This is a genomic window from Sporocytophaga myxococcoides DSM 11118 (assembly GCF_000426725.1).
GTDB classification, from domain to species: domain Bacteria; phylum Bacteroidota; class Bacteroidia; order Cytophagales; family Cytophagaceae; genus Sporocytophaga; species Sporocytophaga myxococcoides.
Window position 1 is genome coordinate 403,699 of record NZ_AUFX01000006.1, and the last position, 57,671, is coordinate 461,369.

Annotated in this window: 42 protein-coding genes and 1 pseudogene (1 of these 43 running past the window's edge); 10 read left to right on the forward strand and 33 right to left on the reverse strand. The window is 36.1% G+C overall.

The features are described 5' to 3' along the window. Window positions 1–147, forward strand: the end of a protein-coding gene (locus K350_RS0110265) for a hypothetical protein (RefSeq protein WP_028979839.1). Its footprint begins 522 nt before the window's first position; the window shows 147 of its 669 coding nt (coding positions 523–669); its start codon lies off the left edge, out of view; the stop codon is at window positions 145–147. Window positions 148–183: 36 nt separating this feature from the next. Here K350_RS0110265 and K350_RS0110270 read toward each other — a convergent pair whose 3' ends face one another. Genes K350_RS0110270 through K350_RS0110280 form a run of 3 tightly spaced genes read right to left on the reverse strand, consistent with a single transcriptional unit; the run spans window position 184 to window position 2,212 of the window. Further along, window positions 184–1,044, reverse strand: a complete 861-nt coding sequence (locus tag K350_RS0110270; protein WP_028979840.1) for an alpha/beta fold hydrolase — start codon at window positions 1,042–1,044, stop codon at window positions 184–186. A 47-nt stretch (window positions 1,045–1,091) separates the two neighbouring features. Further along, a complete protein-coding gene (locus K350_RS0110275; protein WP_028979841.1) occupies window positions 1,092–1,745 on the reverse strand; it encodes an NAD(P)-dependent oxidoreductase in 654 nt (217 codons plus the stop codon). A 59-nt stretch (window positions 1,746–1,804) separates the two neighbouring features. Further along, window positions 1,805–2,212 (reverse strand): Rrf2 family transcriptional regulator, encoded by a 408-nt coding sequence (locus tag K350_RS0110280; RefSeq protein ID WP_028979842.1) that lies wholly within the window; start codon window positions 2,210–2,212, stop codon window positions 1,805–1,807. A 281-nt stretch (window positions 2,213–2,493) separates the two neighbouring features. Here K350_RS0110280 and K350_RS0110285 point away from each other — a divergent pair, with 281 nt between their 5' ends. Continuing rightward, the gene (locus tag K350_RS0110285) at window positions 2,494–3,495 is read left to right on the forward strand and encodes an Lnb N-terminal periplasmic domain-containing protein (protein ID WP_028979843.1); all 1,002 of its coding nucleotides are present in this window, start codon (window positions 2,494–2,496) and stop codon (window positions 3,493–3,495) included. A gap of 215 nt (window positions 3,496–3,710) precedes the next feature. Here K350_RS0110285 and K350_RS0110290 read toward each other — a convergent pair whose 3' ends face one another. Beyond that, window positions 3,711–4,706 (reverse strand): hypothetical protein, encoded by a 996-nt coding sequence (locus K350_RS0110290; RefSeq protein ID WP_028979844.1) that lies wholly within the window; start codon window positions 4,704–4,706, stop codon window positions 3,711–3,713. Between the two features lie 316 nt (window positions 4,707–5,022). On the opposite strand from K350_RS0110290, the gene K350_RS0110295 reads away from it, so the two are divergent. Together K350_RS0110295 and K350_RS32330 are read left to right on the forward strand one after the other, a co-directional pair. Then, a complete protein-coding gene (locus tag K350_RS0110295; RefSeq protein ID WP_211236732.1) occupies window positions 5,023–5,574 on the forward strand; it encodes a DUF1287 domain-containing protein in 552 nt (183 codons plus the stop codon). A 384-nt stretch (window positions 5,575–5,958) separates the two neighbouring features. Next, on the forward strand, window positions 5,959–6,468 hold the full coding sequence (locus K350_RS32330; RefSeq protein WP_156026994.1) for a hypothetical protein: 510 nt from the start codon (window positions 5,959–5,961) through the stop codon (window positions 6,466–6,468). A gap of 319 nt (window positions 6,469–6,787) precedes the next feature. On the opposite strand, the gene K350_RS0110310 is transcribed toward K350_RS32330, so the two are convergent. Then, a complete protein-coding gene (locus K350_RS0110310) occupies window positions 6,788–7,177 on the reverse strand; it encodes a hypothetical protein (RefSeq protein ID WP_028979848.1) in 390 nt (129 codons plus the stop codon). A 289-nt stretch (window positions 7,178–7,466) separates the two neighbouring features. Then, window positions 7,467–9,527: a glycosyl hydrolase gene (locus K350_RS31005; protein WP_081670954.1), complete on the reverse strand. Its 2,061-nt coding sequence runs from the start codon at window positions 9,525–9,527 to the stop codon at window positions 7,467–7,469. Window positions 9,528–9,883: 356 nt separating this feature from the next. Between K350_RS31005 and K350_RS0110320 the strand changes: the two genes are divergently transcribed. The 4 genes from K350_RS0110320 (at window position 9,884) to K350_RS28230 (ending at window position 15,822) form a co-directional block, all read left to right on the forward strand. Next, window positions 9,884–10,564 (forward strand): DKNYY domain-containing protein, encoded by a 681-nt coding sequence (locus K350_RS0110320; protein ID WP_028979849.1) that lies wholly within the window; start codon window positions 9,884–9,886, stop codon window positions 10,562–10,564. Between the two features lie 263 nt (window positions 10,565–10,827). Continuing rightward, window positions 10,828–13,491, forward strand: a complete 2,664-nt coding sequence (locus tag K350_RS0110325; RefSeq protein ID WP_028979850.1) for a pectate lyase family protein — start codon at window positions 10,828–10,830, stop codon at window positions 13,489–13,491. Between the two features lie 232 nt (window positions 13,492–13,723). Next, complete coding sequence (locus K350_RS0110330; RefSeq protein ID WP_028979851.1) at window positions 13,724–13,945, forward strand: YwbE family protein; 222 nt, start codon at window positions 13,724–13,726, stop codon at window positions 13,943–13,945. 200 nt (window positions 13,946–14,145) lie between these two features. Continuing rightward, entirely contained in the window at window positions 14,146–15,822 is a 1,677-nt protein-coding gene (locus tag K350_RS28230; protein ID WP_051313031.1) for a CotH kinase family protein, read from the forward strand. A 188-nt stretch (window positions 15,823–16,010) separates the two neighbouring features. Here the strand turns inward: K350_RS28230 and K350_RS0110345 are convergent, their stop codons facing one another. Continuing rightward, window positions 16,011–16,883: a hypothetical protein gene (locus K350_RS0110345; protein WP_028979852.1), complete on the reverse strand. Its 873-nt coding sequence runs from the start codon at window positions 16,881–16,883 to the stop codon at window positions 16,011–16,013. A 487-nt stretch (window positions 16,884–17,370) separates the two neighbouring features. Here K350_RS0110345 and K350_RS0110350 point away from each other — a divergent pair, with 487 nt between their 5' ends. After that, window positions 17,371–29,544: a Ser-Thr-rich GPI-anchored membrane family protein gene (locus tag K350_RS0110350; RefSeq protein WP_028979853.1), complete on the forward strand. Its 12,174-nt coding sequence runs from the start codon at window positions 17,371–17,373 to the stop codon at window positions 29,542–29,544. A 98-nt stretch (window positions 29,545–29,642) separates the two neighbouring features. Here K350_RS0110350 and K350_RS0110355 read toward each other — a convergent pair whose 3' ends face one another. The 26 genes and pseudogenes from K350_RS0110355 to K350_RS0110485 all read right to left on the reverse strand — a co-directional run bounded on the left by K350_RS0110355 (window position 29,643) and on the right by K350_RS0110485 (window position 56,479). Further along, complete coding sequence (locus tag K350_RS0110355) at window positions 29,643–29,978, reverse strand: hypothetical protein (protein WP_028979854.1); 336 nt, start codon at window positions 29,976–29,978, stop codon at window positions 29,643–29,645. Between the two features lie 81 nt (window positions 29,979–30,059). Beyond that, a complete protein-coding gene (locus tag K350_RS0110360; RefSeq protein ID WP_081670955.1) occupies window positions 30,060–31,877 on the reverse strand; it encodes a S41 family peptidase in 1,818 nt (605 codons plus the stop codon). 229 nt (window positions 31,878–32,106) lie between these two features. Further along, a complete protein-coding gene (locus tag K350_RS28235; protein WP_211236733.1) occupies window positions 32,107–32,370 on the reverse strand; it encodes a hypothetical protein in 264 nt (87 codons plus the stop codon). 28 nt (window positions 32,371–32,398) lie between these two features. Continuing rightward, entirely contained in the window at window positions 32,399–32,842 is a 444-nt protein-coding gene (locus K350_RS0110370; RefSeq protein WP_028979856.1) for a DinB family protein, read from the reverse strand. 54 nt (window positions 32,843–32,896) lie between these two features. Further along, a complete protein-coding gene (locus K350_RS0110375; protein WP_028979857.1) occupies window positions 32,897–33,445 on the reverse strand; it encodes a GNAT family N-acetyltransferase in 549 nt (182 codons plus the stop codon). A 51-nt stretch (window positions 33,446–33,496) separates the two neighbouring features. After that, a complete protein-coding gene (locus K350_RS0110380) occupies window positions 33,497–33,934 on the reverse strand; it encodes a hypothetical protein (RefSeq protein WP_028979858.1) in 438 nt (145 codons plus the stop codon). Between the two features lie 74 nt (window positions 33,935–34,008). Continuing rightward, window positions 34,009–34,212 carry a hypothetical protein gene (locus K350_RS0110385; protein WP_028979859.1) on the reverse strand — a complete coding sequence of 68 codons (204 nt, stop codon included), beginning with the start codon at window positions 34,210–34,212 and terminating at the stop codon, window positions 34,009–34,011. Between the two features lie 96 nt (window positions 34,213–34,308). Continuing rightward, complete coding sequence (locus K350_RS31010) at window positions 34,309–34,995, reverse strand: M949_RS01915 family surface polysaccharide biosynthesis protein (RefSeq protein ID WP_051313032.1); 687 nt, start codon at window positions 34,993–34,995, stop codon at window positions 34,309–34,311. Window positions 34,996–35,095: 100 nt separating this feature from the next. Continuing rightward, a complete protein-coding gene (locus tag K350_RS0110395; RefSeq protein WP_028979860.1) occupies window positions 35,096–35,641 on the reverse strand; it encodes a hypothetical protein in 546 nt (181 codons plus the stop codon). Between the two features lie 192 nt (window positions 35,642–35,833). Next, window positions 35,834–36,202 (reverse strand): hypothetical protein, encoded by a 369-nt coding sequence (locus tag K350_RS28245; RefSeq protein WP_211236734.1) that lies wholly within the window; start codon window positions 36,200–36,202, stop codon window positions 35,834–35,836. A 215-nt stretch (window positions 36,203–36,417) separates the two neighbouring features. Next, the gene (locus K350_RS28250; RefSeq protein WP_037575026.1) at window positions 36,418–36,648 is read right to left on the reverse strand and encodes a hypothetical protein; all 231 of its coding nucleotides are present in this window, start codon (window positions 36,646–36,648) and stop codon (window positions 36,418–36,420) included. A 611-nt stretch (window positions 36,649–37,259) separates the two neighbouring features. Beyond that, the gene (locus tag K350_RS0110415; protein ID WP_028979862.1) at window positions 37,260–37,706 is read right to left on the reverse strand and encodes a hypothetical protein; all 447 of its coding nucleotides are present in this window, start codon (window positions 37,704–37,706) and stop codon (window positions 37,260–37,262) included. Between the two features lie 149 nt (window positions 37,707–37,855). Then, a complete protein-coding gene (locus K350_RS0110420) occupies window positions 37,856–38,353 on the reverse strand; it encodes a GNAT family N-acetyltransferase (protein WP_028979863.1) in 498 nt (165 codons plus the stop codon). 90 nt (window positions 38,354–38,443) lie between these two features. Then, window positions 38,444–40,261 (reverse strand): SH3 domain-containing protein, encoded by a 1,818-nt coding sequence (locus tag K350_RS0110430; RefSeq protein ID WP_028979864.1) that lies wholly within the window; start codon window positions 40,259–40,261, stop codon window positions 38,444–38,446. A gap of 172 nt (window positions 40,262–40,433) precedes the next feature. Then, a complete protein-coding gene (locus K350_RS0110435; protein WP_028979865.1) occupies window positions 40,434–40,676 on the reverse strand; it encodes a hypothetical protein in 243 nt (80 codons plus the stop codon). Window positions 40,677–40,685: 9 nt separating this feature from the next. Beyond that, window positions 40,686–40,817 (reverse strand): annotated as a pseudogene (locus K350_RS33105) (helix-turn-helix transcriptional regulator); the annotation flags it as partial. 196 nt (window positions 40,818–41,013) lie between these two features. Further along, window positions 41,014–44,064 (reverse strand): M4 family metallopeptidase, encoded by a 3,051-nt coding sequence (locus K350_RS31015; RefSeq protein ID WP_028979866.1) that lies wholly within the window; start codon window positions 44,062–44,064, stop codon window positions 41,014–41,016. Between the two features lie 736 nt (window positions 44,065–44,800). After that, window positions 44,801–45,445 (reverse strand): hypothetical protein, encoded by a 645-nt coding sequence (locus K350_RS0110445; RefSeq protein WP_156026995.1) that lies wholly within the window; start codon window positions 45,443–45,445, stop codon window positions 44,801–44,803. A 1-nt stretch (window position 45,446) separates the two neighbouring features. Beyond that, window positions 45,447–46,550 (reverse strand): SMI1/KNR4 family protein, encoded by a 1,104-nt coding sequence (locus tag K350_RS0110450; RefSeq protein WP_028979868.1) that lies wholly within the window; start codon window positions 46,548–46,550, stop codon window positions 45,447–45,449. A gap of 160 nt (window positions 46,551–46,710) precedes the next feature. Continuing rightward, on the reverse strand, window positions 46,711–46,929 hold the full coding sequence (locus K350_RS0110455) for a hypothetical protein (protein ID WP_028979869.1): 219 nt from the start codon (window positions 46,927–46,929) through the stop codon (window positions 46,711–46,713). Between the two features lie 95 nt (window positions 46,930–47,024). After that, window positions 47,025–50,075 (reverse strand): M4 family metallopeptidase, encoded by a 3,051-nt coding sequence (locus tag K350_RS31020; protein ID WP_051313033.1) that lies wholly within the window; start codon window positions 50,073–50,075, stop codon window positions 47,025–47,027. Between the two features lie 974 nt (window positions 50,076–51,049). After that, window positions 51,050–51,832 (reverse strand): aminoglycoside 6-adenylyltransferase, encoded by a 783-nt coding sequence (locus K350_RS0110465; protein WP_028979870.1) that lies wholly within the window; start codon window positions 51,830–51,832, stop codon window positions 51,050–51,052. A gap of 125 nt (window positions 51,833–51,957) precedes the next feature. Continuing rightward, window positions 51,958–52,800, reverse strand: coding sequence for a hypothetical protein (locus tag K350_RS0110470; RefSeq protein ID WP_028979871.1), 843 nt, complete (start codon window positions 52,798–52,800; stop codon window positions 51,958–51,960). Window positions 52,801–53,115: 315 nt separating this feature from the next. After that, complete coding sequence (locus K350_RS0110475; RefSeq protein WP_028979872.1) at window positions 53,116–53,664, reverse strand: hypothetical protein; 549 nt, start codon at window positions 53,662–53,664, stop codon at window positions 53,116–53,118. A gap of 27 nt (window positions 53,665–53,691) precedes the next feature. Then, window positions 53,692–54,762: a M42 family metallopeptidase gene (locus K350_RS0110480; RefSeq protein ID WP_028979873.1), complete on the reverse strand. Its 1,071-nt coding sequence runs from the start codon at window positions 54,760–54,762 to the stop codon at window positions 53,692–53,694. Window positions 54,763–54,928: 166 nt separating this feature from the next. After that, entirely contained in the window at window positions 54,929–56,479 is a 1,551-nt protein-coding gene (locus K350_RS0110485) for an acyl-CoA carboxylase subunit beta (RefSeq protein WP_028979874.1), read from the reverse strand. A gap of 233 nt (window positions 56,480–56,712) precedes the next feature. On the opposite strand from K350_RS0110485, the gene K350_RS0110490 reads away from it, so the two are divergent. Further along, window positions 56,713–57,654, forward strand: a complete 942-nt coding sequence (locus K350_RS0110490) for a Ppx/GppA phosphatase family protein (RefSeq protein ID WP_028979875.1) — start codon at window positions 56,713–56,715, stop codon at window positions 57,652–57,654. Window positions 57,655–57,671 lie beyond the last annotated feature (17 nt).

A 57,671-nucleotide genomic window follows, 5' to 3' on the forward strand; every position in this document is an offset into this window, starting at 1 on the left:
CTTGAATATGGATTGCAATATCAATGTTCTATCGGAGGAGAACATAACTTTCCAAGATCTACCAAAAATTCTTCAGATGCTCTCAGTATTAAATACAGCCTTATCTCTTTCAATATTTATTATTTCTTTCTCAACAAAGATTTATAAAAGCCCGATGAGTACACCGGGCTTAAAACTATTCATCTATTTCAGATTCTTTAGAAAATCATCAATCAGCACAGAGACTTCTGTATGAAATTCCTCCAAAGCAAAATGTCCGCTATTCAATAAATGTAGTTGGGCATTAGGGAGGTCTTGCTTGTAGGCAACCGCACCGTTGCCTGTAAATAGTGCATCATTTTTTCCCCATGTGATCAAAGTTGGAGGTTGATGATCACGTAAGAATTTTTGCCAGGCCGGATATTGCTTTAAATTATTCTTATAATCATACAACAAATCGAGTTGGATTTCTTTATTGCCAGGACGATCAAGGAAATACTGATCATAGTGCCATGCATCAGGACTAATTTTCTTTATGTCTTCAGCTCCATCTACATATTGCATCCTAGTCCCCTCAAGTGAAAGCATGTTTCTCATAGCTCCTTCAGTTTCCGGATTCCTATTTGCCCAGAAACGTTTGCCATCTTCTGTTGCAGGCCCTAATCCATCGAGATAGGTATTGCCATTTTGAATAAGTAATGCCTGCAACAGTTCTGGTCTGCGAAGGATAATCCGATATCCGACAGGTGCTCCATAGTCTTGCATAAAGAGGCTGAATTTTTTCAATCCAATAGCGTCAACAAACTTCTCAATTGTTACAGAAAGGTTATCAAACGTATATTGATATTCTGTACGAGCTGGCATGTCGCTGTTCCCAAAACCTGGATAATCCGGAGCAATGAGGTAGTAGCGATCAGCAAGATCACGGATCAAATCACGATACATGTGGGATGAAGATGGAAATCCATGGAGCAATAAAATTGCTAGGTGATTTGGGTTACCAGCTTCACGATAAAAAATATTAACACCTTCAATACTGATGGTTTTATAGTTAATCGTATTCATGACTTATCTGATTAATGGTTAATGAATATTTAAAAATCGATCCTGAATTAATAGGCCGCAGTAAATCGCTTTTTGATAAACTTACCTTGTTCCACTTCGTCAAGTATAGCTACACTTAGATCTTCTACAGACAAACGACTCTCATTATTGGCATCGAAGACGGGAGTATCAAGGGCTGTTCTGTATTTCCCTGTGCGTCCATCTGTGATACCTGCATGCATGAGTATTGCAGGACTTAAGAATGTCCAATCAAGCTCCGTTTCTTTTTTCAGGATATTCAAATAATCACGTGCGGCAGTTGCTCCTGTTTTATATTCAGCCGGGAATTGTGGAGTATCAACGAGCTGAACACCTGGAGCGATCTCAAGGCTACCGGCACCACCCACAACAAATAAGCGCTTTACACCAGCCTTTTTTGTCGCGCTCTGAATAGCTTCAGAACCTTTGACAAAATCCTGGTACAAATTGGGATTCTCCCATCCTGCATTATAGGTGCTAACTACAACATCATGCCCCTTCAATACAGAGACCAGGCCATCGATATCAAACACATCCGCCTTTTTTACAGTGACCAGATTGCTTGTTATTTTTATATTTGCGGGATTACGTGCAATAGCTGTTACATTGTAACCACGTGATATCGCTTCATTAAGAACAGCAGTTCCTACAAATCCAGAAGCACCAATTAATGCAATTTTCATAAGTTATGTATTTAAGTTTAAATTGTAACTATTTTTATTACAGTTATGGTAAAAAAAAATCAACTAAAGTTTTTGTGGAAATCAGACAGGGATATATTTCCCAACTTTTTCAACACAGCGCTTTCGGCATCTTCATATAATGCATTGAGCTGTTCGTTAATTTGCTTTCCGATCTTACAATCAGGATTGGGATCATTGACTGATTTTCCTAAAACCGAATTTTGCCCTACAGCCTTATAAATATCAGCAACCATAATCTTTGAAGCTGGTTTAGCGAGAGTAAATCCCCCCGCCTTCCCTTCTTTGCTTTCAACCAAACTGTGCTTCTTCAGATTAGCAATTTCCTTTCTGACCAGCACAGGATTAATGTTTATACTACCAGCAATAAACTCGGACGAAAGCACCTCCCCTTTAAATCTCTCCAGGAGGGTAAGGATATGCATCGATATGGCAAAGCGTCCGTTCATTTCTTTACTGTAACTATTATTATTACAGTAAAGAAAGTATAAAAGTTTTAACCTTCCAAAGAAATATTCACATTTTTAACAATCCAAAACACTGAACCTTGATTTACAACAACTTAAAAGATCAACAAAATCTTGAAAGGAAGCGAACTTCAAACTTCTCCAGGTCTGACTATAACATATCGATAAAAATAACTTCCCTTCATTATACAAGTTATCACTTGGAACATTAAAGATTAATTCCAGAGGTAATAGTAGGTTAAGAACATTGTAGATCGCAGCATATGAAAAACTTGTTAGGAATCTTGGGGTCTATATTAAAATCGGTTCTGATATTTTTCCTTTTGTTATGGGGAACACTGGCAATATACTTCTCAAACCTGCCTGTATTTGCTTTACGCATTGGACTTGCTACCATATTCTTAGCTTTCGGTATTTGGGCCTTGTGGATAAACAGAAATCCAAAATGGATCTTTCTATTCGCAATTGCCTATGCTGGACTGATTGTGTGGTGGATGACAATCAAACCTTCACATAATAGACAATGGCGTCCGGAAGTTGCCGTAATGCCAAGAGCAACAATCAATGGAGATTCCGTTCATATTACAGGATTTAGAAATTTTGAGTATAAGACATATAATGATTTTACAGTCCACTATGAAGATCGCGATTATTTGCTTTCCCATCTGACCTCTGTAGACTTTTTCATCTCATACTGGCACGTGGGCCCTGTGGGGCATACATTTGTAAGTTTTAATTTTGATAATGCATTACCCCTTTGTATTTCAATAGAAACGCGTCCCGAAGTTGGTGAAGGTTTCGCTCCTATAGCTTCCCTCTTCAAACAATTTGAGTTGATCTATCTGGTCGGAGATGAAAGAGACATTGTTGGAGTCCGAACCAACCACAGGCATGAGGAAGTATATCTTTATCCAATAAGAATCGCACCAGAAAATGCACGTAAACTTCTATTGATATATTTATCAAGAATTAATGAGCTCGCTGATCATCCTGAATTCTATCACCTTCTGAGCAATAACTGTACAATTAATATAGTTCGCTATGCGAATAAAGCAGGACGAAAAGGTCGCTTTAATTTATATCACTTTCTCAATGGCTTTATTGATCAGTATCTTTATAGTGCGGGTTTTATTAACACAAAAATGCCCTTTGAAGAACTTCGTAAGTTATCGAAAATCAATGGCGTTGCTCAAGCGGGTGATGCAGAACATTCACCTGACTTCTCAAAACATATCCGTACTAATTTGCCCAAAGTAGAAGAGTAATTTCGGAATATTACTTTATACTTGTTTTATATAATTGAGACTTACACTACACTAATCTCCTATTTAGTTTTAAATTTTCATTCACAACCTTTTTTTTGCATATTAAAAAATTTCAAACATACTTCGACTATAATTATAGCCTGAGCCTACATATTTTTCATTCTTCCTAATTTGTAAAATAAAGTAAATCAGTATTTCTTTATGTGAATATCACTTCAATTCTCATCCATTGGAATAAGAAAATAAGGTCCATCTAAGGGTGTAATTGGAGATGTTCTAATAAATGACCTGTAATTACTAAGGTTACTATTGTAAGATGGTAAAATTCCTTCAATTGGAATTTTAGTATAATGAGGCGAGTTTGTATTTACAATTTCATTAGAAGTTAAAATACGTATTACCTTTTTTTCAATGTACTGCCATTCATCAACGAATATTATAAGTGCCACAATTCGCTTGGTCGTCCTTAAAAACTCATTAATAGCTTTTCCCAGCATATCAGGTAAATCATTTATTCCAAGCCAGCTTCCAGGATAGCCTAAAAATATAACACCAGGTGAATTTTCAGGCAATTGCTTTCGTGCGTCTATTAATGTATTCAGAATAGTCCCTTTGGTCAATCCTGTTTTTTCAAGTTTACTTTTCATTTCGCAATACAGGATTTCACCATTTGCCAAGCAAATTTTGGTATCATAATCTTTTCTCTTTTCTCCCTGCGGCTTTACAAAATAAAAGTTTTGTTTACTCAAACAAAGAAGTTTAGCTCCCTGCAAGACTGCATAGTTAGCCTCTATATCTCCATTACTTATTAGTTTAAAAACCTCTTCAATTCCTTCTATATTTTGCAGATTAAAAAGCATCTCAGCCAAATCTATAACCCTATTTTGGTGTTTAATTTCTTCTTCTTTATTCAGAGGAAATACATAAAGGAAATTATTTTTAACTTTTATTGTTGGAGTTTTCCAAGGTTGATCAAATAAGTTTACTTCAAGTTTACCTAATTTGGGCAGATATTTTAGTTGAACGTTGTTTTCGGACCAATTTGGACCGAAGAAATGTATAAGTGTATACTGGGCCATATAATAAGCAATGCATAAATCAGGTTCCTTAACTGATGGGTCATTTTTAAATGCTTGCAAATTATTTTCCCAAAAATCTAGAAGATCATGTGAAACTTTCTGTAAAGGGAATCTTTTCTCCACCTTATTCATTTTTATATATTTTCTAAATTAAGACCTGTATTATTGAATAAATTATGTTGACCAATCTACAATTGTATATGCTTTTAAAGTGTTTTTTCAAGTGTCGAATAAAAAAGTTGAGACCATTTGAATAAAAGGTAGAAAAAAGAATTGATTTTACCTTAGGAAGTGCTGATGAATTATCTAGTTCCTTCTAATTTGATAATCAACCTTTATCCACCAAAGCCTGGCACTTCATTTGTTTGATCTTTTTGTCGAACATCATATCATTTTTTTTTCAAACGTTCAAACTATGAAGATCCGTTTTTTAATCATCTTTTTTTTCATGATAACTTTGAGTTCAGCATTTGCTCAAACAAACTTTTATGAAAGGTTAGCCGACTCTGCTTTTGTATTAACCAAACAGAAAGTAGTATATGATCCTACGTACTTTGTAATTAATTATCCTAATGGAGATATTCCTAATGGCAAAGGAGTTTGTACGGATGTCGTAATCCGTGCTTACAGAAAGCTTGGCATTGACCTTCAGAAAGAAGTACATGAAGATATGAAAGTCAACTTCAAAATCTACCCTACCAAATGGGGGCTCACAAAACCAGACAAAAACATAGACCACAGAAGAGTACCCAATCTCATGATGTTTTTCTCAAGACATAACAGTACAAAAATTATTTCTCAGAATCCAAAAGATTATCAACCTGGGGATATCGTTTGCTGGAATTTATACGATGCTGTAACGCATATTGGCATTGTGGTTAAAAATAGATCCGCAGATGGTCAGAGATATCTTGTGGTGCATAATATAGGTGCAGGACAGGTTATGGAAGATTGTTTATTCAGCTACAAAATCATAGGACATTATAGATACAAAAAGTAAAGATCACAATTGCGACTTTATTGCTTCATCATTATACTTACTACTAACAAAAAGCCTGGAATTATTTTAAACCCAGTTTTTTTTAATTAGCCTCATAGAAAATAAATAACTACTTTTTTCAAACGCAAATGATTTGCGACCTGGTCTGCTAAGTTTACACTACTAAATAAAAGGACGTTCTCTCGTCATATTCAATCAGTAGTAATTAATAAGTGTCTTAAAAAAATCTATTTCTAGCAGGACTGCGGATTAGCGAAAAAACTTTTGGTCAAAGACGGTGATCAAGATGTAACTTTTGTTAATACTCAATAGTGCTTGCAACGCATTTTCATTTTTAATTAAAATTTGTTCCAGTAAACATTTTTCACTTTTAAACAAAAACATATGTGCGATTTCAACTCAGTTTTAGCATTGCTAACCTCCGGAGGAATAGCAATTGCATTAGCAGCCGGACTCATTGGTACAGCTATTCTAAAAAATTCAGGGCTCTTTGCTGCCGGAAGATCTGTTGCTATAATGTTATCGGCAGCGGTATTTTCAACAATTGCGGCAACATTAATACTTTCGGCAGTAACAGAACTTGACAAGTTTCTTAGCTGTATTCTTATCTCTAATCCTTCAGCAGCAGTTTGCATCAGTGCATATAAGTCTTTAAGATTTGACATGAACACAATATCAACAATTCTTATAGCCCAATCTGTTTCCTGTATTGCAACTACAGCTGGAAGCTATACTCCGAGAGTTGGCGCAATATCTATGGTCGTTACTTCAACAACACTTATTGGTCAGGCAATCTCCCTGGCAGCATTAATAAACCACCTCAATAACTTAAGAGATTGCATATTGAGCATACTAAACATGAATTTATCGCAGCATGGACATTGGCTGTTCTAGGGGGTGTTCCTGGCAACAGTCATATTGTATTGGGAAATTCAACATTAGATTGGGCAACAGGAATTGCACCATTCAATATTTTTAATATTTCAACTTTGAAAAAGTTATATGAAAGCCATACAAAAATAAAGCAGCCCACATTTAGTGGGCCACTTTATTCCAATCCATCTTTAGAATTTCATTTTGTTATCGTAATCATTTGATCACTATATCTTATTCCATCAACAATATAATTATCAACTTCATAAACAAGCTTACTCCTCCAATACATCTATTTACAAACTGGTTAATGAAATGTATTCGATTAACTCAAAACATTCTAGTCCTCAACTTTAAAAATCTCAGACGTATATTTATACTCGTCAAAATTAGAACTAGTCAACTGTATATAAGAGTGTTCTTTTGCCTTGAGTATCCGTACTGTTAAAACAGCATTTTTAGGGAATTTCGGAAATAATCTGACAGAGCCTTTTGCTGGTCTTAATGTATAAACACTGTCACTCTTCCATTTCACAATAAATTCAGCTTCCACTCCTATTTTTTCCATAAACTCAATCTGGCGCGAACCTTTACGAATGATAATATAATCTCCTTCGGTGTCTGACGGAACCCTAAATCTACCATTTCTAAATTTTCTTAAATCCGAAGATTGCCCGAACAGGCTTAAGGAAAACAAGAAGAATGCGGAAATAAAAAGTAACTGTTTCATTAAATGAATTCTGATTTAGCCATACAATTTAATGAAATTTAAACTGGGATTCTGCATTTAAAAAAAATTCAGTGTTAATCAGTCCATTCGAAGTTAAAACCAGGTAATTGATTATGATGATTAACAGGATTTTTCAATGGCCATTGCTTAATTCTGATAAAGAAAATACAAGTGCAAATTTTCAATGCCGACCAAAAACACCCACAACATACAGACAACTAACGCATTGAAGCATAAAAAAGGCTGTCGCAAAAAGCAACAGCCTTTTTACCAAATTCATTATTAAACCTTATTTTTTAATAACCTTAAATGTTTTAACCTCATTTACAACAACGAAATATATGCCTGGTCTTTGCTCTGAAAAAGGCATTACTAAATTATCTCTGTTGCCCTCAAATTTTCCGATCAGATCTCCCATTGCATTATACACTGTAACCGAGCTTACTCCATCTGCCGCTTTTATGGTTAACTGATCTTCAATCAAAGTAGGATATACTTCAAATGCAGCATCTGTATTTATACTGCCATCCACACTTGTAACAGTGCATATGTCTTTGAGCGCTGGCATCTCATCCAGAGTGAGAACATAATCGTGACCAAAGTTTTTCTTCCACAAATCCCAGTTAGTATATTTTTCCAAATTTCCACTAGCAAACTCACCATACCATGGCATATACCATGACCAGGCCGCTTCGTCTCTAACCAGCAGATCGGCATCAGAACTAGTCCCAACTTCAGTCAATGCCAATATCTTCTTACCCTGGTATCTTTCATTCAAAGAATTAAACTTTAAAATCTGAGAACCATGATCGCCATCGACACCATAGATATCAACACCAACCACATCTACATAAGCATCTCCAGGATACCATTGCTCATCATTACCATTATTTGTCCACACCCAGATAAGATTTCTCAGGCCATTTACATTTACCATTCTGTCATACATGAGCCTCCAAAGCTTCTGCAGATCTGCACCTGACTTAGCTCCCCACCAGAACCATCCACCGGCAGCTTCATGCAATGGCCTCCACAATACTGGAATTTTATTATCCTGAAATTCTTTTAGCCGAACAGATATTGCATCTATATCGCTCACCATTGCCTTATATTCAGCAGAGGATGGATCATTTACTTTTGAAACATCAAAATTAGTTACTTCGTTTGCAGGTTTTTTCCCATCTGGCACATAAAAACCTTCTGTCTTTTTAAGCGGATCTCTCCAGTGCCAGGTCATCGCTACGATTCCATTTTTTGCAGTCCATGTTTTTGCATCTTTAAGGTTCAGCTGCTCATCATACCAGCCATATCCCCTGTTGTTATGCATAAAATCAAGACCCATAAGTCCAGGCTCCTTTCCGGTTTGAGTCTTTAATTTATTTGTTTCATCAAAACTTGCAAGGGTCATAACACCGGAAATGATTTTCTTTCCATAGTTCTGAAGCAGGTAATTGTAAAGGCATGCTGCTTCATCAGTAGGATTTGGAGTTGACAAAGTTTGTGTCAGATTAAATCTGGCACCAACGACTTCTTCAAGTTCAATATAGTCAACATTTACCCAACCCCAGCTCTTGCTGATCTCAATCACGTGCGTACCTGCAGTAAGCTTCTGATTGGAAACCACTTTAAGCTTTACGTATCCTGCCTCTGTGGTGCTGAAATCAACAGAAAGCGCGTTGGAAGTCCCCGGATTTAAAGTTAAGATATTTGTCTTATTGCCATTTGGAGATGCTACCATTAAGTAAATATTGTAATTCGCAGCTTTAGAGATAACAGCATCAATTTTAAAGCCGCTGTCTTTAGTTGATACAGCCTTGCCCCCTGAACAGGTAGCACAAGAGATCACTTCTGCCCCATTTGCCAAAGGAGTAAGAGTACCATCCTCAGCTTCAAGCTTTGCAGAAAATGCTGCTTGAACTTCCTCTAATTCTATGTAATCTACATTTACCCAACCCCAGCTTTTAATAAAAGAAAATGTGTGTGTGCCAGCTGTAAGCTTAAGGTTACTCATTATCTTCACTCTTAAATAGGCAGGATTTGCTGCAAGCTCAAGCGAAGCCGTAAGATCATCAAGCTTTACTGTATTGACTTTTTGGCCATATGCAGCACTAACTTTAATATAGACATTGTACTTCGCTTCTTTTGTTACATTAATAGGAAGAGTAAAACCTGTCTCGCGAGTAGACACGACCTTTCCATTTGAGCAACTGTCACAAGCCATGATATAAGCAGGCGAAGCAACTGATACGTCCAAGGTGGCATTTTCAGCTTCAAACTTCTGACTGTATGCCTGTCCTGCAAAAAACAGGACTGAAAACACAATTAAAGATCTTGTAAATTTTAAAATCATATTTTATCTGTTGTTTTTAATTGAAGTTCTTTTATTCTATTAAATATTTTATAAGCCGATCAAATTTCTGTTTTAAAAGTAAACAACTAACATCCAGCATCTTACACACCAGCACTTTTAATCAAAACCCAAGAATATATACTTCTACTTATTAATGGTATGGACAAAAGGTCATTAAGTAAACATTCAAATCAGGGGAAATATGAAATTTTTCATGAAGCCCATAAAAACTCTTGGTTATAACAGAGTTAAAATTCATTCAAAGCAAAAAAGAATTGACACTTCTACTGATACATTTAAATTATTTAAGAAATTGCCTATGAGAATTTTAAAAATAGAAGTAGCCTCTTTTAACTATGAAACTAAAATTGCTTACCCAGATTTTCTTTTTGATTATTCTGACTTCTGCGTGCTCACAAAAAAAAACAAAAGAAGACTATGCAAATGTGGAGACCATCAGGCCAGCTTCTAAAGGCTGGTTTAAGTTAAACAACAATAAAAAAATAAAAAGATATTTCAGAAGAGGTAGTGAAGTATACTGTGGAGATGTTGAATATAATGATCACCCCATGAAAGGCGCAGATACAGCATCATTTGAAGTATATCTGGGCACTGAATATGCTCGTGATAAAAATAAAGTTTACTACCCAATACAGATTAATTGCCAAGAAGGAAGGGATTATGGAGTTTGTTATTGCACCGATTACATAGTTAAAAATGCTGATCCCGGGACATTTAATTACCTGGGGAATGAATTTGGCTCTGATAAAAATTTCGCATTTTACAGTGGTATTATTATAAAACATAGCGATGGTCAATCATTCAGGATTTTTAATGAATCAGAATATCTTCCATTTGCTGTAGACAAAAACAATGTATACGTTCGTGAGCAAATTTTCGAAAAAGCTGACCCGAAAACTTTTCATTATGATTATGCAAATCCTCTGAATGATACAATTACTCAAAACTTTATATTTAAAGACAAAAATCATATCTGGAAATTTAATCCTCCAAATCAAATAATAGAGTTAAAGTAATTTTAGATACTATTCACATTAATCTCCTTTATTTTAATAGGCATTTAATATTTTTATCAGTGCATTAACTTTTCACTACATCCTCCAATTCTGCATCCTACCGAGATCTAAAAAATTGAATTTCAAAACCCTAAATATCTTAAACAGGATATCTTACAATTTTTTAAAATAAAAATTCAAAAATCGTTACCTCCGAAATATTCAATGGTATTAGCAATACAATTGAACACATCTTTAAACGAAAACAACTAATACAATATAACATGAGAAGAAGTATACGATTACTCTTAGCCTCAATTGTTTTATTCACTTCAACTATTGCTTATTCGCAGGACCAGTGCAAAGTAGTGGGATGGGCAACACAAAACGGAAGTGTGACGGGAGGAGGTTCAGCGACACCAAAAGTTGTAAGTACTTATGCTGATTTAAAATCTGCATTAACTACGGCATCTGTAAAAGTGGTACATGTACAAGGTACTATTACATTTCCTACAGCAGGCCGGATCAATATTCAGGACCAAAGCGGCAAAACCATCATCGGTTTACCAGGTTCCAAAATAGTCTCTGTCGACATGACAGCAAGCGGATCCGGAATTTTTTACATTAAGAGATGTACAAATTTTATCATGCGTAACCTGACATTTGAAGGTCCGGGTGCTTATGATACAGACGGGAATGATAACCTTACACTTGAAAATTGTCAAAATTTCTGGGTAGACCATTGCGATTTCAGAGATGGTATGGATGGCAATTTCGATATAAAAACAGCGTCAGATTATATTACTGCTACATGGTGTAAATTCAGTTATCTAAAACCTCCAAAAGCTGGCGGATCCGGAGGATCTAACGACCACAGATATACAAACCTAATAGGAAGTTCTGATGGAGCTACCGGGGATGATGGAAAGCTTAGAATTACATTTCAATATTGCTGGTGGGGTCAAGGATGCGTAGAAAGAATGCCTCGAGTGCGATTTGGGAAAATACATCTTGCAAACAACCTTTTCAATAGCACAGTTTCAAACAGCTGCATCAGAGCAGGATATAAAGCCGATCTATTAATTGAAAGTAATGTTTTCATTGGGGTCAACAAGCCTATAGACCTTTATGAAAATGACTTTACAGCAGTTACTGCCAGAAACAATATCTTCACAAACACTTCCGGTAATACTGTAGGTAAAAACACTTCTTTTACTCCTCCATATTCTCTAACAATAGCTAATGCAAGTAACGTTCAAAGCCTTGTCACCAATACAACATGTGGAGCTGGCGCAACACTTGACGGGCCAACACAATGTGGCTGTGATACTCCTGTAAATAAAGCTCCAACTGCAACATTGAGTTCTTCTACATCATCTACATGTGTGGGGACTAAAATAACGCTCAGCGCCACTGCCACTGACACAGATGGAAATATCTCCAAAGTTGATTTTTATGATGGCTCAACCTTACTAGGCTCTGACAATTCATCTCCATATTTATATGAGTACGCTCCAACTGCTGCTGGTACCCTATCGCTTAAAGCAGTAGCAACCGACAACGACAATGCTACAGGTGAGTCATCTGTTATAAGCATAACTGTGTCTGCCTTGCCCACTGCTACCATATCTTCAGCTTCCAGCAGTTTTTGTGAAGGAGAATCACTTGTTCTGACTTCCAGTTCAGGTTCTTCGTACATATGGAAGAATGGAACTAATCAAGTAGGAACAGCATCAACATATAGTGCTAAAACTGCTGGAACTTATACTGTTGAAGTGACGAACTCCAGCGGTTGCAAAGCAACATCAGCAGCAAAAGAAATAACTGTAAATGCTTTACCTTCTGCTACTATCACAGCGCCTGCAAGCAGTTTCTGCGAAGGTGAATCGATAGTGCTTACAGCTAGTTCAGGTTCTTCCTACAAATGGTTAAATGGAACTACACAGGTAGGCACCTCTTCTACTTATACAGCGAAAACTGCCGGTGCATATACCGTTGAGATTACAAACTCTAATGGCTGTAAAGCAACTTCTTCTGTAAAACAAATAGGAGTAAATGCTTTACCTTCTGCGACAATCACAGCGCCTGCAAGCAGTTTCTGCCAAGGTGAGTCTTTAGTACTTACAGCTAGTTCCGGATCTTCTTATAAATGGTTGAACGGCACTGCACAAGTTGGAACAGCTTCCACATATACAGCTAACACTTCTGGTGCTTACACTGTTGAAGTTACAAATGCCAATGGATGTAAATCAACTTCCGAGGTAAAACAAATTTCTATAATTTCATTACCAATAGCACGTATTACTGCGCCTGCAAACAATTTCTGTTCAGGCGGATCCATAATACTGACGGCAAGTGTTGGTGGAACGACCTACAACTGGTATAAAGGCAGCAGTAAGGTTGGAGAAAATCCTCTATATGAAGCAAAATCTGCTGGTGCTTATAGCGTGGAAATAACCGATGCTAATGGATGCAAAGCGACATCCGGGATTACTCAAATTGAGGAAATCACATCAACTATATGGTATCAGGATACCGACAATGATGGCCAGGGAGATCCGAGAATAACCATTGATGCATGCACTCAACCTACAGGTTACGTTGCTTCTGCTGGCGACGAATGCCCAAATGATCCTAACAAAATAGCTCCGGGAAACTGTGGCTGCAATAAATCTGAAACAGAATGCGTTACATCAACTGTAGGAGTTATTAAGTCAGAGATCACTGTATCACCACTTCCATTTGACAACTTCACTTCTATTAGCCTTGAAAATAAAGGCACAATAGAATCAGTGACAATCATATCGGCATCTGGAGCAATTGCAGGAAAAATTACAGGCATTCACTCCAATGAAATTTTGATAGGTGAAAGCCTTGCTCCTGGCTTCTATTCAGTGATTGTACAAACCGAAACAGAAATCATTGCAACAAAAATCATCAAGAAATAAGTTATATCTTCTTATTGATTAGGTTCAGAAAAGGAAATAAATGAAACAGGCTGCTTTTAGGCAGCCTGTTTCATTTTATATAATTAATATTTTATTCATTTTTTTTGAACCTTTGTGAAATATTTATCAAAATTGCGATTTGCGGAAATTAATATTTAATTGAAAATATCAGAATTATATAATCTATCAATCTGCAAATCTTATTTCTTTTAGTAACAGCTTTAGTCAATTTATGCAAAACCAATACCGCAAGAACATCAAACCCGGAATGGAAGTAGAGATCGTTCTAAAAAAAGATCAGGCCACCGGAAAACTCACGAATGGAATCGTTAAGGCCATTCTTACCAGCTCTCTTCACCACTCAAGAGGCATAAAAGTTAAACTTGATGACGGACAAGTAGGAAGGGTACAAAAAATTCTTACAGATGAAATAGGAAACCCTTTGGAAGACTGATAATCTATAACCATACTAAATCGCTACAACGCTTCTGACTTTTAAACCATTTCAATTAAAAATTAATACCCGAAAGCCTCCGATATAACCATGTGTTAAATAATTGTTAAGCAATTTTAAGGAATTAGGCAACGTGAAGGGACATTTATAAAGTCTTCAGGTCACATGCATAATCAAATCTTAATCTTAACAAAAAACATATGAAGTATTTTTTCCTTCATCTTCTATTACTCACCAGTGCACTCTGTTTTGCACAGGTAAATTTTACTTCTTCAAATCTTCCTATCGTTGTACTGGAGACAAACGGGCAAACAATTGCGGATGACCCGAAAATTACAGCGACTATTAAGATCATTTACAATGGCCCAGGAAAGCGCAATCAAGTCACGGATACCCAAATTAACTATAAGGGATCTATTGGAATAGAACTTAGGGGGAACAGCTCTCAAAGTTTTGATCAAAAACAATATGGTTTTGAGACCCGTGATGCCGCTGGCAATAACTTAGACACCTCATTACTAGGAATGCCGAAAGAAAAAGACTGGGTCCTATACGCACCATGGAACGATATATCTATGATTCGTAATGTTCTGGGCTATCACCTGTGGAACAAAATGGATCATTGGGGGCCCAGAACACGCATGGTCGAAGTTTTATTAAATGGAAATTACCAGGGAGTATATGTATTAACAGAAAGCATTAAACGTGGAGACAACAGAGTACAAACTGCTTCTTTAAAAGCTAAAGACATTTCAGGAATTGATCTCACCGGGGGATATATCATGAAGATTGATGCCAAAAACAGTGATGAAGATAAAAGTTTTAATTCGACGGTTCCAGGAATTGTCTCAGGCAGCGGTGGGTTCGGAGGTACGCCCTCCACTACTGTTACATGGCTTTACCATTACCCCGAACCAAAAAATATTCAGCCTGCACAGGAAGAATATATCCGAAAATACATTGACACAGTAGAAACACTTATTCAATCCCCGAATTTTAATGACCCTGTAAATGGGTATGAAAAGTATATCAGCTTGCAATCCTTCCTGGATTACCTTATTCATACAGAAGTGAGTTTGAATTCAGATGGACTGAAGAGAAGTGCATTCTTCTACAAAGAGAAAATGGACAAGGATGGGTCCAAAGGAAAACTAAAAGCAGGACCAGTCTGGGATCTCAATCTTGCATACGGGAACTGTAATTTCTGCAAGGGGAATCAGGTAACGGCTTGGGTACATAAAGGGTGTGAAACACTTCCCGTTCCTGCTATGTGGGGTCGATTGCTGCAAGATCCAAAATTTGCCAATGAATTAAAATGTCGTTATCTGGAGCTACGTCAAGGTATTTTAAGCGACGCTTATATACATTCCTTTATCAACGCTTATGCTGACACTCTTAAAGAAGCACAGGCCCGCCATTTCAGCAAATGGACTAAATTACTACAAACTAGTTCTGGCGGTGGTGGCGGATTTCCCGGCTTCCCCGGCGGAGATCTGTGGTTTAGTGCATACCGTGTATCTTCATATGCAGCAGAAATAGATACTTTAAAGAAATGGTTTACTGCAAGATTAAAATTTCTGGATAATAATTTACCGGGAACCTGCGTCATTACTTCAACCGCACAGAAAGCTCAGTTTAATAATCTTCAGGTTTTACCTAACCCGGCTGATGACATGTTAATAATTGAAGCGGAAGAAAGAATTAATACAGTCCAGTTATTTTCATCTATCGGGCAATTGATAATTGATAAACCTATAACTGGAAATGAAAGGCGCTTAACTTTACCGGAAATTGAAAGCTGTTCTCCTGGAATTTATAGTCTGATTATCTATGGGGATGATGGAAAAATCGGGAGACAGTTAATTATGGTTAAATAGTTATAATAATGATTGGCTAAAGATCGAAAATAAAAGAAGGTCAAAATCAAAAGAGAATCTTATATCTCAAAAGGCTGAATTCTCAATAGATTCAGCCCTTTTGATTTTGAGAAGCTGAGCTCTATAAATATTCAACAAACTTCGCCAATTTATTCTTCCGGTTGAAATCATCACCTTTAACAAGAATATTAAAATAACCTGATTACTCCCACTAATGATATCACCGGAAGATTCATTTTAATTTCCCCTTTGAAATTTTTCTGATGAATGTCTTTAATAAAAACGTTCATATAATCCATCCTAAGTCCTACGCCAACATTCTTTGTAAGGTGATATTCTATGTAGGGTTTAAAAGTAAAATAGGTATAAGCATATTTATTAAAAGGAGATGCAGAAAGCTTAACAGCTGCACGATAAAAAATTTTCTTTGTCAGATAACCATATACATCCAATCCAACGATAGGATTTGCAAACCATAATGATCTTTCTATAGAAATATTTTTTACTTCATCATTAAGATGGAAAAATGCATGTGCCCCGGCTAAGCCAAATAATGCGCCTAGATTATATTTTTTATTTTTACTCAGGGGCTGGATGTAAGAGAGATTGCCTGCAAAAAAATTGAATCGCATATAAATCTCCGTGCCACTCTCAAGGAAATAATTCCCAAACTGAATATCCCTTTCTAAAGTTGAAGATTTTCTGCTCATGATAAAGTAAACATCGGAAGTAAAACGATAAGAGTTTTTGAGAGCAATCATCACATTGATTTTGGGAACAAAAAAATTACTAGAATGAAGAAAATCTTTTTGAACGTGCATAGAATGATCTGCATTCGGATTATCAGCAAATCGAATGCTGGTTGATGGTAATGCCAATGCACAACCCACATGAAATGTTAAAAATGGAAGTTTCGATTTTGTGCTATCACTTTTACTCTTAAAAAAGGAGTGTGAATGTTGAATATTTTTATCAGGGGAATATGCGGCAAGGTCTATTGAAAATTGAACACAGAGAATCAGAATGAAAATTTTGATATATATTCTATTTCTGTGGTTCATTTTATTTTCTCAACTAAAATATATGGGGATTAAATTTAATTAAAACTTATTGGATACCAAACACCATTGATCTGGCATTAATCCAGATTCAGACAACTTAAAAGTAATCGATTTGAGCTTTAGAGTCATCAAATACCGATAGTCCTTAGCTTGGACCCAGGCGGTATAAATCCTCTAATAATTTTCATTTTTTCATGAAAAATTATTTATCAAACCTTTTACTATTTATTCACCAACTCTTAATTAGTCCTTAATTCAATAAAATTTATAGACTTAAAATAGCAAGACGCCGAAAATTAGTTTTGCATATTCATTATAAATAAGTATCCAAATCCCTATTTCTTCTCAAAAAACAAGAAAAGAATTTCCTGTTATCACGTATTTATGGGTAAATTGGTACTCTTTTTCAAGGAATTAAATATTTTATTGACCCGATCTATTCGGAATAATTTTCAAGACTAATTTTTATTAAACTTATTGGAGCTTTATGAAAAAAGTTTTTTACACATTGTTGTGTGTCTTATTATTGTCTTTAACCATCGATACAAAAGCGGCTATCACTGTCACTTCGCCTAATTCAGGTGGTTCTTATCTTGGTTGTACAGTCCAGGATATCACCTGGACAGTCTCTTTCTCTGTAAGCAGAATTAACATCTACTACTCGCTTGATGGAGGTAAAATATGGAAGCCTGTCGCACGATCGGTTAGTTATTACCCTCAATCCTATTCGTGGAACCTGCCTCAGGTAAACTCCAACAAATGTCTTATCAAAATTGAAGACTATTTCACACCAACAGATTTTGATATCAGCGACATTCCGTTTTCGATTACAAGTACAACGAGTTCATCGCTTCAACTATTAAGTCCTATAGGTGGTGAAAAATGGGGTACAACTAGCGAACAATTGATTAAATGGAATAAAACCGGTTCCATTTCAAAAGTCAGGATAAGATACTCGTCCGACAGAGGGGCTTCCTGGGCAAACATTGACACTGCTGCAGAAAACACAGGTTCCTATCGCTGGGTTCTACCTTATAATAATATAAGCTCCAATTGTATTGTAAGGGTCAGTGACTATACTAATAACTGTATTTTTTCAGAAAGCGACTCTGCCTTTACTATTCTGGAACAGGCCAATTACTCAGTCACCAGACCCAATGGAGGTGAGACATTTTATACTAATTCTACAGCAAAGATATTTTGGGAAAGAAGCTCAAGCAGCTCTGCATTTGTATCATTGCATTATTCCACTGATGCTGGAGCCACATGGAAGAAAATCAGTACTGCAGAATCCAATTATGGAGTATTTGATTGGATCATTCCAAATACTGTATCTGACAAATGCCTCATAAAGGTTTCCGGCTATCCTGACGGAACTCCTGTTGATATCAGCAATGCTGTATTTTCAATTGCCAATCCTTCTATCACAATTTCTCAGCCTGCTAGTGGTGAAGCGCTCACAGGCTGCAGTAAAAAATCCATTAAGTGGACCAGCAAGGGAACTTCACCTTATGTAAACGTTTATTACTCTGCTGACAATGGTAACACCTGGAATCAGGCAGGAAACTCTGTACTAAATTTCATAGGAAACAACTCTTTTGAATGGACAACACCTGAATTAAGCTCTAATAAATATCTTGTAAAAATATCAGACTTTTATACACCGTCTATTTCCGGAACTAGTAATAATTTCAGCATAACAAAAAGCTCTACTGCAAACATTAAATTAACCTCTCCAAATGGCGGAGATAGTCTCAAAACAGGTCAAAGAATTAATCTCACCTGGACTGGCACAGGTCTTTCTGATAAAGTAAATATATACTACTCCGGAGATGAAGGTAAAAGCTGGACCACGGCTACTACAGCTCCGAACACAGGCAAATACCTTTGGACAGTTCCTCCAGCTACTACATCAAAAGGATTAGTTAAAATTACAGATGCTCAAAATGAATGCATCATAGATATGAGCGATAACTACTTTAATGTTGTCCCTGCTCCTTTCTTCAGAATTGATTTCCCTAATACTTCAAAGGATACTGTATTCCCTTCAAATTATAAAGATATACGCTGGATCAGCGGCAATATGAGCAGCAGCTATGTCAGCGTCAGCTATTCCATTGACTCAGGTTCCACCTGGGTCCCACTAAGTTCATTTGCAAGCAATGTCGGATATTATGGATGGACACCTCCTAATTTGTATTCAACAAAATGCCTTGTAAAAGTAAGTACAACAAGCACCGGTGATGGACTTGCAGAAGATATTTCCGACGAAGTTTTTACAATTGGAAAACCTAATTTAAATATTATAACTCCTAACGGAGGAGAGTCGATCAGTGGCTGTGCGACAAACAATATTACATGGAGCAGCAAAGGTGGTTCATCCTACATAAATCTGTTCTACTCTACAGATATGGGAACCAGCTGGAATCAGGTCGGAACAAGTTCATTTTCAAATAAAGAAGGTAACAATACGGCACAATGGACAGCGCCAGGAATTGCAGTTGAAAACTGTCTTATAAAAATAAAAGATGCCAGCAACCCTGCGAATGAAGATGTAAGCGATAAGGCATTTTCAATTGTTAAAACAGATACTTCTTACATTAAAATCACATATCCTAACGCAGGTGAACCACTTGGCACTTCCAGATCGGAAAACATCACCTGGACATCATCTAAAAATGTCACGTATGTGAGTTTGAAATATTCAATTGATGGTGGTAATGCATGGACGACTATCTCTTCCTATAATGCCAATACCGGGAGTTACAAATGGCAGGTGCCGAACACTCCTTCTCAGAACTGTATCATCAATGTAACCAGTTACTCAAACTCTTGCACAACTGACATCACTGACAAGCCTTTTTCAATAGTTAAAGTACCAACTATTACTGTCAGTTCCTTTATGGACAGACAAACATACAGATCAGGGGTTAATACAACATTATACTGGACCCCAACCAATGTTGATTCTTCCCTGGTAAAACTGGAATATTCAGTTGATTCAACGAAAACATGGAAATTGATAGATGTTGTGAAAGGCAAAAGCAGTTATAACTGGAATATCCCGGCAGAAGCTTCTACTAAAGCTTTCATAAAGGTAAGCCTGGCTTCTAACCCAGATATTTACGACATTAATGATGCGGCATTTACCATTCTCAAATCAGGAATAAAACTGACCTCCCCTGCAGGAGGTGAAGTTTTAAACGGATGTACAGCCCAGACCATAAAATGGAATGGCCCATCTCCTGGTGGATATGTAAAGATTGAATACTCTGCTGATGGAGGCAATAACTGGGTAACAATTAATTCCAGCGCATCTTCATCTGCTTCAGAAAATTCCTTCCAATGGACAGTTCCCGGAATACAGTCAAATCAATTCAGGATAAAACTGACAGATACAAACTCTTCTCAGAAAGACAGCAGTGCTAACTTCTCAGTTAATCACACAGGTAATGCCTTAACTATAACGAGTCCGACAGACAACGAAGTGATTAATACAGGAAGCGCAAAAAAAATCACCTGGACAACCAAAGGAACTGTCAATAATGTGACATTACAATTCTATACTACAAGCAGTATATACTGGACAACTATCGCTCAGGGAATTCCAAATACCGGTTCCTATTTATGGACTGCGCCAACCATTGCTGGTGATAATTACAGGCTTGCAATCAATGACAATTCACAACCTTGTATTGTTGATTACAGCGATAAAAATTTCACTATCAAAGAAAATCCTTATATCAATGTCACCTGGGATGAATCCAACAGAAGCGTTAAATGGTATAGCAACAAACTTGACAGCAAAGCACTTCTTAACATTGAGTTTTCATCTGACTCAATGAAGACATGGAGTACTATAGCTACTAATGAAGCAAATGACGGCACATATAGCTTCTCGTCTCCTAATAGCAATTTAACAAACTGCTTCTTCAGAGTCAGTGAAGCCGGAAACCCATCCTTAACCGGAACTAACTTCACACCGCTCTCTTTAAGTAAACATACGACGTTAACTTTTCCTGCAGGTGGAGAAACAGTAACGGGTTGTATATCCAAATCTATTACATGGACAAGCAAAGGGTTAAATGAATTTAACATCCTTTTCTCCGCCGACAATGGAGTTACGTGGAAAATCATTGCTGATGGTGTTAAAAGTTATGGAGGAAGCAATTCCAGATACTGGAACCCGGAAGGAATAAATTCAACAAAATGCCTGATCAGGTTAGTGAGCAAAACTAATCCAGGAGTTACAGAAACCTCTGCACCTTTCACAATTCAGTATTCCGGAGGTACCTTAAAAGTTGTTGCGCCCAACGGGGGAGAAAGCTTTGGGACTTCAAGCCAGTCAGAAGTTAAATGGACAACAACTGGCAGTGTGCCCTCTGTTTATGTATCATATTCTTATGATGCAGGCCTCAACTGGTCCAATGCTCACCCTTTCTCAATAAATAATACAGGAAAATACAAATGGACTATACCAAACAAAGCTTCAACAGACTACCTCATAAAGATATCTGATAATTCAGGATGTATAACTGATATCAGTGATGCCAAATTCCGCGTAACAGAAACTGGAAACATTAGCATTACATCACCAAGTGCTGGAGATTCATATTATTCACGCGATAATGGTTACATCAACTGGAGTTCATTTGGCCTTTCTGAATTTGTATCACTAGATTACTCATTAGATTCTGGTTCAACCTGGACGGCCATCTCAGCAAAGGAACCTAACAATGGAAGCTACTATTGGAAAACACCTGATGTAGGGTCTGTTAAAGCAAAAGTGCGAGTCAAAGATTTTTCAAATCCTTCCAGGTCTGCAATATCTGACAGTGTATTTACCATTATCAGGCAATACATCACAATAACATCCCCTAATGGAGGAGAAACATTTAGCGGATGTACTGTTAATCAGATTAAATGGACCAATGTAGGGCCATATTATTATAACTTGTTCTATTCAACAGACGCGGGCGCTACCTGGAATACCATTGCATCTTCTGTTTATGCCAATTCATATAACTGGACTGTTCCGGCAACGAGTTCTGCCAAATGCCTGATTAAAGTAGTTAGTGGCTCAAACCCTGATTTGTTTGATATATCCGACGCTCAATTTACAATTACCAATCCCGCATCTCCTGGTTTATCTCTGGTAACGCCAAATGGAGGAGAAATTTATAAGGCAGGAACAGACAAAACAATCTTCTGGACAACAGCAGGAACAATTAGTTATGTTAACATCAAATATTCATCTGACGGCGGCACAACCTGGACTGCGATAGCCAACAATACTTCAAATACAGGAAAATACAACTGGTATTTTCCTACTGTGACCTCATCGTCATACAAGGTTTCCATAGCAGATGCTTCCAACGCTTGCGTCTCAGACATCAGTGAAGCGTCATTCGCTGTACAAAGCATTCCTACAATCATTGTATCTGCACCGAAAACCGGTGATTCATTGTATAGTTATTCTACTTTCAGAGCCACAATAAGCCGGTCAACGGATATTCCCAACTATATTGTCGAGCTCTCTACAGACTCATTAAGAACCTGGAAGAGAATATCATCTGCTTACTTTGATCCTTCAGAAAATTACAAAGTGCCTGACATAGTTTCTCACAACTGCTTTATCAGAGCTAGTTATGGAACGGCATATGGTATAAGTTCAAAATTCAGCATCGTTAGACCTGTACTCACATTAACCGCTCCTGCAGGCGGCGAAAGCTGGTTGGGATGTACTTATCAAACCATCAGCTGGTTCAGCAAAGGCAATACAGGATATGTCAATTTATATTATTCGACTGACAATGGTTCCACATGGAAAACAATTGCGAATGATTTATCAAATGTAAACGGCAAGAATACCTATCAATGGACAATTCCTGCCATAATTTCGAAGTCATGCCGAATCAAAGTTGTAAGCACAACATCAAACATGTCTTCAGAAAATGCAACTCCATTTACTGTCAATAATGGTTTGAAGTCATTTGAAGTGCTAAGTCCAATTGGTGGAGAAACATGGCCAACCGGTTCTGCTAAAACAATTTTATGGGAAAGCACAGGTAGCATTGCAAATGTTGATCTTAAATATTCTGTTGACGGAGGTACAAGCTGGAACAACATTGCTTATAATATCAAGAACTCTGGCTCCTATAACTGGACTCTCCCGGCAACAGCAAGTACCAATGCACTTGTAAGAATAAATGACAACAGCAATTCCTGCGTATTCGATCAAAGTAATTTTGCATTCAATATAAATTCTGCCCTAACATTAATTTATCCGAATGGAGGAGAAAAATTAAATGGATGCAATAACGTTTCGATAACCTGGTCAAGCCTTGGTATTTCTAGCTACTCAAATCTTTACTATTCTATTGATGGTGGTACATCATGGAACCTGATTGCCAGCGCTGTTCCGACAACTACCGGCAATAATACTTATTCATGGAAGGTTGTAGGCAATGCTTCTTCAAACTGTCTTGTTAAAGTTGTTGATTATTATAATAAAGCTATTTCAGATGCTAGTAATGCAAAGTTCTCTATAGAGGGCACTGGTTCTTCCACAATTACAGTAACCAGTCCTAATGGTGGTGAAAGCTGGGGTACAGGAAAACAAAAACTCATTACATGGACAGGAGTAAATGTTAGCGATAAAGTCAACATAAGTTATTCATCTGATGCAGGAAACACCTGGTATACACTTGCAACTGGAATTACAAATACTGGTTCCTTCGACTGGCGACTCCCAGGAGATGTTACTTCAAAATACCTAGTAAGAGTTTCTGACAATGCCAACAGTTGTGTGACAGATCAGAGTGATGCTCTTTTCAATGTGATACCAATGCCGTTTATCACCATTAACTCATTGAATAGCTATGAGAAAATATATTCCAAGAATTATAAAACCTTGTACTGGTCAAGCGGAAGTCTGAAGTCAATCAACCTGACGCTTGAATACTCTGTTGATAGCATGAAGACTTGGAAAAGCATTACAGGAGGATACAATTTCGGAGGGAACTTCGATTGGTATGTGCCAAACGAGAAATCTGATAAATGCTTTATCAGAATCTACGACACTAACGATCCTTCTACATTTGATATCAACAATGCAGCGTTTTCAATATCCAACCCTAATATTACTTTAACCTCTCCGAATGGAGGTGAAAACTGGGCTGCGTGTTCTGAGCAGAATATAATATGGACAAGTGAACAGACTTCCAATAAAGTAAACATAAGTCATTCTACTGATAATGGAGTAAGCTGGAGTACAATAGCCAGCGGCATCAATAATTACACCTACAATACCTACACATGGAAAGTGCCATCAACCGCTTCCGGGCAAAATAAGATCAGGGTGCAGGATTATAATAATTCTTCCCTGAATGATATATCTGAACAGGTATTTACCATCAGCAATAATGTTGCAACCATTACACTTACTAGTCCGAATGGAGGAGAAGTACTGAAAGGTAATACTCAGAAAAATATTACCTGGACAAACACAGGTAGTATCAGCACTGTGAGAATTAGTTACTCCACCAACAACGGTGTGTCATGGACCAGCATTATTAATAGTTTACCAAACAACGGCTCATACAATTGGACTATCCCCAATAACATCTCTTCTACACAGACCCTTATTCAGGTGAGTGATAATGGAGGTTGTGCTACAGATCAAAGTAATGCTCCCTTCTCTATTGAAGCCATCCCGCTTTTTACTCTGACGAATCCTAATGGAGGACAAATACTCGGAATCGGAACAACAACTTATATCGTGTGGAATCTGATCAATGCCCCAATGCAGTCTGTTAATGTTGATTATACAACCGACAATGGGCTGACCTGGACAAACATCGCAACACAGCAACCATCAACAATGGAGTATCTCTGGTTGATTCCTAATACCCCATCTAGCCAATGTAGGGTAAGAGTTACTTCAGCTTCAGATCCTTCCTTGACGGTAATGAGTAGTAGTACATTTACCATAGCTCCGGCTGAAATGAGACTACTATCGCATAATGGTGGCGAAATACTTTCGTCCTGTGCTTCATCAACTATCACCTGGACAAATACATTGTTTAATACTGTTAGTTTATATTTCTCTTCCGATAATGGAAAATCGTGGTCAAAGATCACCACACGGGACAGACAAAGCGGCATTAGTTCATTGAACTGGACAGTCCCTCCTATCAACTCTGATCATTGTCTCTTTAAAATTACTTCAGAGTCTGACACTACAATGTCTGATGTAAGCAACAGTACATTTACCATCAAAAATAGTTTTGTACCAACGATTAAAATTACAAGTCCTGATGGTGGAGAAAACTGGGCAAATGGAACCCAAAAGACAATAACATGGACAAGTGACGCCTCAGTAAAGTCAGTTATCATAAAATACTCTTCTGACAATGGAACGACCTGGACATACATTGACAGATATGTTACCAATACAGGCTCTTACAACTGGACATTGCCATCCAGAGTTTCTTCTTCAAAAACATTGGTGCAAATATCTGACGTTGACAATATCTGTAACTTAGACGTTAGCAATGCCTCATTTAATATCACAGGTACACCTATACTAAATTTGATTTCGCCAAACGGAGGAGAAAAAATAGTTGCCGGAAGTTTAACTACAATAAACTGGGATGCATCATTTATAGCAGGGAAAATAAAACTTGAATATTCACTGAATTCAGGAACTTCATGGACACTCATTTCTGATACCATAAGCAACATCGGAAACTATAACTGGCAAACTCCTACTTTAGAGTCAACATCTGGTCTTATCAGAATCAGTGATGCGGGGAATGCTTCAGTTTCTGACATAAGCAGTTCAGCATTCACACTAGAATATGCAAAAATAAGAGTATCAAGACCTAATGGTAAAGAAAGCTGGTATGGCAATACTGTTAAGTCGATATTCTGGAGTTCAACGAATATGGGTTCTTCTTTTGTAAAGATCGAATACTCGATAGACTCTGCAAGGACATGGAAAGTCATAACTGATAAAGAAGTAAATGATGGTGCCTATTCCTGGACCCTACCAAACTCAGGATCTATAAATTGTTATGTAAAAGTCAGTGATTACAATAACCCTGCGATATATGACATGAACGATACCGTCTTCACAATGATAAGACCAGCATTTACGATCCTTTCACCTAATGGAGGAGAGACATTAAAGTCATGTACTTTCACCACTGTAACCTGGACAGGAAACAGTACCGGTAACCTATATTATTCAACAGACGGTGGAACCAGCTGGACAAGCTTCCCTGGAGGGCTTATAGGAAACTACAGCTCAAGCTGGAATGTTCCAAACATCAGTTCCAGCAAATGTCTTGTAAAAATTGTAGATCCAAATGATGCTACTCAATTTGATATCAGTGACGTAGCATTTACCATTGATAATACCAAACCAACTATTAAATTAACTTCACCTAATGGAGGAGAAACATGGGGAACCGGAGAAAGCCGCAATATTACCTGGACTGCACCTGAAGAAGTTAAGTTTATTAAACTGGAAGTTTCTATAAATAATAGTTCTTACGGTGATCTCTTTTATAGTGAACAAGTTGCTAATACAGGTTCAAAAGCCTGGACAGTTTATAATAACCCCGGTACTGCCAAAGTACGAATCAGCGACAAAGGAAGCTGCGCATCAGATGAAAGTGATGCTGCATTTACAATTAAAGCAGCTCCGTTCATTTCTGTGAAAAGCCCCGACGATGTACATCAATGGACCGCCGGAACATACCATGAAATAGAGTGGAATAGTGGCAACCTTACGAATGGAAAAGTAAATGTTCACTATTCAACAGACGGCGGAAGATCATGGATACTTATAGAATCCAATTACAGTGGTTCCACTATTTACTGGAAAGTTCCTTATACATACACGGATAATTGTGTTATCAGAGTTGCGGATGCCGGAAATTCTTCAGTGTTTGCGACATCACAATATATATTCAAGATTGTCAAGCCAACGTTCTCCTATATAAGTTTCAGTAATGGGAAAGAGTTAAGCGCTTGTATGAGAACCAATATTTACTGGAGTTCCCCAAGCAGTGCCGTTAATATATATTATTCCACAGATAGCGGTGCTACATGGAAAAACATCGTTAGAAATGTAAGTCCAAATCAATATGAATGGACTGTGCCTCAGGAAAATTCAACAAAATGTTTTGTAAAAATTACAGACTCAGGGGATGAAAGTGCCTTTGGCATTGGTGATGTAATGTTCAGCATTAACAATCCTGTACGTACTTTAAAATTAACAACAACATTCAATGACACGAAGACTGGTAGTCTTAAAACAATCAGTTGGGAAAATACAGGTAATGTTTACAATGCTTTACTCGAATATTCAACAGATGGAGGCACAAGCTGGAAACTTATTGAAGACGTATACTCTTATGGTCCGTATAAATGGAGAGTACCGAACGATCCATCAGTCAATGCTCTCTTCCGCATATCAGACAAAGCAAGCTGTGCTGTAGCGCAAAGCAATCCATTTAAAATTGAGGCAGTGCCATATATTTATACTGTCAAGCCGGAAGGCAATGAAAATTGGGACGCAGGAACCACACAGTATCTATATTGGTCTACTGGAAACCTTGCCAGTCAGGCTGTAAATCTATATTACTCTGCTGATTCAGCAAAAACCTGGACCAAATTCGGATCTACAAGTGAAAGCTATTTTGTATGGACTGTTCCCTACATCTCATCTTCAAAGGTGTTTATCAAAGTAAGCTCTGCAACTAACCCAGCTGTTTACGGGATGAATGAAAAGCCATTTACCATTTCAAAGCCAGAGATTACGGTTAAGTTTCCGAACGGAGGAGAGAAGCTTACAGCATGTGTCAACAATGTCATTCGTTGGGAAAATAAAGGAGTAGGCTCTGTATACCTCTATTACTCAACAGACAATGGTCTGACATGGACAAGAATTTATTCCAACCCAAGTTACAAAGACGGATATGAAAACTGGGCATTGCCGGAGCTAAGTTCCTCTAAAGTTCTTATAAAGGTTGCCGATGCTAAAGATCCTATGATATATGATGTGAGTGATGCGGTATTTGAGATTCAAAATGTAAACACAACTTCGACTTTGAAGCTTTCCGCTCCTAATGGAGGAGAAGTATGGGACACTTATAGTGAACATGAAATTAAGTGGACAACTACAGGTACTGTCAAGAATGTCAATCTGATGTACTCCACCTATGGAGGGCTTGATTGGCAATTCATTACATCCATACCTAATACAGGTTCCTATACATGGCAGATTCCCAATACACCTACCCTATCAGGAGTTTTAAAGATCATGGATGCAGAGAGCTGTGTAAGTGATGTCACTGATAATCAGTTCGACATCAAAATAGTACCATCAATCAAAATCGAGTATCCGAAACTGGGAGATGATCTTACCCAGTCTGCAGAAGTATATGTTGGCGGAAGAGCAGCAAATCTTAGCTCAGACTATGTAAAGCTTGAATATTCTACTAATGGTGGAGCCTCATGGATATTTATAACAGAGAATGCAACAACATCTTTTAACGCATTCTATTATTATTGGAAAATACCTATGATTACTTCGTCCAATGTGTTGCTAAAAGCCAGTGATCCGTTGGATCCAAAAGTCTACTACATCAGTGAAATTTTCAAAATTTCTCCCGCAACTAATGTATGGCCTGGTGACGTTGATAATAATGGTGTAGCAGATGTTTATGACATGCTTCCTATTGGTTTGAATTTTGGAGAAACAGGAATCCCAAGAGCATCCATATCCACTGAGTGGAAGGCTTTTGATGCACAGAACTGGAACAAGTTACAGAGCAATGGTCTTGACATGAAGTTCAGTGACTGCGATGGCAATGGTAGTGTTTACTTCCAGGACACACTAGCTATCATCAAAAACTACGGGCTTACCCATCCGAAGTCAAGTAACTTAAGAATAGCTGCAGAAGCTGACCTGTTCCTAATTTTCACACAACCACCTGTGCCTGGAGAAATCATAGAGGCAGAGATTTGGGCTGGTAAAAGTTCTGCTCCGGTAAACAGCCTTTATGGAATTGCATTCAACCTAGAATTTAATGCAGATGCAGTAGAGCCAAACTCAGCATCCTTATCATTCAAAGAAAACTGGTTGGGTACTATAGGTTCACAAGCAATAGGTGTCTATAAAGCATTTGAATCTATCGGAAGAATTGACGGATCACTTGTAAGATTTGACAAGACTTCAAAGACAGGTTATGGAAAAATTGCCAACCTGAAAATGAGGCTGAAGCCAACTGCACAATATTTATCAATAGGCTTTACAGCTAACAAGGCAGTGAATTCCAATGGCACCCCTATTATCCTGTCTCCGAAGTCAGAGAGCGTAGTAATGATTGCGACATCAGCTCATGGCACAACTAATACACTTCAGGCTGAAATGTATCCAAATCCTACAAGTGGTGAGGTATATATCAAAACTTCGCTTGAAGGCAAGGTTGATATTACAATCACCAACACACTTGGAGAAGTTGTATTCAGAGAAACATCTGAGGAAAATAATCTTCATTTAAGTCTGAATGACTTGCCAGGCGGTGCATACTTCGTGAAGATTGATCATGAAAGCGGAACAACGATTAAAAAGTTAATTCTTCAATAGAAGGATTGGTTATATTATATATAGAGGCTGCTGAAAGGGCAGCCTCTTTTGTTTAACAAATACTTCAATTTTGTCTTCTTACAAAGAAAGTAAATAACTTAAAGATTATATTGCCAAGTAATATTTTTATGAACCCTAAGCACTTCTTTTAACTTCGCCATTTCTTTATCAGATCCACTAAGGTGATAATATTCACCATCATATTTAATTGAATAACTTCCTATTTGACCAATAAATATAACTAGTCCTTGAAAATCATAATCAACACATAAGAAGTCATCTACTGTTTTAAAATCTTTAAAATAAGACCCATCTACAAAGCCACTTGCAGGATGCCATGTATCTCCTAATTCAATGATTTTAACTTCGTCTTGTATACTGAAGAATGAAAGGAATAATTTAAAGGGAATATTTTGTATTAATATTTCGTTCATGTTTTTACATTTATAGATATCCCTGTTCTATCTTCCGCACGGGTGACAAAGGGTTACAAGAATAAAATATTCTCTTGCCTATTATTTCCCTCTTTCATTTAATCTCAATGCAAAATCCATAACAACGTCTCTTCCGGCAATAACATCCTCAAGAGAAGGCTTTATTTCATAGTCAGGTATAATTCCTCTGTTTTTAGGCATGGGCTTTACATCTACAACATTGGTCATTTGAGCAACGCTTAAATTCAATTTCGTATAGCTTAATACAAAATTCTTAGAAGCTGCATTGCACGTATAGGTTGCACAGGTCTCCTGACCTATAAACTTTCCTAACTTATGGTACTTAATCAATGCATTAAGGTGTCCAGATGTTGAACCTCCTCCATTATCAATGAGTATAAATAATTTGCCATTGAAAGCATTAGTTGCTGGACCTATAGGAGCTTTAAGCTTATCATAGTATGGATGTGCTTTATCAAAATATTTAATAGGCTTATTGATGAGATAAGAAAGCAAATAAGATGAACAATAAGGATCACCGCCTCCAATACCTCTGTGGTCAAAGATCAGATTACTTATATTTTTTTCTTTAATCTTTTGAAAATAGTCATCAACAAAAGCTTTGAAATAATCCAGCCTATCGTAATAAACAAAAGACTTGATAGTTATAACTGCCGTATTCTTATCCTCCAATATAGAAAAACAAAGATTGGCATCAAGGCACTTTGTACTATCATATAACTTATTTTCAACAACTTTAAAATCGGCAATAGTAAAAGAACATACTTTTGCTTCTTCCCTTTTAAAAGCTTTATACTTCAGAATATACTTATCATAAGCTCCATAATACAGGGCATAAAAATAGCTGAATGAATTATTCAGATACCATAGTTTACCGCTTTTATTATAACCATCCGCAGGAATGTTATTATATATTGTTGAATAAATTTCAGATACAGGTTTACCATTTATTTCTATAATTTCTGCCCCTGGTGTTAACTCTGGAACGAGTTCATTTGATTTAACCACATACATTCTTTCATTTTCAAAATAAACATTTAATGGAAAGAATGAGGACGCAGGCAATATCGAAAGCCTTCTATCGATTAATAAAGTATGACTGCATCCTACCTTTGCCACAACAGGGCTACAAATCGAATAGAATTCTGTAAGGTTTAATGAATCCTTAATTTTATTAAACTGAAGATGACTCAGCTTCTCGAACTCTTTCTTAGAAGTAAATTCATTTGGGGCAGGATGAGATTTCAAGTAAGAGATCATTTCTAAATAGTCACTTTGCAGTTGATTTTTTGAATAAACGAGAGGTTTACTTTCTTTAATAGACTTCAAGCCCTCGGCTAGTGTATCTCCTGCTTGATTAAAAAATAATACATTTAAATCATCAAACCATGCTGTGCCAGTGCAGTTGCTTAAGAAGCAAAAAACTTTGATCTGACTCGCGCCTTTTAAGATCTCGTAGCTGTTTTTGTAGTAAGTCCATTCTGTACTCCCCTTTTGTTGCCCGACAGGGCTTACTTCTCCTTTAGCTAATTGTCCGTATTCATCTTGAATTTCCAATGCTATACTAGCTTTCCAATAAGGGGAGAATCCCTGGATTACATTTTCAGTTTTCATCCATCCGGAAACTTCTACCCTGCTTATTCCTTGTGGAAAAGCTATTATTTGATAAGCCCCGCTAAATTTCGGTGTAACTTGAGAAACTTTTAATGCAAAAGTACCGCTGTGCACAATTTCCGTTTGATAATCTCCTGCATTTAAAATTGCCCATTCATTGTAATTATTTTCAAAGCCTGGATCTTTTAAAACGTTTTTAGATTGAGAGAACGCTGTTATAGAAAGGGTAACAGTTGACAGAAATAGAAATATTCTTTTCATCATAAAAGATATCTGCTTTTAAAATCATCTAGTGAATAATTTGTGCCAACCCAAATTCCCGCCAATAGGGTAACTATAAAGAATAAAGTAATGAAAATTAATATTATCCTCCAATTCATCTTATTCTTCGTTATCTATCTCCCAATTTTTCAAGTCATCCACTGGTCTTGGAAGCGGCCTTCCAGCCATTCTAACATATCATACGGAGTAAACTCTTTATTTCTGGATTCTATTATCCAGGATAAGCAGAAGGTCCTCCATTCATATATGGAGGTGGAGAGACTGGATAAAAAGAAGTTGGCATTGGCTGTTCAATCGATACATAATTTACGATATGCTCCAGTTCCTGAACTACATTCCAGGCCAAATCATGTTTAATGTCCATTTTAAATTTAACCCACCAATTGCCATCATCATAAACACCAGTAGCAATATGTCCTTCTATAGATGGAATTCTTTTTATAAAATTGATTAAGCTATTATTGTTGTGGTTCATATAATTTACGCCCACCGGTGATTAATATTTAGAATTCTGCAATCTGCTTTAAATGATATTCCATATGCTCAACATAGTCATTGAATAAAAATTCTATGGTGTAGTTTTCGGTCCCTCCAGTATTACACTTTTTTGTTAAATGTTCTTCTGGAATTATCTTAAGTAATTCCAGGATATGTCGGTTATAAACCTTCCAGAATTCAACTAATTGTGCTTTTTCAAATTTGTTATAATAGCTATGTTTATTCCACCCGTCCTGGTCATAAGAGATTAAAGGAATACTTTCAAATTGACTACGAACAAACCGTTGATGATTATTCGTTGCGCTATCAATTAAGTGCCCTAATATTTCCTGCTTGCTCCATTTGTTAGGATTTAATTTTGTTTTAAATGCTTCATCATTCGTTGCATTCAGCTTCGACGGGATCACATCAATTAAATATTGAAGCCTGTTTAACTTTTCTTGTACCATAAAACTTATCTTAAATGAATGCTTTATTAATCCTGCAAGCTTTTGACAAAACTGTTAGCGGCTCGGTTTTTTGTTCAAAAATTCAGCTCTATCAATTTTATACCAATTATGCTTAACGCCGTCGAGGTCAAACTTTTCAACAAACCTGAGTCCAACCTTTTTCAATACATTATCTGAACCAGTATTATTGCAATCAGCCCGTGCATAAACCTCGTCAGCATTAAGCTTATTAAAGGCATACTCCAATGAAGCATAAGCAGTTTCTGTCGCAATACCTTGCCCCCAAAATCTTTTTATCAACCTGTAACCAAGATCATAATAGTTGATATGCTTGTTAATTTCTTCAGTTACCAATTCAAGTCCTGTCCAGCCGATAAAGTCATTAGTATTTTTATCAATGATTGCCCAGCGCCCCACTCCAGTGTCAATGTATTGTTGCCTGACAAAATTAATCACATCAATAATCTTCTCTTTTTCGGCTATGGTACTATTCCCTAAATATTTATGCACTTCAGGATCGGAATGAAGTTCATACATCCCATCATTATCTGTTGGAAGTATTTCTCTTATAATAAATCTTTCAGTTTCAATTAATATTTTCATTATAGTAATTGTTATTATTGATATTTATAATTCCTCATCCTTTACCAAACCTCACTGCTGGCTATCTTCACCATTTTTAAAATTATAATATTTATCAAACAACTTTAATTCTTCTTTCCTTTTGATTGAAGGACTCGTCAATCTGTTAAATTTATCAAAACCAATACCTGCTATGGTAATCCCATAAGAGCCATCCTCATGCAATTGGGATTTAATATTATCAATATTAGACTGGAGCAAGTCTAATTCATTTAAACCAATGCATTTATGTTCAACTATATTATCCTTTTCACGATTCCTATCAGAATACACATTGCTTTCAATTAACCGGGTAATTTCAGAGTAAGCCACTTCCGGATTTTCAAATTGAAATAATTCGATTAAGATGAAAAACGATTCATCTAAAAGAATTCCATTTGAATCCATTACAGTTTCTTTCATTAGCAAGTTGGCAACATATAAATTCCAATCTTTATGATAGTACGTCATTGGTTAAAGATTCAGTCAATTACAAAAAAATCATTAGCAATATAGAAATTAATAAAAACTTTTTACATTCAGGTTTACTTATTCTTATCTCTGTTAAATAATCCAAGTGTCAAGAGTCCTGATCCAAATAGGATTGAGCCTGCAACAAATGGAAATCCAGCCCCAACTAAGTCTTCCATCCTTCCAGACCAAAGAAAGGGAAAACAAAAAAGCATTCCAAAAAGTCCCGCTAACATTGTAATAACTGCCAATTTATTGATCATTGATTTATCTATCATTATTTAAAATATTTAAACTTACCTTTAACAAAATAGACAACATATAATTTGTTGTTCTCCCTGTCCAATAGTAAATAGGGACGCCGAAGGCATTTACTATCTTTCATCAAACTGTAAATCCTTTTTTTTCATTGCTGCTTCCCAATCATATGGAAATATCGCATTGTTATCGTCCATCATTTTCTTCATCAGAGCTTTTACATGATTTTGAATTGATGTTGGAAGATCGTAAAATGCGCTATCCACTTGTGTTTTTCTTTCCGGGTCAAGACTGCTGTTTTGATGTCGTAATGCTCTTTTGGTTCCCTTATAATATGTCAGGATCTTTATACGACCATCCTCAGTTCCATTACTTCCTGATGTCCCATAAATGACAATTGGGTCTACAAGTCCATCATTATCTATATCAGAAAGTGAGACGTATTTCGTCCAAAACCAAATAGACATTTCTTCAGAATTAGCGTTTCCCTCTTTCAATTTATGATCATTAAATGTCCAATCTGTTTTAAGTTGTCCATTATCCACCTTTAAACATATACCTTGTATGGAATCATTTTTGGGGTTGCCATTTTCATTATGACCATTCTCTGCTAAAACCAGGAAATGTTTACCTGCATGGTCACTATATTCATATACTCTAAAGAGAGGGAATTTGATATTCAATTTATTCTTAATATTTGCGGTAAATATAGAATCAACTTCTTTGTTTGTAAGAACTTTTGTTTGCCCGAATCCAACAAGATTGCAAACAAGAAACGAAACGACTAAAAGTATTTTTTTCATCTTATTATAAACTAAGCCTGCTTCATACAGGCGACTTAAAGTTAAACATAGCTGAGAACCATTCTTACAATTCTATCAGCACATGCTGACACTTACGCCTTTATTTAATATTAAAATCAACTAAAATATTCTTCTTTGATAATCTATGTGAAAAATCATCAAGTGTTTTCTCAGTAAAATTTTCATCATAAGCATCAATATCTAATCCATTACAATAATAGGTTCTTCTTTTTCCCTCTGAATTTATTTGAATATAATTATGCCCAAATTGAATGAAGACTATTAAAAAATCTGACCATTTACCCGTGTCGATTTTTACCTTTTGTATACTTTCAATTTTATAACAATGGAAATTCCTAAATGGGAAATTAGGATTAATCACCACCAATACATCTTCAGTTAGTATAAAGCTATTGTTACGATACGCAGAAATTAAATACCCTAACACCAAGTACCCCGGCAAATAGAACCAATATTCCAGAAATGAAAGAGTTACAGGAAGACTTAATACAAGTAGATAAAGAGTAAAAAACAGCCAGATTGATAATGGACTATAAAATACTTCATAGTTCTTGTACCCATGCTTTGCTGCAATCTTGTCAACTCTCTTATCCCTTATTTTAGCTGAAAAACCAATTAACGTCATCAATCAATTATAAATAGTAAGTTAGGTTTTGATATCATTAAACCTCATTTGTTCGACATAAAATTTTTCTGTTTCAGCAAGATTGTCTTTTAAAATTTCAACCTCCAATAGTTTCAAAAATTCAATAAATAATCAAGGTTATTGTAGGCATTTAATTGGATGAACTAAAATCTTAACCTGATCGGTATAATTTTAAAATAATTCAGCATACTTGGATTTTAAACATTCAAAAATTTCATCCGGCAAGTGAGTCAGGTTTGCTCGTTTTTCTAAACAAATCGAAACATGTCCGAATGAAGTTTCTTTGATCAGTTGATAGAAATTCCCATATGCTATAATTATAAATCGAAGTCCTCCGCAATCAATATTGCCGCGTTGTCTTGCAGCAGTCAAAAGTACAGGATTTACTAATAATTCCTCATATCTATCTGTATCAGCTGACGAGTTATCAGAAAGAGAACTGCGTTGCTTTGAATTCAATTCGTTCTGATTATAGATAGCTACATACCTGACTTCACTATAAGTGTCCAGAAGTTCATCAATAATTATGGAGTAATTCATGTGTTTCAAAAAAGTTATTCAATAAATATTATCAACCTCAAAACTTCTATAAAGAAATAAGAAAAATGGTTATGAGGATGATAGGTGGTGGCATTTCAAAATGCTTATTTTTCTATATGAGCTAAAAATAAATAAAAAAGTGTGGCGAATAAAGCACCACACTTAAAATTTACTGCGTATCTATATCTTCGCTTAAATTTCCAATCAACTGAATTTTATTTTTTCTTTTTCTGCCCTGGAGCATTTGAATTATTTGAAGGAGGACCACCCGCTTTTTTTTGTTGGCCTGGGGCATATGCTTTAGCTGATTTTGCTCCTGTATACTTTTTCATTTGTCCAGGTGGAACTTTGCCATTGGGTTTTGTCAAAACAACAGTGGTTGTAGTGCATGAATTTAATAAAAACAACATTCCAATAAGACTAAATAATATTTTTCCACTTTTCATAAAGAAACACTCTAATGATATTTTATCATTAAACGTGCGATAAAATAAAATCTTATCTTGTCACCCATAGACTTAATTCTTAGTGAGCCAATTAAATAGGCGCAGGGAGCACATTATATTATCAAACTAACGTTATTGATGGATTCAAATGCCTGCCTCCTAAAAAATATCATTTTTGACTTAAGGTCATTAGAGTACAATAATAAATTAAATATAATGAAACAGTAGCAGCCCAAATCCGAAGAATTGTCAAGATAATATTTACAAATAGGTTTTCTTTCTTTTGGTAAGAATTATAGAAAAAATATATTAAGATAAGAGTTGACAAGGATATGAGGGATAAGAAAACAACAAAATATTCATTCGGGTCAGCATTCTGCCTATTAATAATCCAATGAAGCGTGACAAGTGCTCCTAGCCCAATGAATCCATTAACAAACTTTATAAATTCTATAAATTTATTTCGAAGACCATATAATAACATATTGTAAAATGATAAGATATATCGGTAAAAATCTTACAGTAATTATATAAAAATAAACAAAAAAGTGTAGTCTTTAAAGAGCTGAGCCGCAATTATCAGCATTAACTTGCAATTAATTAACCCAGTGTTATTTGTAATTAAAATCATTTGCGTCCTTTATCGGAAACATAATCATTTTATCGCACTGAAAATCTTTATTACCTAATTTTAATATATTATGCGATTTAAGATCTTTGTTGATGAGGCAAATGTACAATCTGTCACCATCCTTTATATTTTTAAATATGGATGGATCAAAACGTTCATTAAAATCAGAAAGATCGTAAGCAACAATCTTATTCAATATTTTACCTCTCCTTGTTATGAACATCCTTATATCCAAATTTTCCAGTGTGTCATTTCCTGTAGGACGTATCTCTAATATAACCTCAGCATTCAGATGTATTGTATCCTGAGGATCAGCCCTAACACCATCAATAAATACTTCAGAGCTTATATTATATTTATCCTGTGATTGTACTTGGATAGTAGCACAAAGCAAAAATGGAATTAGCAAAAACTTATTTTTTTTCATTGTATTTAAATTCTCAAACAATATGGGTTATTGTTGCATAGAAGTCTTCAAGCGCTTTTCTATCAACACGAATAGAGTGAGACTTAAAAGCACACACCTAAAGTTTTTTATATCACCCTACACTGGAAGTCCTAATGTGATTTATCTTTTTATTGTTTATTTCTCAGTTCCAGATACATTGAAACTGCTCTCCATTGCTTATTATTAATTGAAATGATATCCTCCCAATTGTCACGAATATAAAATCCAGCTTTTTTATAGCAATTAATCGCATTTACATTCCAATCATAAACGATCAATTCAATAACATTACTTTCTGATGCTTGACTTATTTGATCTATCATTCCTCTAACTATATTAAGCCCTATTCCCTTATTCCGACTTTCTTTTTGCCCAATCAGAATTCGGCTTAGTCTTGGAATTTTATTAGTATAGTTTAATTCGCAATGTCCTATATATTCACCAGACTCAGTTAATTTTATTTTTAGTGGTTTCCTATCTTTTGAATTGACATATTCATCTAATTGAGACTTTGTAAGAGGGTAAGAAAAATATGGCCCTGCAAATTGCATTAAATCTTCTTCGTTTTCTATCCAGGATATTAAACGGTCAAAATCATCTGGTGTAAATGGTTCGAATGTAATCATAGATTATAATTAAATACAATGGAAAGAAGTGCCTTGAGATGCTTCTTTTCAATCATTCCCCTATACTCTATTATTGGTGTAAAGGGGGATTTAATACTCTTCATTTTCGTATTCTGTATATTTCCATGTATTCTCAAAAAGAACTTTTTTACTCCTGAATGTTAGCTTCTGAAGTCCTTTGTCAAAAATCGTAGAAACAGAGTCCCAATATATCTTTTGATCTGTTGGGTTATAAACAAAATGATAAATTTTTCTACCATATATACTTTGTCTCATTTCATCATTTTTAAATGCTGAATAAGATGTAATCAAAATACCTGAATCATCAAGAAAAATATTTACTCTAGGTTCATCGTCACCTATAAAATGGTCATTAACTTTAAACAGCTGGAGAGAGTCATTGCTGGTGCCCAAACCCACTCCAATTTTAGTTTTGTAAATATACTTTTCATATCCATCGGAGTCTTTTTTGATTCTTTCCATTCTTACCTGAAAAACAACATCGTCAATATTGTCCTTATTTATATCACCGAATTTATATTGGATAAGTCTGTATTTAGGAAACTCACGTTCAATTAACTTTTTTAACTCCAAATGTTTAGATGGCACCTCAACGAGCTTATCTCCATTATAACTCAATATGGAAATAAGATAATAATCAAGTGCATCAGCATAATTTAGTTCACAATCATCTGCGGGCACAATATCAATCATTTCGGATGAATAGGAATGCTGAATCACTTTGCCTGGAATTCCATGCTGATATGAAGGAAAAATATGCACTACCCCTTCGCTTAGCGGACCATCACCAACACCGCCATTAGAACAGAAAAGCTTAAGCTCTTTACCATTCCAAAGATAGTATACATCTCCTCCCCACTCTCCGCAACCATGTGCTATAGATTCTATTGCCACGAAATCATTTCCTGGACCAAATCCTAAATCGCCAAAAGAATGAAGTGTTTCATCATAGATATCGTAATTTAACATTACATGATTAACTATGCTTCCCTTATTTAAAACAAACAAAGCATTATGGCTTAAGAGATAAGAAGTACTTTCATCATCATTATCTCGAATTTGTTGTTTGGGACTGGATATTGAACTTCCCCAAACATATCCTACTTTTCCTTTCCATTTTATTTTGAACCAATAGCCTTCCTCCTTATTAACTGTATCTAACTTTGCTAGTTTTTCAATTTCTTCTACTAAAGTATATTTCGGTAATTGTCCTATTGTTTTAGAAGATACACTTGGTAAGGCTCTTAAATTCACTTTATCACGGTTGATTATAGAGCCTAAGGAATCTTTTATCTCTTCTCGGGAAGATAGATGATCAGCATTAATATTTTCTTTGTCGCATCGGCCTGCTTTGCTCACCATTATCCCATCAAATGAATACATTAAATCTGAATCACTTAACTTAAAGTAAAGATTGTTTCTTTCTGCGGAAAGAGGTTGTATTGGATAGATATGAGAATATAGACTATAAGGCTTATCTGGATATGCACCTGCGATAATCAAGCTGTCACCTGCAAATATTTTATATGATAATCCTTTAGAATCATTTTTAACCAGTAATCTATTTCCATTAATATGACTGAAAGTATTATTAGCAAGATTTATCCCCCAAACATATCCGGAAATACCATTGTAGAGTATCGGCATCCAGTAAGCAATAGTTCCACTGATCGTATCGACTTTATAAGTTTTACTGCAAATAATTACTTCTGTTCCTTGCTTTAAGGTTGCTATTATTTTAGCATTTGGTGAAGGACTTTCTCTCACATTCGCTTCTCCTGAATACACAACTTTTCTATCATTTCTTGAATAAAGTTGACCGTAAATGGATGAATGAAAGAATAGAATGATTAAAATGATAAAGGTTTTTCTATATAGTATCCGCATTTTGCAAGAGACGTAATTATTAATTTGTAAAAAAGCAATTATTGAAATTCAGTTATTGACCATAACGTTTAGAGTATGGCATTGACTGATTTTATAAATGCTACAATGACCAATCTTATGAAAGATAACAATTTTGGATCAAACCAAACCTAAAAATGACTTAAAGCTTTTGTTAAACGCTGGACTTTTTCTTCCATCTGCCTTTATAAAAGGCATCTAAGACATTGACGTTCAGGACAGCTTTATATATAAAAGGAACATTGTTGTAAAGATGTCTTAATGACAATGGAATTAATGCATAGTCAAATTGCCAAAACTTAAACTTGTCGTTTTTCCTTAGCCTATCAAACTTCTCTCCGTCTTGGGCTGATGTAAACAGCTGTTCATTTAATTCATCCAATGTTATGCATAACATCAGTGCTAATTATAAAAATCCATAAACTATCGACTTGGAAAGCAATTCGATGATATTTTTTGCATCCACCTTCTTAAGCATATCCTTCCTGTGATTGTAGACAGTATGTTCACTTATATTAAGTATACAACTGATTTCAGTGCTTGATTTTCCCTATTTGATTAAGTCAAAAATTTCCCTCTCTCTGGGACCGCCTTGCAATTTAAACTTAATTGTTCATTTTTGAATGATAAGTTTTTGAGACACTAAAGGTCTGGTCACATTTGATACCGTGATCACACAAAAAAAGGGTTGCCATTCCCGGCAACCCTCTTCATTCATTTAACTAAAATGAAATTTAATATTTAATAACTGTTTTTGTTCTGGAAACGTTTCCGTCGTTACACTTCAACACATAGAATCCAGGAGTAAGTTCTGTAGAAATCGAATAACTTGCACCTGTTACAAGGTTTTTGTCGGTATAAACCACTGATCCCATAGAATTTATCAGTTCAACTGAATAAGTTTTTCCTGCAGCAAAATCTGCCCTGAAAGTAAGTTCATTGCTAAACGGATTAGGATAAGCAGCAATTCCGTTTTCTGCAATTCCCGCTCCTTCTAATGGCATATCAAGATTATACATACGTGTATTGACCGTTGTACATGTTCCAACAATAGCTGTAGGATTGTTAGCAGTATTTGATGGACTTGATCCTCTGTAGCCACTGTTTAAAGGAAGTGTTGGAGTAGGAGCAATTCTGTCATTAATTGTTTCTACTGTGCCAGTCTCATCAAAAGGGTAATATGCAACAAGATTTGCTTCACTTCCATATAAACCTCTATTCATATACTTCTGAATTTCGGCCTGTGTTCTCGCAGATTTCCAGATACGAAGTTCTTTGATGGAACCATTAAATGCGTTCATTACCTGAGGTGACTGGTTCGCATCGTAATATCCACCAATCATAGTGACATTCACTCCATTGCCTGTAGGTCCAAAGTCTCTCCATATTGGCTCGGTATTAAGCAGAACACCGTCAAGATACATTCTGGTGTCAGTTGAGTTTTTTACAACTGCGATATGATGACATTTATTATCTCTCAGATTTGTAGCTATTCCAGCTATTGCATTACCTGATCTGAAAGAAACATAATCATCACAGGTTGGACAGGTAGCTCTGTTGGTCCAGAATTCTGCAGAACCAGTACCATTTTGACCATCACCATAATTTCCCAACAGTGACTCTGCCTGTCCGCCATAGCTAGCAAGTGGAGCCGAAGGGTTTGATTTGATGATAATCTCATACGTAAAGTCTCCAAGACCCAGTCCCATTTTCGAATGAGCAGGAATTAACGCAACGTCATCTGTTCCATCAAAGGACAGGCCGTTTGGAGAAAGTGGTTTAGGATAAGCATCACAAGTCGTTGCATTAGCTACAGCATCAAGCACTGTGATAGACTTTGAGAGAGATACGCAGACATCTCCGGTAAACTCGTTTACAGAGATTGTTCTTGCACCTGGAGTTGTACCGTTAAAATTAATTGTGATTGAGTTTGTTCCTGAACCACTCACAACATTGGTATTTGGAGGCAATGTCCAGGTATATGTTGATCCAACATGAGCTGTTATAGCAAAGGTAGCATTTGTCTGATAAGGACATACTGAAACCGGACCTGTGATAGTATTATCAGGATTTGCACCTACGCCTACTGCATACCATGCTTTTGCAACCTGTAAAGCTTCGTTTGAGCACTGTCCATAAAGCTCTTCAGCTGCAAGTATTGTAAACTGACGCGCCTGAGCATAATTAGTAGTTGGACTAAAATGATAAACAAGGGCTCTGTAGGCAATTTGAGCAGCTTTGTCACGAGTAATAGAAGTTACAGAGTATGCATTGCTAATATCATTTGTACCGGAACCACCGTTTGCAAGCAGGTAAAACCAATAGTTTGCAACACCACTGTTGGTATGTACACCACAGTAATCATTAGATGGGTCTGGTGTGCAAGTTGAAGTATTTACCCAGTATGTGCCTCCGTACGTATTCGGCTGACTTCTCAATTTTGGATTTGCCATTGAACGTAGCATGCCTGATGCCCATACCTCTTCGCCCATTATATAGTTACCAGATGGTTTAGCATAAAATTCAAAATCAGTACCAAGTATATCGCTCCATGCCTCATTCAGTGCACCAGCCTCGCCTTGATATTCAAGTTTTGCACTATTTTCTGTAACACCGTGTGTAAATTCATGGCCAATTATGTCCATTGAAGCAATAGCACCGACTGTTTGTGTGCCAGAATATCCATCACCACCATCACCGAATACCATCATACCTCCGCCAAACCATGCAGCATTATCTGGATCGAGATAACCTGGAGCGTAGTTGTAATGAGCTACACCTGCAATTGATGAATTCTGATTGTCGTATCCATTACGGCCGTGAATACACTTATAGTAATCATAAATTTTCCCAAGTCCGTAATGTACCTGAAAACCGATTTTATGGTGAAGATCGCTTGACCAGGTTGAGCCAGGAGTTTTTGAATAGTAACGCAGCTTACCTGCATTTTCATCAAAGAAAACTGTTTCTATTAACTGAGAACTTGTACCACATGTATTATTGCAGTCATTATAAAGTGCATCTATTGTTTGGAATGTGACCCCTTCGTCTTCAGTAATAGTAATCGTTTTATCATTGATTACTTTTGAATTTTCATATTTTGTCTGCACAGTTGGATTGCCGCACTTATGCTGTCTGCTGGTCTTTTTGACTATTGCGCCTGTCTTTGCATTAACATAAACATAATAACGGCCTCTTGCAGGAGCTTTCCCGAAAACATCAACTTTCCATGTCAATACAGCTTGCTGAGCTGCATCAAATGTAATAATCAGTTTGGGTGCTTCAATCTTAAATTTTGCATCTGTAAATTCAGATGTTGACCCGATAGCAGAAAGCGAAAGTGTTTTTGCTTGAGCGGAAGTTGTAACAGGTGTAACATCAGTAAGTGTAGTGCTTTTGGTGAATACTGACGCTGATTTAACAAGACCACTTTTAATATGCGTTTTTACCACAGCATTTTCCACGTCAACTCCACTAATATTCTGGGTATACAAATTGTGTGTAAAGCCCTTACTATCTGTTTCTGTTTTAAGAAGCTTTAGCGCTGAGTTTGATGGACCGAGTAGATTAACTTTGCTGTTGAAATTGCTCAAAAAAGCAGTAGATGTCACAAGTGATGAAGTTTTAAATACCATCACCTGCGGGTTTGAACCAGGAACAATGTTTGTTGTATAGCTTGAATATACAGGATTACTATACTGGGCATGAAGTTCCGAGGCGCCCAACCCTCCGGAGAAAGCAAGCAACAACGCAAATGCTTTCTTTAAAAGTAATTTTCTGTTCATAAATAATCGTTTAATTGTTTTATAAAAAAGTTTAAATAAAAACTCAAAGTTTTGTACCTCCAGTATTGATTAAAATATATACTGGCATTTTTGACTTTAAAAATTATCGGTTAGCTCACAGTGCAAATTCTATGAGACCTCCCAAAATGGATAGCCATATAAGTATAATTAATCTATAGCAAAAATTTCCTTTCTTATATATTGCAATTCACCCACAGTTTGGCTATCTATTACAATCTAAAGGTATATCCTTGCTTCGCACTTCATTTGCGAACAGGAATTAAAATACCAATCCGTTATTTTTTCTTCCTAATTTTATAATGTTTGTTGGTTGATTTATAAAAAAAGCCACCCCAAAAATATTCCCAAAAAGGTAATGAAGTCAATAGCCAATTTTGGTCATTTTTTTATAAATTCAACAATGCAGATATTGAATTAAAATAGCCATAAATTAAGGGCCGCAATAGCAACTGCAATCGGGATCCTCAGTCTATTATTGACAATAATTCGAAAATATATGAAAAGCAACTATAGAAGATGGAATGAATAAGTTACTTGTAGCAAGAACTATGAATTTAAAAAAAATTAAATAACCCTATAGTTGGTATTGTGTGTATGTGTGTGGCACGTAACTAATGTACTAAGCATAACAATTAGCAGGTGTATTCAATTTAATTGTTTAAATTTTAACTAAAGGACATTTATAATAAATACAACTTACTGTTATACCCCAAATTTACCCAATCATTCCGGATCCGGATATATTGATCAGAAATATGATGAACAGTAAAAATAATGCACTAATCAATCCAAATAAAATTGAAATCCATAGAGGAATTTTTGTTTTTATAAAAAAATTAACAATTGATAGTACGAAGACAAATATGGGGGTTATTATAAAGGAGCTCCACAAAATCCATTGAAAATAATGATCCCGATCAATTTGATTCTTTACGATTAATGCAATTGAAGGGATTACAATAGTAAATGCTATCAACGAGTAATATGAAGATTCATAACCATAATATCTCCATATTACTGAAAGTAAAATTGTCACTATAATTATACTTATGATTAATGCTACATTTCTCTTTGTCCTATGTTTAACATTCTCTATCTCCGGATTAATCCATTCAGAAGTTTTATTACCCAATGAATCATAAGCTATCCAATGCATTTGTTCGCCCTTATCAAAAAAAGATTCTTGTTCAATTTGATTATCGTACGAGTAAAATGTTTCTTTTGTCTTTAATCCATTGATATCGTATTCGATTTTTAGTTTTGAGGTATCACCTTGGTAGACGTATATTGTATCTTTTGTGGTTTGTCCGTACACTATAGCAGAAATAAAAACAAGGAATAAAAGCACAAAACTTTTCATTTTATTTATCATCGACAATCCCAAGTTTTTGCTCTATTAATGCACTTCTTTTGAATGGCACATGCCCACTTGGCTTTCCGTTCTTTATCCACCAATTCTTATCATCAATTTCATATTGCAAATATTCATCATGTAAAACTTTTAATTTCTCTATCATTGGCAAATCCGGACTTCCATCAACTTTTATTCCCTTTATTGACCAGTCCATCTCTATACCTAATTCCAGCAAGTCATGAATTAATTCATATTTCTTTTTAATTTCATATTTAGCTGTTGATGTAAGATAGCTTTGCAATGGATATCTACCTTTGTAAATCTCGTTAATATCTAACCCCTTTTCTACAATTAAATATTTAATGATTCCTGCATTATTTGCATACCGAAGAAGTCCATCTGTCTTACATCCTTGTTCAAGCAAATATTCCAGTTTCAATTTATCATGTACATACTTTTGTGGAATGTTAGGATAGCCGTCTTCTGGAGGTTGAATATCTCCAAGTACAGCAAAAACTTCTTTAAACCTATTGAATCCCAATGATGGATTGTTTGGAGTGTGATATAAGTAATCCTGAAAAATTTTATTGCTTGAGTAATAATGTTTCGTCAACTGAAAATCAGGATCATATTCTTCTTCTGTCCACTTTGGCATGTCAAGAGAGTTAATGAATTCTGAGAAGGAATTTGTATTAACTTTAATGATCCCATCTCCGCCTGAATAATTTGCAAAGTATATCTGACCGAAATCTTCTGAATTTAGATTCATAATATAAACTCCTCTTTCCCCTAAAGCAAATACCAGAAGATACTCATTGTTTAAGTTGAGTCGTTCAAAATCCTCCTTATCAATATCATGAAGTGTATATGTCATAGGATGTTCTTTCTGGATTATCACATCTCCAATACTAAAAAACCTATTGACAGGCCATAATTCAGAATTGTTTTCAGAGGATATGGTAGGACAATTCGGATATGGCACTCCACCATTATATTGAAGCAAAAAAACTTTGTAATCAGAAGGAAATTGAGCTTTCCAAACCTCTTCAGCCCTCTCAATCTCTTTAAGGTTTGTATCAAATTCCTCTTTAAATATTTTTATGTTTTTCATTTTCTAAATGACAGGTAATTTAAAACATTTCACTATCCACCCAGCCCTATCAGCAAAGCTTTTTAAAAATAAATAAAAAGAATGTAACCCAAAAAAATGCTCATCTAGGTACTTTATAATTGCCTGCATCTATTTCACTTTACACTATTACGTTTTACCTCTAATGTTTATATATAGGTATTTGACTATCTTCCCAGATACCTACCGGTACTACCCAGACTTCTGGAGCACAAGAAGAACCACCTTCCGATTTTCCCTTTTGATCAGAACCAAAATATACTGCTATATGATCTTCTGGAATTCCTTCATCTCCATAATGAGCTATAACAACAGCATTCAAGCCATCAATAGTTACAAAATCTCCTTTTTTAAAACTCATATTTTATGTTTGACTCGTTTGCCCTCATTTGGCAATAAACGAAAAAAGGGCTGCCAAGATGGCAACCCACTTCATTCACTTAATAGAAAAGAAATTTAATTTTTTATTACTGTTTTTGTTCTGAAACCACTTCCGTCATTAAACTTTAGCACATAGTATCCCGGTGTAAGTTCAGCTTTGATGGAATAATTTGTTCCTGATACAAGATTTTTGTCTGTATAAACCACACTACCTAATGAATTTATCAGTTCAACTGAATAGATTTTTCCTGCTGAAAAATCTGCGCTAAAAGTAAGTTCATTGGTAAATGGATTAGGATAAGCCATTATTCCATTTTCAGTCGCTTCTGAACCTTCGAATGGCATATCAAAATTATATTGACGCGTATTGACAGTTGTACATGTTCCTGCAATTGCTGTAGGATTGTAATCTGTATTTGAGGAACTTGATCCTCTGTATCCATTATTCAATGGCAGTGTTGGAGTAGGACTAACCTTGTCATTAATTGTTTCTCCTGTGCCTGTCTCATCAAAAGGATAATATGCAACCAAACCTGCTTCACTTCCATATAAACCTCTGTTCATAAAATTCTGGATCTCAGTCTGTGTTCTGGCTGTATTCCATATACGAAGTTCTTTTATGGAACCATTAAATGCATTAAGTACATTAGGATTACTTGTTGCACTATAATATCCGCCTACCTGCCAGTCGTTGGTAGCATTACCAGTCGGATTTGTATAATATGGAGATAATGGTTCAGTTGCCAGAAGTACACCATCCAAATACATTTTTGAATTAGTTGAGTTCTTTACAACAGCGATATGATGACATTTATTATCTCTCAGATTTGTTGATATACCGATATATGCATTTCCCGATCTGAAAGACACATAATCAGGACAAGTAGAACAAGTTGCTCTGTTGGTCCATAAATCTGCATATCCTACAGATGGATCCTCTTCCCATTTATAAGGGTTAGCTAATAGCCATTCAGCCTGCCCACCATAGGTTGCAAGTGGAGCAGAAGGATTTGATTTGATAATAATTTCATAAGTAAAGTCTCCGGTACCTAGTCCCATTTTAGCATGAGCAGGAATAACTGCAACATCATCAGTTCCATCGAAGGACAGACCGTTTGGCGAAAGTGGTTTCGGATAAGCATTACAAGTTGCTGCATTTGCTACTCCATCCAATACAGTGATCGTCTTTGTAACAGGTACGCAGACATCAACAGTAAACTCATTTACGGAGATTGTTCTTGCTCCCGGAGTTGTTCCGTTGAAATTTATAGTAATTGAATTAGTCCCAGAACCGGAAACAACGCTGGTATTTGGAGGCAATGCCCAGGTATATGTTGATCCAACATTGGCCGTTGTAGCAAAATTAACATTGGTCTGATATGGACATACGGATGTAGGACCTGTGATCGTATTAACTGGATTTGCACCTACACCAACAGCATACCAAGCTTTTGCAACCTGCAATGCCTCATTTGAGCATGGGCCGTAAAGATCTTCTGCAGCAAGTATGGTAAACTGGCGAGCCTGTGCATAGTTTGTATTTGGCGTAAAATGATACACAAGAGCTCTATAAGCAATTTTAGCTGCAGCATCACGTGTGATAGATGATACTGAAAAAGCGTTGCCTAAATCGTTTGTTCCTGAACCACCGTTTGCAAGCAGATAAAACCAGTAGTTTGCAACACCGCTGTTTCCATGCACACCACAATAGTCATTGGCCGGACTTGGAGTACAGCTTGAAGTATTTTGCCAGTAAGTACCGCCATAAGTATCCGGCTGGCTTCTTGCATTAGGATTTGACATTGAACGCAGCATACCAGAAGCCCATACCTCTTCGCCCATTGTATAGTTACCTGTTCCTTTTGCGTAAAATTCAAAATCAGTACCAAGTATATCGCTCCAAGCTTCATTCAGTGCCCCAGACTCTCCTTCATATAAAAGTCCTGCGGTATTTTCTGTAACACCATGTGTAAATTCATGACCTATTACATCCATCGAAGTAACAGAACCAACAGTTTGTGTTCCTGAGAATCCGTCTCCGCCATCACCAAAAACCATTACACCACCACCAAGCCATGCAGCATTGTCCGGATCCAGGTTAACTCCATCCATTGAATTCCAATGAGCCACACCCAATAATGATGAGTTCGCATTATCGAATCCATTACGGCTGTGAATACATTTATAATAATCATAAACTTTTCCAAGACCATAATGTATCTGAAAGCCGATTCTATGATGAAGATCGCTTGCCCAGCTTGTGCCTGTTGGCTTAGAGTAATAATAATTTAATCCTGTGGAATTATCATTGAATATGGTTTCAATTACCTGAGTACTGCTTCCGCACGTATTGCGACAGTCATCATATAATACATCAATACCTGACAATCCTGATGAAGGCGGAACCACATTGTCATTGATTGTTTTTGATCCGTCATATCTGGTCTGCACTGTTGGATTGCCGCATTTATGCTGTCTGCTGATCTTTTTAACTATTGCGCCTGTCTTTGCATTTACATAAACATAATAACGGCCTCTTGCAGGTGCATTTCCAAAAATATCTACCTTCCAGGCAAGCACATGTTGCTGTGCAGCATCAAGTGTAATGATAAGTTTCGGTGCTTCGATTTTAAATCTTGGATCTGTTATTTCTGATGTTGATCCTATAGCTGAAAGGGAAAGGGTTCTTGCCTGAGCGGAAGTTGTAACCGGGGTAACATCTGTAAGTGTAGTGCTTTTTGTAAATACTGACACTGATTTAACAAGACCACTTTTAATATGTGTTTTTACCACAGCATTTTCCACGTCAACTCCAGCAATATTCTGGGTGTACAAATTATGTGTAAAACCTTTACTATCAGTCTCTGTTTTAAGAAGTTTTAGCGCAGAATTTGATGGTCCTAGCAGATTAACTTTGCTGTTGAAATTGTTCACAAAAGCTGTAGATGTCACTAGTGAAGATGTTTTAAATACCATCACTTGCTGGCTAGAGCCCGGAACAATGTTTACAGTATAGCTTGAATATACGGGGTTGTTATACTGGGCCTGAAGCTCAGAGGTGGCCATCCCTCCTGAAAATGCCATAATTATTGCAATGGCTTTCCTAAAAAGTAATTTTCTGTTCATGAATAATTGTTTAATTGTTTTATAAAAAAGTTAAAATAAAAGCACTAACAGTATTAATTAAAATATGATGTCACTTAAAGTGATTCTAAAAATTTATCGGATTAGACCTGCAATGCAATTCTTTGATGAAACCGAAAATGGTTAGTTAGTTAAGAGCTTTAATCTTTACCCCTTTTCTAATGCATTGCATTTCGATCATCATTGAACTACTTATTGCAATTCAATGCTAAACTTGCACCTCGCATCTCATTTGCGAACTCAGTTAAATCATTAATCCAGATACCTTTTTCTTCATTATTTTAAAATGCTTGCTTGTTGATTACAAAAAGTAACTCTAAAAGTATTTCCGACCAACCGCCAAAACAAATAGACAATCAAGGCCTTTTATTATACAAACATAACAAATATATAGATATTAAAAACACCCTAATAAAGTTTTTTTTAGAAAAATCAATCACCAAAAACATGAACTTCATGTAGCAGAATTTGCTAGAGTTGAAAGATTAAAATAATGAACTATCCTACAATGCTCAATCGCAGAAGAAAAAAACGAAGGCCTGCAACAGAGCAATAAACAGATATTTCAGGAGCTATAGGATGATTTAAAATTAATTGAGGGGTATGGTGGAAGGCAAAGTGGCAACAATGGTGGTTTATAATTCTACAGTGAAACGTGCCTATTGATCAACATACATATAAACAGGTTCATTAATTCGTTTTACTCGAAATCCCGAAAATGACTATTAGATGATGACTACTTAATCAATATTATAAATGCATTATCTGTTAAATGAGGAGGAAAAATCATTGCACAAGAACAGAGTATGAATGTTAATATAATTGAAAAAATCTCATCTTTAAAGTTTACTATCGTTAAGGATATCAACAAATGAATGAGTAAGTAAGAGTTAAACCATTAATAGAAATTAATAAAACTTTTGCCTTCTTTAAGTATAGGTAATAAGAACACGTTTTTACTTTAGTTTTTCAATTTCACCTAAGTAAAGTAATACTTCTTTCTCGACTTCATTTCTCAATTGTATTTCCTTATCATAAAGTTCATTCCTTAGCTGTTGATAAAGTGATACAGCGTTTTTTACACTTTCTAATAGTGAATGTTTATTATAACTTGGAATTGTCTGCTTTAAATCAGCTAAATCCTTTTGCGATAAATCTTTTTCAACTTTCCTTACACCACGAGGTAAATTACCATTCTTAATATGCAATAAAGGTCCAAATACAACCATTCTCAAAAAACCGAAAAAGTCATATGCTTCAAGATATTCTCCTCGTCCGATTTTAAGTAATACATAATGTATCCACGTCCAAAAACGATCTTCAATCCATTGATAGTCGGGATAAGGAAATTTGACAATAGAGGAATTTATAGCATTTTCAAGTAAACCTTCTTTATCAAGCAGCAGTGTTGGTGTTTCAATACGATAGTTAAACTCTTCAAGAGTTAAAAACTTAATATCAACATGTAGTAATGGATTTTTATATAGACAAATTAATAATCGCGGTTCTCCCACATGTTCTCCCGTAAATCCCGATATAAAGTCACCTATGCATTTTGCATAGTCGATCATTCTATTTTTATCCTGTGAAATTTTTTCTTTCGTAACTAGGATTAAATCCAGATCTGAAAACTCGTCAATGTCATTTGTTATCCATGAACCTGCAGCAGCCAATCCGATCACGTTTTCATCGGACTCTAAAACTTGTTTCGCTTTAATTGCAAAGTCCTTTTGTATCATATATTTTGAAGGTTGAAGTAATTATGTTGCAGTTAATTCACCTTGCACTGTGTTTCACTAGACGGAAACTTTTCACTGACATTGAATTTATCATCTTTTTCTATGCAAGTATCCAAAGATGTATATTAAGTTGTTTTATAGATATACCATCCATTTCCAATTTCTCTTACCATTATTAGTCTATTAGGATTTATTTTGGGTAAGTCTTTTTCATTTTCTATGTACATATACCCTACTTTATTATCAACCATTCCTCCAATTAAAAAATCTATACTATTTCCATAGTCAGATTTGCCAGCACTAACAGAAGCGATGAAAAGCTTTCTATAATCAGACTTCAGATCTGCCCCAAGCTCAAAGTCTTTTTTGCCATTAAACCTTTCATCTTTGAGATTCTTTAAAAGAGCATCTTTAATCCGATCAAACTCTGATTGATTAGACAAAAAATGTTTTTCAATATTATCATCTAATTCGATTATAAGTCTTGCATTACCGAGCATATAATCATAGTCTTCCTTTGACTTAAAAAGAACAAATTCACCTCTTTTGTTTTTTTTTGATTTCTTTATGATCTCATCTATTTCTTCAGGCTTCATTTTTCCAAGTTCGATTACCATCTGTTCGATTATACCTGTCAAGGCAAGTCCTCTAAAAGCATTCATTTTCCAAATGGAATCTTTCTCAAAATGCAAATACGTATCAAATCCTTTAGCTGTGGAGTCTAGAACTGTCATATTCACCACAGCTCTATCCTCAGTTTGCTGAAGTAAAGTAAATTTGGTAGTTGACTTTTCTTTTAAATCTTGCCCACTGGGCTTTCCATTATATTCACCAGTAATATACCTTTCTATATTTGGAAACTTCTTTTCACCAAATATCTTTTTAGCTAATTCCATCGGCTCAAATGCTTGCCCACAAACTGATGAAACTGTAAAAAATAAAAATGTTATAAATGTTGTAATTCGCATATTCTATAAATTGTTACTAATGCATAAAATATTGAAGAGGTTAAGTATGTTGAAAATTTCAAGGCAACTTAGTTCTAAAATTATAAAATAGACTAATATGAAAATTTGCTACCCGCAGCAATACCTTGGCTATAATTGCTGCCTGCAGCTTTTCTTTTTAAAACTCAAATCAAAAAAATAAACTAAAAATCATTATGCCTCATTTAAGTGTTTATATATCATAAGAGTTACTCATTCTCTTATCATTCAGCTATACCAAGTTGATTTTTGCAGATAATCCTATTTGTCAAGTCTATGCGAATCTAATTTATATAATCACACCATAGGATTTTCCTTCTTCCTCTTCTTATACAAATGCCAAAGCACTCCTATCAGCATTCCTGCAATGCCTCCCATGTAGCTGAAGTTGTGCATAGTTTCAACAGCTTTAAAAGATACAGGATCTGATATACCTTCAGGAAATGAAGAAATGTGGTGCGTTGAATTTATTCCGGTTAACAATCCGGTTAGTCCGGAAAAAAAAGCAATGATCATTGTAACAAAATATGTTTGCAGCGTATGCTTGAACATATCTTTCTGATCTTTGTGCATAAAGCCTGTCAATGCCAGTATTATTCCTAATAGGACTCCTACTTTCCAGGAGTTCTGAAAGCCAATAATCGCAGCTCCGATACGCTCATTTCCAGGCTTTGTCCAATTGGCCATATCCGCACCAAAAACCTGAGGAAATCTGAACTTTAGAAAAAATTCAGGAGAGACAGTATAAGATATCTGATCATGCATAGCTCCATAAAGACCCGCTACAAGCGGGGCAATCATCAACAGAAACATCAGTATCAGAGGTTTCATATAGTAGTTATCCATACAGTCTCTCCTTTAATATTTATTAATTTATTTTATATATCTGAAATCATGCCCAGCAGGTAACTGAAGCAGGAATTCATACATAAGATTGATTACATTTTCAACATCCTGCTTCGAAACCATTTCAACAGTAGTATGCATGTACTTCAATGGCAATGATATCAATGCAGAACAAACACCACTGTTGGAATAAGCAAATGCATCCGTATCCGTGCCTGTTGCTCTATATGCCGAAGCACGCTGAAAAGGGATCCCTTTCTCTTCTGCAGTTTTGATAATCATTGAAAGAAGATTGTTTTGAACAGCAGGACCATAAGTAAGTACAGGGCCTTTTCCGCATGACAAATCTCCGTTTTGTATTTTATTGTATGCAGGTGATTGCGTATCATGACAAACATCTGTTACAATGGCAACATCAGGATTAATTCTGTGAGCAATCATCTCTGCACCACGTAGCCCGATTTCTTCCTGCACTGCATTTACAACATAAAGAGAATAAGGAAGCTGATTCCCGTTCTCCTTGATTCTTCTTGCAACTTCCGCAATCATAAAACCACCTATTCTATTATCCAGTGCTCTTCCTGCATAGAATTTATTATTCAACTCAGTGAAATCATCCTCAAAAGTTGCCACACAACCGACATGCACTCCTAATGCTTCTACTTCTTCCTTAGACTCACAGCCAAGATCAAGAAAAAGATTTTTCATTGTCGGCGGTTTGTCGTTTTCATTATCTCTCACGTGAATGGCAGGCCATCCGAACACGCCCTTCACCACACCTTTAGAAGTGTGGATATTAACTCTCTTTGATGGAGCAATTGCATGATCAGACCCTCCGTTTTTTCTGAGATAGATATATCCGTCTTTTGTAATATAGTTTACAAACCAGGAGATCTCATCCGCGTGCGCCTCTATCACCACTTTATAAGGAGCTCCAGGATTAATAACCCCAACAACTGTCCCATAAGTATCTGTAAAATATTCATGAATGAATGGCTTGATATAATCCAGCCAAAGCTGCTGCCCCGTCCATTCGAAACCTGTGGGAGAAGCATTGTTAAGATACTTCTCTAAAAATGTCCTGCTCTCTTGATTCATAGTTTTATGTCTATAGTTACTCTTATGTCTTTTAAAGTTTTAACTAATAATATCGTTATAAAAAAAAATATCATTGTTGATCAATTCATTAGAGTTTATATTAAAGTAACTGATTATATTAACTAACAGGACTCTTCAACTGCTAATGATTATTTGAGTTTAAAATTTACAAAGGGATATTTCCGTGTTTTTTCTTTGGTCTTGCTACCGCCTTATTTTTGAGCATTTCGAAACCTGAAATCAATTTTTTTCTGGTTTCCTCAGGCATGATTACTTCATCGATATAGCCCCTACTTGCTGCCAGATAAGGGTTTGCAAACTTATCCGTATATTCATCAATTTTCTCCTGCAGCTTTGCTTCTGGATTTTCAGCCGATGCTATTTCTCTCTTAAAAATAATTTCAGCTGCTCCTTTTGCCCCCATTACTGCTATCTCAGCAGTAGGCCAGGCATAATTCAAATCAGCGCCAATGTGTTTTGAATTCATCACATCATAAGCTCCTCCATATGCTTTCCTTGTAATGACTGTTATTCTTGGAACTGTTGCCTCTGAAAATGCATAAAGAAGTTTGGCTCCATTAGTAATGATAGCATTCCACTCCTGGTGCGTTCCAGGCAAAAAGCCAGACACATCTTCCAGCACAAGTAGAGGAATATTAAAGCAATCGCAGAAACGTACAAACCTTGCAGCTTTTGTACTTGAATTGATATCCAGCACACCAGCAAGCACTGAAGGCTGATTCCCAACGATACCGATACTTCTGCCTGCCAGTCTTGCAAAACCCACAACAATGTTTTCTGCAAAATTCTTATGTACTTCAAAAAAAGATTCCTCATCTACTATATGACTGATCACATCTCTCATATCATAAGGCTGATTGGGATTATCAGGAATGATTGAATTTAATGAAGGACGGAATTCGTTACTCGAATTGTAAGCATATGAAGGTGCTTCTTCATCACAATTCTGCGGAATGTAGCTCAGTAATGTTTTGAGATAATCTATACATTCGATCTCATTGGCACAGGCGAAATGAGTCACTCCACTCTTCACACTATGAGCAGAGGCTCCACCAAGCTCTTCGGCAGTTACATTTTCGTGTGTTACAGTTTTCACTACATTCGGCCCTGTGACAAACATGTATGAAGTATTCTCCACCATCATGATAAAGTCCGTAATTGCGGGAGAGTATACAGCGCCTCCTGCACACGGTCCCATAATAGCAGAAATCTGTGGTACCATTCCTGATGCAAGAGTGTTTTTATAAAAGATATCTGCATATCCTGCTAATGAAACAACTCCCTCCTGAATTCTCGCACCACCTGAATCATTAAGGCCGATTAACGGAGCACCGTTTTTCATAGCGAGGTCCATTACCTTACAAATTTTTTCTGCGTGTGTCTCAGATAAAGAACCGCCAAATACAGTAAAGTCCTGACTGAATACATACACCAGTCTTCCATTCACTTTTCCAAATCCAGTAACAACGCCATCACCCAGGTATTGCTCATTTTCCAGACCAAACTCTCTGCTTCTGTGCGTAACAAACTTTCCGGTTTCCTCGAAACTTCCTTCATCCAGCAGCAATCCAATTCTTTCTCTGGCAGTAAGTTTTCCCTTGGCATGCTGAGCATCATTACGCTCTTTGCCCCCACCTTTTATTGCATCCTGATTTTTCTTCTCAAGAAGTTCAAATTTTTCTTTGGTTGTTTTCATTTAGTTCTAAAGATAAACTTAGAATTCAAAATAACTTCTGAATCCATGAAAATATCAAATTTCTTCTTTCTTTGGGAGAAAGCAATCAAATTTCAACAAACATCCTGATATTCAAAATAGTAAAATTATAGCTTAAACATTTTTAAAAATCCACGCTTACATATATTGGTAAATTTCATTTTCCATCCCCAAAAACACGGGTAATTCCTTATCTTGTCAAGATATTTTTATTTATGGCAACTAGAAAAATTGCGGTTATCGACCTGGGAACGAATACATTTCATCTGCTGATTATAGAGACGGAATCGGATGGATATAAAGTTCTTTTTAAGAAAAAAACTTCTGTAAAAATCGGACAGGGCGGAATAACCAAAGGAGTGATCAGTCCGGAAGCCTTTGAAAGAGCGTTTGCTACGCTTTCCGAATTCAGGAAAAAAATGGATGAATTTGGGGTAAATGAAATATTTGCCACTGGTACAAGTGCAGTAAGAAGTGCCAAAAATGGCGAAGATTTCATCCGGGAAATAAAAAACAGATTTAACATTTCTGTCCATGTCATCTCCGGGGAACGTGAAGCTGAACTAATTTATCATGGAGTTAAAAATGCGCTGAACCTTGGAACTGATACAAGCCTGATTATGGATATCGGAGGCGGCAGCGTGGAATTTATCATTTGCAATTCTGATAAGATTTTCTGGAAAGAGAGCTTTGAAATCGGAGCTCAAAGAATGCTAGACCTCTTCATTCCTTCCGATCCTATTCAAAAAGATCAGGTAAGTCAGGTTATAAATTATCTTGAAGAAAAATTACCTGCCCTAACAGCTGCTGTACAGAATTTTCAACCAGACCTGCTGGTAGGATCTTCCGGAACATTTGATACTCTTGCAGACATAGATTCTCTCAGAAAGGGGATTTCACTGAATGATAAGCAAAAGGAATATGATTTGCCTCTCGATAGCTTCAGACAAACATTCCACGAGGTTCTGAAAAAAAACAGAGCTGAACGAATGGTTATACCCGGCATGATAGATATGCGGGTAGATATGATTGTTGTAGCCTGTATACTCATTAACTATATAGTTGAGAAATATCAACTAGAAAAAATCCGTGTATCTGCGTATGCACTGAAAGAAGGTGTCCTTGCGAAAGCAATTAACCATGAATCAATAAGCTGAACGCATAAAGCTTAAAG

Coding starts and splice junctions, on each gene's coding strand:
- K350_RS0110310 (WP_028979848.1), bottom strand. CDS start 7,177: ATGAAACAGTTACTTTTTATTTCCGCATTCTTCTTGTTTTCCTTAAGC.
- K350_RS0110490 (WP_028979875.1), top strand. CDS start 56,713: ATGGCAACTAGAAAAATTGCGGTTATCGACCTGGGAACGAATACATTT.
- K350_RS0110420 (WP_028979863.1), bottom strand. CDS start 38,353: ATGATTACATTCGAACCATTTACACCAGATGATTTTGACCGTTTAATA.
- K350_RS0110450 (WP_028979868.1), bottom strand. CDS start 46,550: ATGAAAAACATAAAAATATTTAAAGAGGAATTTGATACAAACCTTAAA.
- K350_RS0110415 (WP_028979862.1), bottom strand. CDS start 37,706: ATGAAAAAAAATAAGTTTTTGCTAATTCCATTTTTGCTTTGTGCTACT.
- K350_RS28245 (WP_211236734.1), bottom strand. CDS start 36,202: ATGAATTACTCCATAATTATTGATGAACTTCTGGACACTTATAGTGAA.
- K350_RS31010 (WP_051313032.1), bottom strand. CDS start 34,995: ATGAAAAAAATACTTTTAGTCGTTTCGTTTCTTGTTTGCAATCTTGTT.
- K350_RS0110445 (WP_156026995.1), bottom strand. CDS start 45,445: ATGAAAAGTTTTGTGCTTTTATTCCTTGTTTTTATTTCTGCTATAGTG.
- K350_RS0110285 (WP_028979843.1), top strand. CDS start 2,494: ATGAAAAACTTGTTAGGAATCTTGGGGTCTATATTAAAATCGGTTCTG.
- K350_RS0110275 (WP_028979841.1), bottom strand. CDS start 1,745: ATGAAAATTGCATTAATTGGTGCTTCTGGATTTGTAGGAACTGCTGTT.
- K350_RS0110270 (WP_028979840.1), bottom strand. CDS start 1,044: ATGAATACGATTAACTATAAAACCATCAGTATTGAAGGTGTTAATATT.
- K350_RS0110395 (WP_028979860.1), bottom strand. CDS start 35,641: ATGACGTTAATTGGTTTTTCAGCTAAAATAAGGGATAAGAGAGTTGAC.
- K350_RS28250 (WP_037575026.1), bottom strand. CDS start 36,648: ATGAAAAGTGGAAAAATATTATTTAGTCTTATTGGAATGTTGTTTTTA.
- K350_RS0110385 (WP_028979859.1), bottom strand. CDS start 34,212: ATGATAGATAAATCAATGATCAATAAATTGGCAGTTATTACAATGTTA.
- K350_RS0110485 (WP_028979874.1), bottom strand. CDS start 56,479: ATGAAAACAACCAAAGAAAAATTTGAACTTCTTGAGAAGAAAAATCAG.
- K350_RS28230 (WP_051313031.1), top strand. CDS start 14,146: ATGAAGTATTTTTTCCTTCATCTTCTATTACTCACCAGTGCACTCTGT.
- K350_RS0110345 (WP_028979852.1), bottom strand. CDS start 16,883: ATGAACCACAGAAATAGAATATATATCAAAATTTTCATTCTGATTCTC.
- K350_RS0110290 (WP_028979844.1), bottom strand. CDS start 4,706: ATGAATAAGGTGGAGAAAAGATTCCCTTTACAGAAAGTTTCACATGAT.
- K350_RS0110280 (WP_028979842.1), bottom strand. CDS start 2,212: ATGAACGGACGCTTTGCCATATCGATGCATATCCTTACCCTCCTGGAG.
- K350_RS0110430 (WP_028979864.1), bottom strand. CDS start 40,261: ATGCGGATACTATATAGAAAAACCTTTATCATTTTAATCATTCTATTC.
- K350_RS32330 (WP_156026994.1), top strand. CDS start 5,959: ATGTGCGATTTCAACTCAGTTTTAGCATTGCTAACCTCCGGAGGAATA.
- K350_RS0110480 (WP_028979873.1), bottom strand. CDS start 54,762: ATGAATCAAGAGAGCAGGACATTTTTAGAGAAGTATCTTAACAATGCT.
- K350_RS0110455 (WP_028979869.1), bottom strand. CDS start 46,929: ATGAGTTTTAAAAAAGGAGATTTTGTAACTATTGATGGCTTGAATGCT.
- K350_RS0110360 (WP_081670955.1), bottom strand. CDS start 31,877: ATGATGAAAAGAATATTTCTATTTCTGTCAACTGTTACCCTTTCTATA.
- K350_RS31020 (WP_051313033.1), bottom strand. CDS start 50,075: ATGAACAGAAAATTACTTTTTAGGAAAGCCATTGCAATAATTATGGCA.
- K350_RS0110330 (WP_028979851.1), top strand. CDS start 13,724: ATGCAAAACCAATACCGCAAGAACATCAAACCCGGAATGGAAGTAGAG.
- K350_RS0110465 (WP_028979870.1), bottom strand. CDS start 51,832: ATGATACAAAAGGACTTTGCAATTAAAGCGAAACAAGTTTTAGAGTCC.
- K350_RS31015 (WP_028979866.1), bottom strand. CDS start 44,064: ATGAACAGAAAATTACTTTTAAAGAAAGCATTTGCGTTGTTGCTTGCT.
- K350_RS0110380 (WP_028979858.1), bottom strand. CDS start 33,934: ATGACGTACTATCATAAAGATTGGAATTTATATGTTGCCAACTTGCTA.
- K350_RS0110325 (WP_028979850.1), top strand. CDS start 10,828: ATGAGAAGAAGTATACGATTACTCTTAGCCTCAATTGTTTTATTCACT.
- K350_RS0110435 (WP_028979865.1), bottom strand. CDS start 40,676: ATGTTATGCATAACATTGGATGAATTAAATGAACAGCTGTTTACATCA.
- K350_RS0110475 (WP_028979872.1), bottom strand. CDS start 53,664: ATGGATAACTACTATATGAAACCTCTGATACTGATGTTTCTGTTGATG.
- K350_RS31005 (WP_081670954.1), bottom strand. CDS start 9,527: ATGATTTTAAAATTTACAAGATCTTTAATTGTGTTTTCAGTCCTGTTT.
- K350_RS0110470 (WP_028979871.1), bottom strand. CDS start 52,800: ATGCGAATTACAACATTTATAACATTTTTATTTTTTACAGTTTCATCA.
- K350_RS0110370 (WP_028979856.1), bottom strand. CDS start 32,842: ATGGTACAAGAAAAGTTAAACAGGCTTCAATATTTAATTGATGTGATC.
- K350_RS0110350 (WP_028979853.1), top strand. CDS start 17,371: ATGAAAAAAGTTTTTTACACATTGTTGTGTGTCTTATTATTGTCTTTA.
- K350_RS0110375 (WP_028979857.1), bottom strand. CDS start 33,445: ATGAAAATATTAATTGAAACTGAAAGATTTATTATAAGAGAAATACTT.
- K350_RS0110320 (WP_028979849.1), top strand. CDS start 9,884: ATGAAACTAAAATTGCTTACCCAGATTTTCTTTTTGATTATTCTGACT.
- K350_RS0110355 (WP_028979854.1), bottom strand. CDS start 29,978: ATGAACGAAATATTAATACAAAATATTCCCTTTAAATTATTCCTTTCA.
- K350_RS0110295 (WP_211236732.1), top strand. CDS start 5,023: ATGATAACTTTGAGTTCAGCATTTGCTCAAACAAACTTTTATGAAAGG.
- K350_RS28235 (WP_211236733.1), bottom strand. CDS start 32,370: ATGAACCACAACAATAATAGCTTAATCAATTTTATAAAAAGAATTCCA.